A 57,671-nucleotide genomic window follows, 5' to 3' on the forward strand; every position below is an offset into this window, starting at 1 on the left:
TAAAAATCGTAGCCCTGTAACAACTGATAAGAGAATTCGGTAAATGAAATCCCTGTTTCAAGGCGTTTCTTTACTGAATCTTTAGACATCATGTAATTTACTGAAAGGTATTTCCCTGCTTCGCGAAGGAATCCTAAGAAACTAAAATCTTTAAACCAATCATAGTTATTAACAAGTTCTGCCGAATTTTCACCACAATCAAAATCTAAGAATTTAGACAATTGTGCACGGATACCTTCTTGGTTAAATCGTAGGGTTTCTTCAGAAAGGAACGATCTTTCAGATGCTTTAAAAGAAGGGTCACCAATCATACCTGTCGCTCCTCCTACTAAGGCATAAGGTTTATGTCCACACAATTGAAAATGTTTTAACAACATAATCGTTGCTAAATTACCGATATGTAATGATGATGCTGTAGGGTCAAAGCCGATATAAGCGGCTGTCATTTCTTTTTGAAGTTGCTCTTCTGTTCCAGGCATTGCATCCTGAAGCATTCCACGCCAACGAAGTTCCTCTATAAAATTGGTTTTCATTTCTTGATTAATAAGTAGTCTCTCTAAAATTTTACACAAAGTTAGAGATTGTATATTGATATTTCACTTGTCAGGCTGGGATTCCTGCAATGTGGAGAAAGTTATAGTAAGATTCTTATCGATAAAGGAAGTTTAATTGTTTAACGTATTTTCTTAACAAACGCCATTGCGAACTGCCCATGCTACCAATCCTGCCACATTTTTAGTACCCGTTTTTTCCATTATCCTATTTCTATGTCCTTCTACCGTTCTAGCACTCAAACACAGCATATCCGCAATATTCTGGGTGGTCGTACCTTGACAAATGTGTTCTAGCACTTCTAGTTCTCGCTCTGAAATACCTGCTTGTAAACTTAGCGGAGTTGGATTTTTTTTCTCAGGCTTATTGATGAGCCTATTATGCATTACTTTAACCAGAAAAGGTCCATAATAGTAGTCTTCATTAAACACAGTATAAATGGCATTTTCTACTTCGTCGGGATGAGCATCCTTTAGTAAATAACCGTTGGCACCGATAGACATCATGTGTGAAACAAACTTATCTTCGTCGTGCATTGAAATCACGATTATTTTCACTTTAGGAAACTGTGTTTTTATCCTTTCAGTGGCTCTGATGCCATCCAATACAGGCATATTCAAATCCATTAAAACGACATTCGGAAGTGCTTGGGGAATATTATCAATTAATTCTTGTCCGTTTGATGCTTCAAGTACTACTTCAAAATCATCATTGTGGCTTAATAAAGACACTATACCACGACGAAAAAGAGCATGATCGTCGGTGACGGCAATTCTAATTTTAGTTGTATTACTCATTAATGGTTAGATTTACATAGAAAATTAATGCTTAGAAATCGCCATTAAACTTTTATCGCTCGCTATTTAAAGAGGTACATTGATAATAAAAGTAGAGCCTCGGCCAATTTCTACATCAAATTTAATACGTCCTTTGATAAGACTCATACGACTTTCAATATTTTTTATTCCAATGCCCCTGCTAGGCTGATTAATAGCGACTAAATCAAAACCTTTTCCGTCATCACTGACTTGCAAAATCAGGACGTTTTTATCTTCTTTCAAAGAAATTTTGATTTCTTTAGCCTCCGCGTGTTTGATGGCATTGTTCACTAATTCTTGGGTAGAGCGGTATAAGGATAACTCTATTTTAGGGTCATATCTTTTGTTGAGATTATCATGACAGAAGTGAATAGGCAAGTTGGTATGGAGAGTCATTTTTTGTGAGAAGTCTTTCAATGCCTCAATCAACCCGAATTCATCTAGGGTACTTGGCATTAAATCTTTAGAGATTCTTCTTACATTAAAAAGGGCTTCGTTGAGTAGCTCTTCGGTTCTGCCCAAAAGCACTTTTCGTTTAGATTCATTATCGGCAAACTTATTCATCTGCGAAAGGCTCATTCTAGTAGCAGAAAGTATCGCCCCAATTTCATCATGAAGGTCTCCTCCGATTTGACGGCGGACTACTTCCTGTGAAACCACACTGGCTTCAAGCATGGCTTGATGAAGGGCTTCTTCGTGGGCTGCTCGTTGTATACGTTGGCGACGGTAATAGAGTATAACAAAAAATATAATTGCCGAAACGGGCAAAAGCATGGCTATTGTACCAAGTATAACGATTTTAACCTCACTCATTCAATTATGCGTATTTATAAGCTACCGTATTTTTGTTTAATGAGGCGTTCATGTAACACATACACTAAAACAGTAATAGAAGTAGCAAATGTAAGCATAATCGTCGTTCCTATTTCGATAATGGCTTTAATTGTAGAGGGGTCTTGCTGAAACATAAACCTATTCCTAAAAGGATTCTAAAGATGAAAAGTAAAACATAATATATATTCCAGAGGTGGTAGTAAAACTTTGGTTCTTTTTGAAAAATAATCACGTCACTATAAAGAAATACAAAGAGTGTGCCTGAAAAATAGAACAAACAGCTCACGCTTATCCAAAACATCGGTACTATGGTTAATTTCTTTACTTCTAATTGTTGGAGAAGTTGATAAAAATAAATAAACACCCAAATGATAATAAGCAAACAAGCGATGGTGCTGATGGTACTATTAAATGTTTGAAAGCCTTCTGACACCGTAAATGTATAAATACAGACTAGTATATAAATACTTGTTGCAATTAAGACTATTCTTTTTAGATTTTTTCCTATAAAAACTTGATGGAACATCAAGCTAATTAAAACAAATTCAATGATGACAAAAGCATTGATGATAAAGTGATTTGACCTATTTAAAATAAACCAAATATTAGCTAATACTTCTATGATAAATGTTATTACTAGATACCCAAAAAGTATCTTTAATTCTTTGTTAAGATATTTTCTCTGTTTTATAGCTATTATCAAAGGAATAACTATCGCAGTTGAAGCAATATATGATAGTGTACTGATAGCCACTCGCTACTTGATTAAGGCTTTTAGTGCCTATTTTAATTTGAGAATGATTTACTCAACTGAAAAGATGTTTTACTAAACCACAAGCCTACTGCTAAAAGGACTCTAAAAACAAAAAGCAAAACATAATAAATACTCCAGAGTTGTTTATATAGTATTGGCTCCTTTTGAAAAAGTATCTTTTCACTATAAAGAAAAATAAAAAGTGTTCCAGAGAAATACAATAAACAGCCTACACTTATCCAAAACATAGGCAACGCATATAGCTTAATAAGTTGAGGTATTTGAAGTAATTGATAAAAATAAGTAAAAACCCAAATAATAATTAAAAGGCATGATAGGGTATTAACTATGCTATTAAACTTTAAAAACCCATCTGGCATCATAAACAAATAAAGACTTACTAATGTATAAATGCTTATTGAAATGAATATGGCTCTTTTTAATGTTTTATTAATAAAAGCTTTACGAAAAGTAAAACTTAATAAAATCCCTTCTGCCAAAGCAAAGATATTCAGTATAAAATGATTGGGATGGTGTAGTATTTTTGCCCATGTAACACAAAAAACCTCAAAAATAATTGAAGCTATTACGTATAAAAAAAGCATTTGCAATTCTTTAGTAAGATATTTATTTCTGATAATACCAATTATCAAAGGAAGAAATACAACTGAAGAAGATGTATACGTAAAAATTAAATCTATCTCCATTTATTTGATTAAAGGTGTAACTATTTATTTTTGATTTAATGTATTAGGCATTTGTGTAGATGCTTTACTAAACCATAAGCCTATTGCTAAAAGGACTCTAAAAACAAAAAGCAATACATAATAAATAGTCCAAAGTTGTTTATATAGTATTGGCTCTTTTTGAAAAAGAATAGTTTCACCATAAAGAAAAACAAAAAGTGTTCCAGAGAAATACAATAAACATCCTACACTTATCCAAAATAAAGGTAATGTATAGAGTTTAATTACTTGGAGTGTTTGAAGTAATTGATAAAAATATACAAAAACCCAAATAATAATTAAAAGGCATGATATGGTATTAACTATGCTATTAAACTTTAAAAAACCATCTGGCATCATGAACAGATAAATACTCACTAATGTATAAATGCTTATTGTAATAAATGTGATTCTCTTCAAGTTTTTATTTAAAAAAGACTCTTGAAAAATAAGACTGATTAAAATACATTCAAATAAGGCAAAGATATTGAGTATAAAATGATTAGGCATGTGTAAAATCCTAGCCCATATATTAGATAAAATTTCAGCAATAACTGAGAATATTAAATATAGAAAAAGTATTCTTAGTTCTTTAGTATGATATTTTCTTCTTAGAATGATTATTATCAAAGGACAAAACAATGCAAAAGAAGCAATATATGATATTGTTTTTATAGTCACTTTACTTCATTAAAATTCTTAGTATTTATTTTAGTTTAATGGTTTTCTTATTGGTATCGCTTACTTATTAAACCGAAGCCTATTCCTAAAAATATGCGTTGAGCAAATGATAGATATTCTCTGATGTACCAATAATCTGTTATTGCTTCATTTGTATTAAAAGCAATATATTCAGAAAATATATGCATAAAAAACACCCCTGAAAAATACAATAAAATAGAAACACCTATCCAAAAATGGGAATAGGTCAATAAATTTTTTATTTCAAGGTTATTTAGCAATTGATAAAAAAATATCAAAGCCATACAAATCATTGTAATATTTACAACGCTATGAGAAAACGGGTCTATTCTGTTGAACTCTCTTCCAATATGCGACCCCCCAATAAGTATGATAGAAACTACCATCAAGCCTTTAATAAGATTATTTAACCCTTTACTTTTAATAACTAATGTATAATAATATCCAAAAAAACATACATCTATGTAATTAATTGAATTGTTAATGAAATGATTTTGCCAACCATTCAAAACAAATATCCAAGCTAATATTTCAATAAATGTCAAAAGAATACAATAATTAAATATAACTTTCAAAGGAGATTTTCGCACTTCTTTAATATCAATAATACCCATTATAAGTGGATATATTAATATCAAAGAATTAGTTATTGAAATAAGAGGTATTGTAACGAATATCATTTCATTAAGATTTGCTTAGTTACATCTCACCCAATTATATCACGAAAAACAGCCAAAATTATTAGTTTGATAGTTTTCTTACTGGCATAGCTGATTGACTAAACCAGAAACCTACTGCTAACAATATGCGATGGATAAAAGTTAAATATTCTTTAATCTCCCAATATCGAGTTATTGTTTTATCTTTATTAAAAGCAATATATTCAGCAAAAATTTCCAAAGAAAAAATACCTGAAAAATATATCAGTACTGCTACAGCTATCCAAAAATGTGAATAAGTAAATAAATTTTCTATTTCTATGCTATTCAGTAACTGATAGAAAAACATTAATACAATTGAAATCAAAAAAATATTAACAATACTATAAGCAAAAGAATCTATTCTATTAAAATCTCTTCCAGTTCCGATATGAGACCATAGAATTAATATTAAAGTAATACTCCCTAGTGATACACCCAAGTATTTAAATTGCTTATTCTTAATAATTTGGTAATAATAGCATCCCCAGACAATTACATCTGTGTAAGAAATTATATTGCTAACAAAATGATTTTGCCAACCATTTAATGCATAAACCCATCCTACTACTTCATAAACACTAAATACAATACAATAGATAAAAATAATTTTTAATGGAGACCTATTAACGTCTTTTAGGTTAATACATGCAATAATTAGTGGGAGTATTAACATTGACGAAGCAAATAATGAGAGAAAATAAATTGTTGCAAAAATCATTTCAATACTTATTTATCCTCTCTACTATTCTTTAGAATAGTAATCAGGCAAATTTCATAAAATCAGGCATTTACACTTTCTCCTTGATTAATTATTTATTGCCAATTTTAATTTGATGTGTTTTTCAATTGTATGGTTGTTTTAGTAAACCATAAGCCTATTGCTAAAAGAATTCTATGAATAAAAGTTAAATAGTCTTTAATATCCCAGTAAATTGATATACTTCTGTCTTTATTAAAAGTAATGTATTCAGCAAAAATATTAATAAAGAAAATACCAGAAAAATAAATCAAAACTGCCACTGCTATCCAAAACTGAGGATAGCTAAACAAATTCCCTATTTCTAAACTATTCAATAATTGATAGAAAAACATTAATGTAATCGTAATTAAAGTAATATTAGTAATGCTTTGAGCAAAAGAATTTATCTTATTATAATCAGCCCCTATGTGCGACAACGTAACTAAAATTAATGCTATACTTACTAATCCTATTAATGCATATCTTAGTGATTTAATCTCTATGATTTTATAAAAAAAATATCCCCAAAAAATAATATCTGTATAGGAAATTGTATTACTAATAAAATGGTTTCTCCAACCATTTAAAGCATATACCCAAGCTAATATATCATAAATACTATGCAGGATACAGTACGCATAAATAACCTTTAATGGAGACTGATTAACCTCTTTGATATTAATACCTCCAATTATTAAAGGAAGTATTAATATCAATGAAGAAAAATATACTATAAGACTATATCTTAGAAAGATTATTTCAATCATGATAGCTTATTTATCTTTATCATCACTATCATCATCACTACTATCATCATCGTCACCATCCCACTTGCAATTTGGAGGACAATCAGGTCCACTACAAACAAATGTATTTAAAGTTTCTCCTTTTTTGTTTACAGCTTCAAAAACTAATGTTCTTGTACCTTCTTCTTTTCTAGCATGGTGGATTTTGAAAGCATCAAAATCTGGATTATCTATAAATTGCTGTAAAGATGCTTTACTGATAAAATGTGCATCAATCGAATTTTCCTTTTTTGTGTCTTGATAATTTTTAATTAATCCCATTGCTGATTGATATTCATCAGCATTGTCAGCGGTTATTATTTTACTCATGTTAATAATGTTGGTTAGTAACTTACGAAACTATTTATAAGATGTGATACAAGCAAGAAATGCTTATTATTTAAGGTAAATATACGAAAAAAACAGGTATAAATACGCTATTTTTCGTTATATATTTATCATCTTTTTGATGTATTTTCCAACGATGTCAAACTCTAAATTTACCACATTCCCGACCTGTAATGTATGGAAAATAGTATGCTCGTAAGTGTAAGGAATGATGGCTACTCTGAAGGTATTTATGCCTGAATTAAACACCGTTAGGCTAGTACCATTGATACAAATAGAGCCTTTTTCTACGGTTACATTTTGTCCGTCGTTAGCATATTCAAAATCGTATAACCAAGAACCATTTTGTTCGATGATGTTAGTAACTATTCCTGTCTGGTCTACGTGTCCTTGAACAATATGACCATCAAAACGACCGTTCGCTGGCATGCATCTTTCAAGGTTCACTTTAGAGCCTACCTGTAAAGTTCCTAAATTGGTTTTCTTCAAGGTTTCGTCGATAGCAGTAACGGAATATTGTTCTCCTTCAATAGCTATTACTGTTAAGCATACGCCATTGTGTGAAAGACTTTGATCTATTTTTAGTTCGTTTGTAAACGGACAAGTAAGGGTAAAAGTAATGTTTGTTCCTTCGCTACTAAGCTTTTTTACTTCGCCAATGGCTTCGATAATTCCTGTGAACATTTTTGTATTGTATAAATTGTGGAAAAGTTTATTTTGGCTTTCGGATGTCGGATTTCGGATGTCAGATTTTTATCTTCGAATATTCTTCGACTGTACTCGACTATCTGTTGCTAGTTTTTGTTTTCAATATTCAAGCAATGGGTACTATGTAAGTCTGATAGCTGACGACCGAAAGCTGAAAGCTCTTTTAAAAAGAAATACCATTTCGCAAGTTAATTTACTAAATTTGCTTCTCTATCAAGAACAGGTATGTTCCTATTAAAATTCCTCAGAAAATGTTCAAAAATAAATTTTTCCTTGTTTTTACCAGTGTAATTCTAATGGCTATCATTATTTATTCGTTTGTTGATTCACAAGAAAAACCTGCCGAGCTTGTGAAAGGAGACAATAATTATGCGAAAACTATCCAACAGCTAAGACTTGAAAAAGACCAAGCTTTTAGAGAGGAAAAAGATTCGCCTATTGAAAAAAAGGCAGCCTTTAAGGGATTACATTATTTTGAGGTTAATCCCGCTTATAAAGTAGTGGCTACTGTGGATATGCTAACGAGCGGACAAAGTATAAAAATTGCTATGACTGGTGGTGAAACAGAAGAATATGAAGCCTTTGCCAATGTTAAATTTGAGATAGATGGGAAGAAATGTGCCTTGAAGCTATTTAAAACGCCAGAGGGAAATTTGTTTTTACCTTTTCGTGATTTGACTACCAATAAAGAGACTTATGGGGCTGGAAGATACATTGATTTGAAGATGGAAGATATTAAAGACAAAACGATTGAAATTGATTTCAACCTTTGTTATCAGCCTTATTGTGCCTATAATCCTACTTATACTTGCCCTGTGCCACCAGCAGAGAATTTTTTAAATGTGGTATTGAAGGCTGGAGAGAGGATGTAAAAACCTTGTCTTTTCTTTCGAATATATGTTTTAGAAAACTCCCTAAAAAATTCGGTTATATCTACCATATCAAATTCTTGAAGAAGGCTATTGTTATAATTTTCTTTACAATTATACCAATAGCCTTCCTCAATTATAGAATTTTCAGAAATTTGTTAATCAAGCCAGTCGAACAGATATTTTTCGTCAAATTCAACTTCAAATTTCTTCAAAAAATTATAATACTCTTCTCTAAATGTTTGTTTTTTATGGTGTGCTTCTTGATTGAGAATGTAATCATAAACCGCAGAAATATGTGAATGAGAATATGTAAATGCACCAAATCCTTCTTGCCATGAGAATTTTCCCCTGACTAATTTGCGTTCATTAATATAGTTGGAGGAATTGTTTTTTATATCACGAACCAAGTCTGAAATTGCCATTGAAGGTTTTAATCCAATAAAAATATGAATATGATCAGGCATACCATTGATAATGATTGGTTTCTGATTTTTGCCTTTGATGATTCCAGCAATGTATTTATACAAATCATCTTTCCAAGTTTTATCAATCAAATTCTCTCTACCTTTTACAGCAAAAACAATCTGAATATACATTTGTGAGAACGTTCCAGCCATATTTTGATTTAGGTTTGAATCATATTTTATTAAATTGAATTTAATATTTTTTTTGAATAGCAATATGAAATATATTTGAAAAATTTCAGTGCCAGAATCCCGAAGGGATGATAGGATTATAGAAACAATGAAGAAATAGAATATCAAAAATCCCGAAGGGATGAAAGGATTATAGAAAAATTTATAAACAAAAATATTAAACCCCGAAGGGGTGACATAAATATGTCGATGCGAACGCTGTCACCCCTTCGGGGTTGTGTTTCTTTGTTTTATTTTTTTCTATAATCCTTTCATCCCTTCGGGATTAGGACTTCAATTTTTTCAACTATAGCTCAAAACACATCCCACAAAAAAATCCCCACTTAAAAAGCAGGGATGTGAGTTTGTTTTGATGTATGTGTAATTTGATATTATTGAAAAACTTGTTGCTTCTCTGAATCGACAGTCAATAAAGTTGGATCTGTCAATCGAGTAGCTAAAGCCAACGTTTTTATTAGTTCATAATGATAGAAGAATTTCATGGTATGAATTTTAGATTCATAAAATGCCAATTCGCTTCCTTCGTGATTGTGGGTAATTAATGCTTTTTTAGCTACAATACCTTGTTTTAGCCATACCCATGCTACGCTAACGATGCCAAAAAGCTCCATATAAAGGTTCGCATCTGCCAAGAATATTTCGTTATCACCTTTGGCAGCGGTGCTTAATAGATATATCGTTACTTTTTGTAGGCGACCTAATTCTTTCTCTAGCTTTTCAGCGTAAGGTTTTAGGTCATCATAAGTACTTGCTTCTTCAATGGTTTTTGTAATTGCATTAAAGAGCAATTGTGGTGCTTTACCATTGTTTAGTGTGATGCCTCTGCCCAAAAGGTTGAGAGAATGAATCCCTGTCGTTCCTTCATAAATAGACATAATCCTGACATCACGCGCCATTTGTTCTAAAGGGAAATCTTCGGTATAACCGTAGCCTCCAAATACTTGTAAACCTTCATTTACTGCTTTGATGCCCATTTCGGCGGGATAGGTTTTAGCTACCGTCGTCATCAAATCAAGCATTAATTGATAAGGCTTGGCCTCTTCCGAGGCTTTGCCCAAGGCATGAATCATATCTTGCCAATGATAACATTCTAATAAGAGTCCCAAAGAGCCTTCAACAACGGCTTTTTGAAACAATAGCATACGTTTTACGTCTGGATGGTTAATGATGTACGTCTGTTCTTCTTCTAAATTTTTATTATTCAATTTTCGTCCTTGCGGGCGTTCTTTGGCATATTCCAATGAGGCATAATAAGCAGCAGAAGCGATATAAGTTCCGCCCATGCCTACACCCAAACGGGCTTCGTTCATCAACTGAAACATATAGTTCAGCCCTTTGTTAGCATCGCCTACTAAATATCCAATGGTATTGTCTTTATCACCAAAGGTTAAATGCATAGCAGGCGTAGCTTTTTGTCCCATTTTATGATAGATTCCTGTAGAAATCACATCGTTATCTACCGTAAAACTACCGTTTTCCTCTCTAAACTTTGGCACTACAAATAATGAAATCCCTTTTGTACCAAGGGGTGCTCCTTCTATTCGAGCAAGTACAAGGTGAATAATGTTATCGGCAATATCATGGTCGCCAGCTGAGATAAATACTTTTTGCCCTTTGATTTTAAAAGTACCATCGCTTTGTGGTTTGGCAGTTGTAATCACATCTGATAGTGAACTACCAGCCTGAGGTTCTGTCAAGCACATAGAGCCTGTCCATTCCCCTGTAATCATTCTTGATGCAAACTTTTCTTTTAATTCAGCCGACCCAAAAGTAAAAATCAAATTAGCCGAACCCGCTGTCAGCCCCGTAAACATCACGAAGGCGTTGTTGGCGGCGCCCCGAATCATTTCTGTCGCTGCTTCCACCATGGTAGGCAATTGTTGTCCGCCATTTTCATAAGAGAAAGTCGCTCCTATCATGCCAGCATCCCCCATCGCTTTTATATAGTCTTTTACAGCAGGATGTACTTTTACTTGGCCGTTTACTAATTCAGGCTGATTTCTATCGGCAGCACTGAAGGCATTTCGCAGGATTTTCTCAGCAATTTCTTCAGAAGTATCCAAAACCATATCGAACATATCGGGGGTATAGTCTTGAAAGAAAGGATATTTGGTAAGTTCTGCTATTTGCAGTACTTCTTTTAACATAAAATCAAGGTTCCGACGTGAATATTGCTGAGTCATGGCTAAGGGTTTGGCTTGTTATTATGCTTGCATACAATAAAATGTAAAAATAATAACATTGAAATTATTATGCAAGCATACTGTTTTAATTTAAGACATAAAAAAAGTTGCCTGTTTTACGAGGCAACTCTAAAAAGTTAAACGGATTTATCGGTTTTAATGTCTTATAACTGAGTAATTATCAATGATTTTCAGGTTCGTTTGCAGTTAATAATATATCCTAAATATAAAGGTTTTTATTTTGCTAGCCAAAAGAAAATCAATCCTTTAACAATGATAACCCATCTTTAGGAATATTATTCAATTTAAGGCTAATACTCCTCTTCTGTATACTTCTAAACTAGTGATATTAACTTACCCCTTAGTGTATAAATAAGCCCACCAAATCAAAAAGAACTGTAAGGGAAGACGAAGCCAAAGGAGCCATTCAGCGATTTTTGTAAATTTACCAGAGGTAAGCATATACACATTGGCAGGAAAAATAGCGATTAATAACAATATAATGCCCCAAGCCGCCCAAGGACGAGTAACAGGAGAAAGCAAGCCTAACCCCAACACAATTTCGGCAATGCCACTTAGCATCACCATCAATCCATGTGCAGGGATGTATGGTGGCATTATGGCTAAATACATTTTGGGTTTGATAAAATGATTGATGCCTGCAAGAGTATAAAGGAAAGACATCAAGTAAAGGCCTATTTGCTGTATCATCTGGTTTTTGTTTTAGAAGCTGTTTAAACTTTCCGTTTCTGAGGTGAAAGTATTGTATTTTTGAATTGATTTTTTCAAAATTTGCGAAGCATAGCATCGCTACGTTGAGTAAATTTTGGAACAAGCTATTCTAAAAGACTTAGTTTAACCCGAAAGGGAAAGCTTAAACAGTTTCATAGTAATAATACTGATTATTCCGACAACGTTTGTGATATCTTAGAAACAATATTTTCAAACAAGATGTTATTTCGGGATAGTATGGTAATTTTGTAAAATTATTAAGATAGAATCAATCCGACGGACAAGGCTGTCCGCATAGCAACATAATGAGCGTAGTTCCTTACAAAGAGCAAAGTGCAAGCAAAAAAGAGCAGGTAGCTCAGATGTTTGATAATGTTTCACCCAAATATGATTTCTTAAATCATTTGTTGAGCGGTGGTATTGATATTTTATGGCGTAAAAAAGCCGTCAAATTATTAAAAAAATCTGCCCCAAAAACTATTTTGGATATTGCCACAGGTACAGGCGATTTTGCCATTGAGGCTTTGGCATTAAAACCTGAGAAAATTGTGGGTGTAGATATTTCAGAAGGGATGCTCAATGTAGGGCGTGAAAAAATCAAGAAACTTGGCGTCGATAATATCATCGAATTACAAAAAGGCGATTCTGAAAGATTAAACTTTGAGGACAATACTTTTGATGCCGTTATCGTTAGTTTTGGTGTGCGTAATTTCGAGAATCTTGAAAAAGGACTTACAGATATGTGTCGTGTTATGAAAAAAGATGGCACTTGTATCGTTCTTGAATTTTCGAAGCCGTCTGCTTTTCCATTTAAACAGCTATATAATTTTTACTTTAAATATATCTTGCCCGTAGTTGGTAAAATCATTTCAAAAGATACCTCTGCTTATACATATCTGCATGATTCAGTACAAGCATTTCCAGATGGAAACGATTTTATCCAAGTATTCCAACGTGCAGGTTTTAACAGAACCCAATGCTTACCACTCACTTTCGGAATAAGTACTATTTATATCGGCAGAAAGTAATACTTTTTGTAGTAATTGCCTGTGTAGCTATGTTGAGCACTATCAACAAAGCACAGGCGCAACGTTATGACTACAAGCGAGTTTACGATGAATTTTACGATGATAAAGCCGTGCACTTTGGCTTTTTATTTGGTTTTGGTTCATCCCGATTCAATATATCCCATAGTGCAAATTTTAAGGCACCTGGTGATACAGCTGTAACAATTGTTTCTCCTGGTAACTTTTCTTTTCAAGTGGGCGGATTAGTGAATCTTAAATTAAATGACCGATTTGATTTAAAATCGGGGATTAATATTGCCTTGTATGGTCGTCAGTTAAATTATCGTTTTACTAATTCTCCTGATTTTCCACCAGAATTACGCGAATCTACTTGGCTGGAAATACCGATTTTATTGAAATATAAATCGATGCGGAGGGGGAACTCTAGGATGTATGTAGATGCTGGTGTAAAAATTGGTATGGAAACCAACGTCAGGAAAAATGCTAACTCAACGAGAAAATTGGATACTAGAACAGCCGACCTTTCGCTAGAATATGGTATAGGCTTCGAGCAGTTTTTTAAGTACTTTAAATTTACGCCTGAACTCAGGTTCTCGCATGGATTAACCAATCTGTTTATTCCACCAAGTGTGAATAACTATGCAAGAGACATCCAAGGATTGAATGCACATAGTGTTACTTTGTATTTGATGTTTGAGTAATGTTTAGTTGTGAGTTAGTGAATTGTGAATGAGTGATTTTTAAAAAATATCAATCACACATAAATCAAAGAACCCGAAAATTGAACCAACAATTTTCGGGTTCTTTGATTTTATTGCAATTCACTAACTCACAACTCACTCATTCACAATTAAAATCTAATCGCCATCATTCTCTCATTATTCCTTGCCACTAAAAACAGCTTTTCTTTACCTACCTTAATACTTCTGATGCGCTTTACTTGTCCTTTTATTTGGATGCCGTTCAGTTGTTCTGCTTCAAATTTACAATTGCCCTTGTTAATTAAAACCGTTCCATAGTCGGCATCGCATCGACCCATCTGAATATTACAATCATAGAAATTCCCAAGCATCAATACATCTGGCAGTTTATCGCCATTGGCATCAATAATTTGGGCTGCATAAAAAGGGGCATACTGTGCTTTGGCTGGAAGCGACTGTAAACTAAAATTTCCTTTGCCATCATTTACTAAAATGGCATTATCAAAATAATTGGCTTCAAAAACCTTAGCCGAAGCAAGTTCACTTTGTCCTACAATATCTGCAATGCTAGCTTTGGCAAAATCTTTGGCTAAAAGGAATTTCTTTTTGGTAAACGGAAATTGCTTCTGTGTTTCGGCTTTGTTGGCAAACATCACTTCTGTCCCTCCGAGGTAATAACTCAATACTTGGTCAGTCGTACCGTTTTTATCAAAATCACTCACATACATTCTTATAGGCTCATTAACACTTGCCTTTAATCGACTGTTACGTCCGAGATTACCTGCAAGAATATCCAAATCGCCATCATTATCAAAATCATAGGGCATCACAAAATTCCACCAACCTTTTTCGGTAGTTAGCATTTTTTTGACAAATTTTCCTTGTTGGTTTTCCATCTCACAGATTCCATCCCATTCCAAGGCTAATAATAAATCTGGGTCACCATCCTTGTCTAAATCCTGTACTATAGCATTTTTCACCAAACCTATGGTCTTCAATTCATTCGCATATTTATCAGTTACATCTGTAAATTTTCCTGTGCCATCGTTTTGCAAAAGATACGACTCTGGAATTTTTCCATAGGAAAACGGCACCGACCTTGCCCCTATAAACAAATCTATTTTACCATCTTTGTTAAAATCTAACGGAGTAACTACGGAAGCCGATAAGGCAATATCTTTATTAAAAGCATCTTCTTTTACCGATAAATTGCCTTTGCCATCATTCAGATAGATTCTAGGAAACAAGAAATTGGATTTACCATAAAACTCATTTCCCCCTTCGGCCACTACCAAGTCTAGATGCGTATCATTGTTTACGTCTGTCCAAATGGCATCTACTTCTTCATAAACACTATCTTTTTGGAAGGCTAGCTGAATACTTTCTTTGAATTTCCCATTGGCATTTTGTAGGAACAAATGAGGTAATGAATTTCTAGCAGAACCCACAAATATATCCTCTAAACCATCATGGTTAATATCAGCCACTGCCAAAGCGGGACCTTCAGCCGACATTTTATGTGGAATCAGGGCTTCACGCTCAAATTCATTAAATTCATTTTCCTGATGTTTTACATCCAAATTTAGGTCATGTGCTATATCGGCAAACGTGGAGGTTTGAGATGATTTACGCTTAAAATGTTCGTAATCAAATAGTGGCAGATTTTTCCGATAAGTAATCGTTAAAGAATCCTTTTCTGAATTAAGGTTAATTTTTTGATAGGTTCTATCTGGCCAAATCAGATATGTTGAATCTATATCAGCTTTGTTTCCTAACCCAATATTCAACGGAATTTCCATGCTTGCTTGGAAAGCCCTAACAGGAAATTTCTCGTAAGCTATCGTCTCACCTCCTTTTTTGAAAACTAATACTTTTGCTCCGATAGCATTGAGGTTTTTCTCTGACCCTTTTAAGTACACACGTACATGAGCATTATTTGATGCATATTCGTTGGCTTTGTTTTCATAAATAAAAGCCTTCTGATTGATATTATTGGTGACAATATCCAAGTCGCCATCATTATCTAAATCTGCATATAATGCTCCGTTTGAATAGGAGTTTTGATTATTGCCAATCAAGGCTTCTGCATCACGATATTCTAAGGATTTATTATTGATAAAAAACTTGTTCGGAATTTTGATTTCGGGTAGTTTGTCAGTCAACAAAATATCATTTTCATCCAACGTTTTTGATTCCATCTTCCGTTGAATTTCTTCATTCGAAATAAAGTTGATGTAATCAATATCATTCATGCGTTTTGGAATACCATTGGAAACGAATAAATCTTTTTGTCCATCATTATCAAAATCGACAAACAAAGGCGACCATGACCAATCGGTAGCATAGACACCTGAAAATAATCCTATTTCTGAGAATGTGCCATTGCCATTGTTTACCTGCAAATTGTTTTTAGAAAACTGATAGTTATAGCCATAACTCAGTTTGTAACGAAAGGTATTATAAGAATCCTCTCCCTCCGACCGCTTCAAAATCTCTCGGTCGTAAGGAAGCATATCTAAAGAAATAATATCCGAATAATGGTCATTGTTAATATCGGCAAGGTCGACACCCATCGAAAACTGACTGGTATGCATCATTGAGCTTTCGATACTTTCCAGAAAAGTACCATTCTTTTGATTAATATACAGATAATCATTTTCATGAAAATCGTTGCCGACATACATATCAGGATAACCATCAAAATTGACATCTCCTAATCCTATCCCTAACCCATAGCCTAAGGCGTCTCTTTTTACACCAACTTTTTCGGCTACCTCTACAAACTTTCCATCATCATTCCTAAAGAATTTATCGCCTGCCAAAGGATGAAAAGTACCTTGAAAAGCCTTTCTAACACCAAAAGTACCATTTTGATGGACAGAATGATTGAGTTGGAACATATCTAAATCGCCATCCAAATCATAATCAAAGAAGGCGGCTTGTGTGCCAAAACCTACTAAATCTAAGCCATACTCTTTAGCTTTTTCTTCATAGACAGGAATACCTTCTTTGGTAATTTCTTTGCAAACAAAAAGCAAATTGTGTCCTTGCAGACTTTCAAAGCCTCCGACCTGACTCACGTAAATATCCAATTTGCCATCTTGGTTAATGTCTACTATCGATACTCCGTTTGACCACCCTTTATCTCCTTTGAAATTTGCTTTTTCGGTAATGTCTTCAAACTTCATTCCTCCACGATTCAGATAGATTTTATTGTCTTTCAAGTTGGCCGTAAAACATAAATCCACCAATCCGTCATTATTAAAATCCCCTGCCCCAACACCTCCGCCATTATAGAAATACATATAAGTAAAGATGTTGAGGTCTTTAGTAGGCGTAAGATCATTGGAAAAATCTATTCCTGTTTTTTCAGCTTCTAATAACTCGAAAGCATAAGGCTCTTTTTTAGTGCATGAGAGGGTGGTTAGGAGGAGGAAGATTGCGATTAACCTTACCTGTAATGCTGATGCTAAAAATGAAATGATATTTTTATAAAATAGCTCTTTAAATAATATAATTTTCCTAATTGTTATCACTAGCGAGGGACTTAAGTCCCTCGCTAGTGATAAGGGTTTAAACTTAACATCTCCCTTCTTTGAAGAAGAGTGACTGTGGATAATATTATTTATTACTATCGATAGTAATGAACAAAAATATATTTGTTTATTATTACGTTTTATCATCATTTTAGGATTTAGAATAGGGTAGCGAATTACTTAAATTTAAAAATCTTTGGTACATCATTATTCAACAAAGTCAAGAAGTTTACTTTACCATGAATCTTGATGGGACTGATTTGTTTTACTTCTCCATTCATCACAAAACCACTTTGTTGGTTTGTTAATGCCTTGAATTGCCCCTTGCCTTTGTTCAATAATACATTGCCACGACTGGCATCAATCATGCCTAATTGCGGAATAAAACCTGTATAATTACCCCCTAAAATAATATCTTGTAAGCCATCCTGATTGATATCATAATACATTATCGCATTCACACACGACGTTTGAACTACTTCTGGCAATTCAACCAACGTAAACTGTCCCTTCCCATTATTAATGGCCACTGCTGATTTACAATACTTCACTGTTTTAACCAAGGCATTCTCTAAAACCTCACTTGGGAATAAATCTGTAATCGTTTTTTTGGCATATTCAGAGTGTCTGAGAATCTGTTTTTTCAAGGCTGGGAACTGCTCTGCCATTTCTCTTTTTAGAAACACGGGCTTATCTTTTCCTTCAATGGTTTTCGTCATGATTTTATCGATAGTACCATTGTTATCAAAATCTTTTACCCAAATTTTCAGTGGTGCTTCCAGTGAAGCTTTTAGGGTGAAATTCTCGCCCATATTGCCCAGTATCAAATCATTATCACCATCATTATCAATATCTGTCACTTTTAAAGCTCCCCAGAAACCTGTATATTCTTCTAGTCCTGTTACTAACTTTTCCAGTTTTTTACCTTTCAAGGTAAAAATCAGTGGAGACATCCAGTCCCCTACTACGATTAGTTCTTTCTTTTTATCTCCATTGACGTCTTCCCAATAAGCATCTCGAATCATTCCTAATTCCGTCAATTCAGGGCTAACTGCCTGAGCTATGTCTTTGAATCCTCCTTTTCCATCATTTTCATAAAAGAAACTCGGAGGATTTTTACCATATTCCATAGGATAGCTTCTGCTTCCTACAAACAAATCAACATCGCCATCGCCATCAAAATCATAAGGGGCAATCACAGCAGTGTTAGTTGTATTTTGAGGAATCGCTCTGGAATTGAAAGTAAAATTCCCTTTACCGTCGTTTACATAAAGTTTGTCAATCAATTCTCGTTCACCAAAATGTACTTCGTTTCCTCCGCTTCCTACATATAAATCCAAATCGCCGTCTTTATCAGCATCAAAGAACAATACGGCTGTTTCTTCAAAATAGGCAAAATCGTTAAATACTTTTTGAGGAGATTTCTTGAAACCAGCAGATGTTTGAAGATATAACTGACCTGCTTGGTCTTTAGCTCCACAGATATATACATCTTCTAAACCATCGCCATTTACGTCGCCAATGGCTGCTTTTGGACCTTCTTTAGATAATAAGGCAGGTAAGTTTTTTTCTTGGTAAAAATCTACGTATTCATCTTCCTGATGTTTATCAAAGCTTGAATTGACCGCCTCAAAATATCCCGCAGGAGTAACCGCTTTAGCTTTCGTTTTTTCAAGTTTAGCATCTTTGATAGAACAGGTAAGCAGTTGATCAATCTTTGGGTTTTTTACTGTACTTACTCGTAAATCTGGCCAAGTGATTTTGATAGAATCTATCTTAGTAATGTTCCCCAACCCAAAGGTTAAGTTATATTCCGTACTTGATTGAAACCCTCTTGAAGGAATCACTGAGCGAGTTTGCACCATCCCTTTGGTATAAACATCTGCTTTAGTACCTATCGCAAAAGTATTTTTTCCTTCTCCTTTAAAATTAAGTTTTAGGTAATGGCTCTTTTCAACTTTTTTGTCGGCATTATTTCTGTAGACAAAACAAGGCATATTTACATTGTTCACTACTAAATCTAAGTCACCGTCATTATCCAAATCTGCATAGGTAGCACCATTTGAAAACGACGGTTCAGCCAGACCAAACTCTTCTCCTTTTTCTTCAAACTTCAAGGTTTTGGTATTATGGAAGAAATTATTGGGAATAGGAACCGAAGGCATTTTTTCAATAATGGTATTAATATTTTTCTTTACGCCACTGGCTTCCATCCCTTGAATCAATTCGTTGGCAAAGAAATCGATGAAATCTTGGTCTATTACATCATTATAAATTCCATTGCACACATAAATATCGTTGTAACCATCATTGTCAGCATCAAACATCAAAGCACCCCAACTCCAATCGCTCCCTGCGACGCCTGCATAATTAGCAATTTCGCTAAAAGTACCGTCTTGATTATTGAGTTGAAGACTATTCTGCTGAAACTGATTATAGAATCCTCTGTCTTTTTTCAGTTTAAATACATAGTGATTATCAAAAGAAGAAGTCGTTTTCAAACGATATTCCTCTCTTGGAAGCATATCTGTAGTAACAATTTCTGAGTAGCCATCATTGTTTACATCAGCCATATCTGCCCCCATTGATGCCAAGCTAATGTGTTTCATCCGTTGCTCGATTTCTTCTTTAAAAGTACCGTCATGTTGATTGATATAAAGGTAGTCTTTCTCATAAAAATCATTCGACACATAAATATCTGGGTAATTATCATTATTGGCATCACCAATGGTTACCCCTAAGCCAAAGCCTATTAAACTACTATAAATACCTGCATCTTTTGAAACATCATGAAAATGTCCGTCATCATTACGCATTAACTTGTCTCCTCCACCCTTTAAGAAATCTTTTACAGGCCAATCTTCCGCACGCATATCACGGTTGTTGGCATAATTGAGGGTATTTACAGGGATAAAACTGTTGTTAAGAATATAACAGTCAAGGTCGCCATCCATATCATAATCAAAGAAGGCTGCATGGGTAGTATATCCGCCTTCATCTAAGCCATATTTAGCTGCTGATTCTGTAAAGGTTAGGTTACCATTATTAATAAAAAGTGCATTTTTTTGTTGTTTTACAAACTTTTTCACTCCCGCATTACATACATAAATATCTAACAGACCATCATGGTTAATATCCAACATTACTACACCTGTATTCCATTTGTCGGCTTCTTCAATTCCTGCTTTGGCAGAAATATCTTCAAATTTAAACCCTCCCTTATTCAGGTATAATTTATTACTCCCCATGTTCGAAGTAAAAAATACATCTTGCAGTCCATCATTATTGATGTCGCCCACAGCTACACCTCCGCCGTTATAGAAATTTCGGTAATTGAAAATATTGAACTCCTCGGTGTTTTCAATCTTGTTATTAAAGCCAATTCCTGTGTCTTTCTCATCCATCAACTCGAACAAAGTATTTTTGTCTTTGCTCGAACAAGCAAGGCATAGGTATAAAAAAGTTATAAAAAATAGTCTTTGAAAAATGCTCATTGATAATAATGTTTTTGAATATGTTAGATGGTTAAACGTCAAACTTATTTGAATATACTAATTGCACAGCCTCCGCCTTTGGCTAAATTAATATTTAATATGGTATTATTATCTACCATTACTTTTTCGATGATATAAGCCTCTGGATTAGTGTTCCAGTGGGCATTGGGTGCATCACGATAAATAATGGCTTGATACTTCGTTCCTTTGTCCAGGAAGTTAAAGTTAATGATTGCTTTATGGGTATTTTCATCACTCACTGCGCCTACAAACCAGTTATTTTTTCCTTTTTGTTTACGGGCAATCGTGATATAATCTCCTGGCTCTGCTTCCAGCATTTTAGTATCGTCCCAATCCACAGGTACATCTTTAATAAATTGTAGTAAATCTGGATGGGCATTAAGATTCTCAGGTAAATCGCCTACCATTTGCAAAGGACTATACATGGTTACATACAAGGCCAATTGTTTGGCGATAGTCGTTCTTACCCTAGTTTTACGTTCGGGTACAAACTGATTCAAGTGCATTCTAAAAAAACCTGGGGTATAATCCATCGGCCCGCCCATGAGTCTAGTAAACGGTAAGATGGTTTCATGCTCGGGGACTAATCCCAAAGTTGGGGCATTGTTAAATTCATTTCCACGGGCGGCTTCATTGGCTAACCAGTTTGGATATGTTCTATGTAACCCTGTAGGACGAACAGACTCGTGTGCCTCTAACATGATTTTATAATCTATCGCTTTGTCAGCCACTCTGTTATAATGATTCACCATCCACTGACTGTCATGGTGTTCGCCTCTCGGAATAATTTTACCTACATAGCCTGTTTTTACTGTATTGATGCCCTTTTCGTTCATCAACTGAAAAGCCTTATCAATTCTACGTTCATAGTTGGTCGCTGAACCCGAAGTCTCATGATGCATAATCAATTTTACGCCTTTTTGCTTGGCATAGGCTAGCAATTCATCTAGGTTATAATCAGCATAAGGCGTTACAAAATCAAATACTTCTTCTTTCCAATTACCAAACCAGTCTTCCCAACCCTCGTTCCAGCCCTCTACCAAAACACCGTCAAAGCCATTTTCAGAGGCAAAATCAATATATTTCTTTACATTAGCTGTATTAGCACCATGTTTTCCACTGGCTTTTTCCCAAGTAGCTTTACCAACGTGCATTTCCCACCACATTCCAATAAATTTCTGTGGTTTTATCCAAGATGTATTTTCTATTTTAGAAGGCTCGTTTAGATTCAAAATCGTTTTGGATGCCAAAATATCTATCGCTTTATCACTGATAATGATGGTTCGCCAAGGGGTTTTGGCAGGCGTTTGCAAATACGCTTTGTTGCCTACTGCATCAGGAGTAAGGTGTGTAGTAAGTTTGAAATTCTTTCTATCAGCCAATAGGTGCATTACTGGATAATTCACCAAAGCGGCCTCGTGAATGTTTACATAAATCCCTTCTGGCGTTTTCATCATCAAAGGCGTTTGGATAGCATTATCCGCTATTAATGACTGCAGCGCTATGTCTTTTTCTTTATGTGCTGCCGCTAGTGCGTGTATATCACTAAGCTTGGTGGTATTGTATAAATATTCATTGGTATCATAGTCGCCTGGAATCCAGAAGGTTTTATTGTTTCCTGCCAAATTAAACTGTGTTAATTCTTCGTCAACCACGAAGTGTTTAAAGTTAGCTTGCTCAGGAAACTCATAGCGAAATCCTACGCCATCATTAAATAATCTGAACACAATTTGCAAGAGTACATTACCTGCATTGACGGCTTTGAGCTTCAGTTTTACTTCTTTATAATGATTGGTAATGGTTTTGACTTCCCCCCAAACGGGTGTCCATGTATCATAATGGGTGGAGGTATCAACAGAAACTATGTTGAAATGATTAAGTAATAAAGCGGGCTTACTTAGTTTAAATCCTAGCGAGGAGGGCTTTATCACAACAGCATTCTTAAGGCGAATATCATACGTAATTTCTCCTTTTTGTTGAAGAGAAACATGTAGCCTAAGGCGACCATCAGGCGAATTTAATTCAATTACTTTTTGTGCTATGCCTACAAAAGAAATGCAAAGCACCATCAGAAATGTGCCTAAATACTTCATTGATTATAATTTTATTATTGATAAAAATGGTTAATCTTCTTGCTTTAAGCTATGAGCTATGAGCTATGAGCTATGAGCTATGAGCTATGAGCATTTTACTTTTTGTTTTTTTTTTCAGTCTTACTGCTCTCTCATTGCTCACTGCTAACAGCTTAAAGCTTAAAAACTCTCAACTTATCGTTGTTTACGCCAACAAACAGAAATTTATCTACAGCTTTGGTTTCTCTAACATCGCCACGTAAGTACAAGCCTGATTTTGTAACGGGGAGATTTGTAAAGCTAAAATTGCCTTTATTTAACAAAACTACGCCATAATTGGCATCTACCTTACCAATTCTCAATCTAAATTTACTGTTGTTTCCTGCCAATAATAAATCTTTCTTTCCGTCATGGTCAATATCCTCTATCGAAATAGCGTATACAGGGGCATACTGTGCTTGAAGGGGTAATTCATGAGCGACAAATGCACCTTTATTGTTTTCAAGGACGATGGTTTTTAAATTAACAATTTCCTTCTTATTGGCTTTTGCTAATTGATTGGCATCAAAAAAATCCTCCATTTTAGCTTCCGAGAAAACCTGATAATTAGGAAACTTCTTCTTTAATGCAGGAATCTGCTCTGCCATTTCATCTCTTGAACAAGCTGGATATGGTTGCCCTTGAATATAATAATTTAAGAAGAAATCCATCGTTCCATTCTGGTCAAAATCATCATATATTAAAAAGGCTGGTTCCGCTTGTGATGCCCTTATTTGGGTGTTTGTTCCAAGATTTCCCAACACCAAATCTTCATCACCATCATTGTCTAAATCTGCCTTTTCAATCCTGTAATTCCAACCCGATGGTACGCCTAGGGTTGTCTGAGTAAAACGAAAGTTCTTGTTATTCTTTAATAATACTGGCGACATCCACTCTCCTACTACAATTATTTCGTCAAAACCATCTTTGTCAGTATCTATGATAGTAGCATCTGTCACCAATCCTAAAATGCCTAATGATACTTTTGTAAAATGCGCTTTACCATCGTTTTTCAATAAGAAACTTTCTTCCTCCGTTGGAAATCTATTGGGCTTGATATGTCCTCCTACAAATAAATCGATGTCACCATCTTTATCAAAATCAGCAGCTTTTACACATGAAGTATTGGCTTGGTCTTCAAAAGAGATACTCTTCTGAAAATTTCCTTTGCCATCATTTAGCCACAATTCGTCGTTTTGCTCTTCATACTGCGCATTCCCATAATTGCCATTCGTAATGTATAAATCTGGGAATTTATCTCCGTTAAAATCTGCGATTACAGCATCTTGATTAAACTTAGGGGCAAGATTTGGCAATTCTTTTTTAGTAAAACTCCCATTCGCATTTTGTAAGAAAAATGCTCCAGCTTGTAGTTTTGTTCCACAGATAAATACATCCTTCTTGCCATCTGCATTCACATCTCCTACTGCCATTCTTGGTCCAGAATATGAATAATGAGTAGGCAACATTACCTGTCTATCAAAATTATTAATCGGATTTATCGCTGGAAAAAATACTGGTGATTCAGTCGCAGTGAACAAAACATCTTCAGTTTTCGATACTGGATTAGATGCTGTTACAGCATTTTTCTCCTCTACTACCAACATTTGATTTACTACAGGATTTGTAATTTTCTGCAATTTGCCATTACTCCAAACAATGATTACTTCTAAAGGCTTTGTTGTTTCGGCTATACCAAAAAGCAAATCCGTTATCGCACTCGACTGAAAACCATGTGTCGCCGTAACTTCTTGAACCTGTACATTTTCACCTGACCGGATACTTACTTTAGCGCCAATGCCAAAAGGGTTTAACACATTCCCTTTTAGGTGAATTCTCAGAAATTTAGCATTAGTATTATCTTCAATGCTTTTGTTATTGTAGATATGTGCAGTTTCATTCAGGTTATTCGTGATGATTTCTAAATCACCATCGTTATCTAAATCTGCATAAATTGCTCCACTTGCTACTGTGGGCGTATCGAAGCCCCAGTTTTTTTGCTCATTAGAAAAAGTCAGGTCATGGTTATTTCTAAAAATATAGTTCTTCGTTTGGCTCGTGGGCATTTGTTGTAAATGCTCTAGCATAGGCTTTTTAATCCCATTTTCCTCTTGCTCGCTAAAGTATTTAATAAAATCAGCATTGGTATAGTCTTTCCCGAGACCATTGCTCACGAAAATATCTTTGTAGCCATCTAAATCAAAATCTGCTAAAAGCGTTCCCCAACTCCAATCTGTATTCGATATGCCTGATAGTTGTCCAATTTCTGCGAATGCTCCATTTCCCAAATTCATTTGCAACATATTGCGCATATTCTCATGCCAAAAGCCATTTCGCAACTGTGCATCGTAGGTATTCCAACTATCCGACCATAATAATAACTTTTGGCGGGCATTGTCTTCTGGCAACATATCCAGTGTAAAAATATCTGGCAATTCATCATTGTTTACATCGGCAATATCAACCCCCATCGCGGAATAGGCAGTATGCTCAATTCTATCACGCAATTCATCTTTGAAAGTGCCATCTTTTTGATTGATGTATAGATAATCATCTTCTACATAATCGTTGGTAACATAAATATCTGGATAACTATCTTGATTCACATCCGCCACAGAAACGCCTAAGCCAAATCCTAAAGGATTTCCTTTAATGCCTGTTTCAGCAGAAACATCTGTAAAATGTGGTGCTTCGCCTAGTTTAGTATCATTTCTGAATAGTTTATCTCCTGCGTTTTCATCTCGTGCATTACGCATTACAGCGGCCTCCTTGCGTTGATAACCTCCTAAATTATGATTGATGAGAAAGCAATCTAAATCACCATCCAAATCATAATCGAGAAAAGTAGCCTGTGTAGAATAACCTGAATCAGCTAATCCATATTCCTCCGCTTTTTCCGTGAAAGTAAGGTTATGGTTATTAATAAACAGTTGGTTTTTGCGTAAGCTAATCTCTCTAAGTCCAGAGTAACACACGTAAATATCTAGCCAACCATCGGCATTAATATCAACAATACTTACTCCTGTTTTCCATCCTCCCTTTCTTCCCGTTACGCCCGCTTTGGTCGTAATGTCTTCAAAATTTAGTTTATTCTCTTTAGTAGTGTTTAGGTATAATTTGTTCTCAACCTGATTACCCGTAAAATACAAATCCGCTAATCCATCATTATTAAAATCTCCGGCAGCTACACCGCCACCATTATAAAAATATTCGTAATTCAAGATATTTTCCTTCTCAGATTCTTGAACATTGTTAGCGAATTGTATTCCAATTTCTTCAGCATTTACTTGTTCAAAAAGTGTCTTATCTTGTTTACAGGCATCCAAAAACAATAGGAATAGACCTCCTATGATTATATATATAATGTCTTTTTTGCTCATCCAAAGGGTAAAATTTTATATATCAATACTGTTTTTTTTACAAATCTAATGGCTAATGACTCAAAGCTTATAGCTATTGAATGTTATTCTTTAAAAGCCTCTGGCTCAGTCTTGGTTCTGTATTTTCCTTCTACACAATAAGCCTTGGGGCCACTGATAGCACCTGGTGGAGGAGGCAATACTCTTCCTTGATAAACAACCAATACAGGTGAGTAATTTAAAGTACCTATTTGTCTATCCACATAAATAATCTTTTCTTGTGAACCAAACACCTGAAAAGCACCAAGGATTTTCTCGTTAGGATCACTCAAAGAAACCATATTCGGACTAAATTGTGTTTCGGCGGGTACGTCAAAAAGCGTTCCCGAACCTTGGGTAACATCTTTGATGCTCCTAAAATATCGAAACATCTTTTCAGAAATGGCTCGTTGTTCTACTTTTAAATAATAGATACTTTTATTGTTATATGGCACACGCGCAATCGGATAATTGGTCACCTGTTGTCCATTCATCAATTTATCCGACAATATATTGTACGTTTCATTGAACGAAATATCAAAACAGGTTTCATTACAACCATAATTTATCAATTCTGGAAAAGTTTGCCCTTGTGGAAAATTCTGTTCTATACTACATTTCTTTAGAGAATAATCATAACCACGTTCGCAACTGGCACAAAAGACAGTACGTTCGTAATGCGTCCATTTCCATTGATAATAATTATCAGCTTCGGGCGAATCCTTGAAATCAAGCGTTACATCAAACCCTACGCTTCTGGCATCCGTTAAGGGATAATTATCTTTTACGCTAAATTGATACTTAACAGTATCAATAGCTGGAGCAGCTTTTAATATTTCAGGACTAGATTCATACTTTTTTCCATTAGATAAATTAATGTGTAAGGTATAAGCATTGCCCACAATACCATGATAAGTAGCGGACGTGATATAAATACCATTATCCGTTTCTGTGAGATTTTCTCGTCCTCCTTTATCGTCAGTGATAAATACTTGTGCATTTTTTACGGGCACATTATCCACATTAATCGTAATACTGGGCGACGAAAAAGAAAGCACTACTTTATGTGGTCCTTTTTGATTTGACAGCGTAGCCTCTACCGTCAGAAAAGCGGCACTATCTATCTGTTCAAAGTCTCGTATTTCAGTAATACAAGACCAAAAACCCACTGAAAATAGTAAAAAATATATGATAAAACGCTTCATAACCACCATTTAAATTTGAAATTATAAGCTATAAGAACCAAATGACTTGTAAAAACACGAACAATTGGCTCCCTATTCCAAAGAGACATATTGTCTTTTTTTCAACCTAATACTGACTCAAAACCCATTGCTTAAAGCTAATAGCTTAGAATATCTTTAATTGCTATTCGCTCAAAGCTGATAACTCAAAGCTCATAGCTATTCTTTAAAACCTTCAGGTTCTGTCTTGGTTCTGTATTTACTTTCTGTACAATAGGCTTTCGGGCTACTGCCCCCTGTTGGTATTGGTAACTCTCGTCCGCGATAAACGACACGTACAGGTGAATAATCCGTTCTTTGTCTGTTAACATAGATAATCTTTTCTTGTGAACCAAACACCTGAAAAGCACCAATAATTTTCTCGTTAGGGTCGCTTAAGGAAACCATATTCGGACTAAATTGCGTTTCGGCTGGCACGTCAAAAAGTGTTCCAGAACCTTGGGTAACATCTTTAATACTTCTAAAATACCGAAACATCTTTTCAGAAATAGCTCGTTGTTCTATTTTCAAATAATAGATACTCATGCTACTATATGGCACACGCATAATAGGGTAATTCACCACTTGCTGACCATTCATTAGTTTATCCGATAATATATTATATGTTTCGTTGAACGAAATATCAAAACAAGGTTCTAAACAGCCATAATTTACCAATTCTGGAGAAGTCTGTCCGTATGGATAATTCGGTTCTATGCTACATTTCTTTAGTGAATAGTCGTAACCACGTTCACAACTAGCACAAAAGACGGTACGTTCATAATGTGTCCATTTCCATTGATAATAATCAGCTGTTTCGGGTGAATCTTTGAAATCGAGCGTTACATCAAACCCTACACTTCTGGCATCCGTTAATGGGTAATTATTATTTATGCTAAATTGAGTTTTAATGGTATCAATAGCTGGAGCAGCTTTTAATATTTCAGGGCTTGATTCATACTTTTTCCCATTAGGTAAATCAATATGCAAAGTATAAATATTGCCCACAATTCCATGATAAGTAGCAGAGGTCACATAAATGCCTTTATCCATTTCCGTGAGGTTTTCTCTTCCTCCTTTATTGTCTGTAATAAATACTTGTGCATTTTTTACGGGTACATTTTCTACATTAATCGTAATACTGGGCGACGAAAAAGAAAGTATTACTTTATGTGGTCCTTTTTGGTTAGACATCGTAGCTTCTACTGACAAAAAAGCGGCACTATCTATTTGTTCAAAGTCTCGAACTTCGGTAATACAAGACCATAAGCCCACTGAGAACAGCAAAAAATATAGTATAAGACGCTTTACAACTTTCATTTAAATTTGAAATTATAAGCTAATGAAACCAAAGGACTCGCAAAAACACTTAGCTGATATACCTTTGTTCCATCTTTACCGTTGGTAAAAAATACGGAATAAGGGTTCGAACGTCCATAAATATTATATACTGTAAAAATCCAACTTCCCTCCCACCTTTTCTCTTTCATACTTGGGTTGGTAATCGTCCAAGAAAAATCTAAGCGATGATAATCAGGAATTCTATCATTATTTCTACTCAAATACAAAGGCAATTGTTGACCGTCGAGCGTATAAGTACCCGCTGGCGACGAAAACGGGCGACCAGTGTTATAGGCAAAAATAAACGAGAAACTATTGTGTTTATCAGGCGTAGCATTGAACACTATATTAACAGTATGAGGTTTATCATAATTGGCAGGATACCAATTTCCTCCATTAATTCGCTGTTCTGGATATTGCCCCGTAGTTTGTATAAACGACCTTGCATAAGTATAACTAAACCAACCTGTTACCTCTCCCTTCTTTTTAGTAATCATCAATTCCGCACCATACGAACGTCCTTTCCCTTTCAGTAGCTGTGTTTCCAAGGTTTGATTCAACTGCAAATTCGCACCCGACACATAGTCTACTACATTGTTAATGTTACGGAAATAAGTCTCCAAAGATGCTTCCCAAACATTATCATTCCATGTTTTGAAGTAGCCTATAGAAGCAAAATCGCTTGTTTGTGGTAATACGTTTTCGTCAGAAATTTTCCACCGAGAAGTGGGTAAAGGAGTGGTATTGTTAGAAATTAAATGTAAAAACTGTTGCATTCTGTTATATCCAAGCTTAAGGCTAGTCGTAGGGTTAAACACATACAGCATCGTTAATCTTGGTTCAAAACCTCCGTAGCTTTTGGCAACACCATTTTTTAGTTCTGTCGAAATCAGCGAGACGGTAGATTTTGGTTCACCTTCCAGATACTTCCTTACTTCAATAGGTCCTAGATTCAAAAATTGGGTATAACGCAAGCCATACTGAATGGTTAGGTTATCATTCAATTTGTATTCATCATCAGCATAAACGGCCAATTCTAATGCTTGTTCTTTTTCTAATTCAACTTTTGAGATTTTCGATACAATGTCTCTATTCAAACTCCCCGGACTCAAATCATATCTAACAGCACTAAAACCAAAATTAGCTTTGTGTTTTTCAGTAAAGGCATAATCGAGGTTGGCTTTGAAGTTTTGGTACTGGATACTATTCTTTAAATCTATTCGGTTAACTGAATCGGGTGACTCTGTAGTTGTTTTATATTTACTAAAAGCCGCTATCAGTTCAAAACTCGCTTTCGCACTAATGTAGTGGTTCCACTTCAAAGATGCATTTTGATGCCCATATCTGAATTCAGATTCTTTGGCGATTACGTTTTCTAAGCTAAACAATGAATCTACCCGATAATAATCATGACTTAGGTAAGTCATCAACGAGATGGTATTGTTTTTATTAGGTTTATAAAATACCTTGGTAGCTATGTCATAAAAATTGGCTCTGGTATTTTTGATGTTATCAGGGGCAAAGGCTTTGAACCAAAAATCATTGTAAGATACCCGACCTACTGCTAAAACAGATAGTTTGTTTTTTACGATGGGAATATCCAACAATAATCTATTCGATATTGGTCCTATTCCGCCTTCAATTTTAAATTTATCCAGACTTGGGTCAATCATTTTAATATCCAAAACCGATGCTGTTCTGCCCCCAAAACGGGCAGGCACTCCGCCTTTGTATAGTTCTAATTCACGGATACCATCTGAAGCAAAAATAGAAAACAATCCAAAAAGATGCGTTGGGTTGAAAATGGGTGTATCATCAATGAAAATCAAGTTTTGGTCAACAGCTCCACCACGCACGTTCAATCCATTGGCACCTTCCCCTACCGACGACACCCCTGGCAAGGTTTGAAGGCTACGCAGAATATCTACTTCGCCCATCATAGCAGGAATTTTCTTGATACCTTTCATGCTGAGTAAAGAAACCCCCAACGAAGGCGTAAGAATGTTCTTTCGGGTAGCAATACTAGATACGATAACTTCTTCTAATTGCTTAGTAACATCCTGAAGCTGTATATCAACTACTGTATTTTTAGTGAGCTTAATATATAACCTAAAAGGTTTATAGCCCAGATATGATACTTTCAATACATATTCGTCTTCAGGAATACGAAGAAAATAATTACCAAGAGAATCGGTTAAAATGCCTGATTTCTTAAAATCTATCGAAATGATAGCACCTACTAAAGGCTTACCTGTTAGTGCATCTGTTACATTTCCTTTTAATGAATATGCTTTTCTTTGTTGTGCTAGGAGCGTACTTGAGAAAAGTATAAAAATCAACAAAACAATAAACTTATTAGGCTTTGTTAAAATCATGTCTAAAACAATATTTAATATGCTTGACGATGAAAAATTATAATCATTTTAGTATTTACTGTAGAATGCTTTTTTCTCATCAATCTCTAAGAAATCGATTTTAGGTTTTTTACAAACTACCAACCCTTGCACATCATAAGTTGGGTTATCAGCATCAATTTTAGGATACTTCTTTGCTTTACCCTCAATTTTTATCACTATTCTTTCTTTTGTCAGTGCTTTGAAAGTAATGGTTCCTTCTGACATCAAATAGCCCTCCCCAAGTTTATTTGCTTTATCCTTTATTCTACCAAACATTACGTTGGAGTAGCTACTGGCTAATTTTATAGGTATTTTAATGGGTCTACCTTTATACCAGTCTATCCCACTAAAATGTATCATCGTATTTCCTTCAAATTGATCAAAGAAATTGATTGTAAAAGAACGTTCAACAATTTCTAAATGCCCTGTAAAAACACTTTCCGCATGATAGAAATCTGCACCATTTAATTTAAAGATGAACTTAGATTGATTATTCTTTAATGATTGATAAATCTCTTCTTCTCTTTTATCAGAAGAACAAGCCGTTAAAAAAAAGCAAGTAACGAATACTATAAATACTTTAGATAATAAATAAACACGTTTAATCATTCTATTTTTTAAAATTTATTGACAGATGAGATTAATAAAAAAATGCTCGTATGTACGAGCATTTTTTTATTGCATTAATATTCAAATCTTCTAGTAACCAAAGTTTTGGGTTAAATTCGGATTAACTTCCAATTCTCTTTGAGGAATAGGGAATACCACACGATAGTCAGGTGAAGTAGCGGCACGGTTATCAACTGGTGCTAAGAACTTACCAAAACGAATTTGGTCATTTCTTCTCCAACCTTCCCAGTACATTTCACGTCCACGTTCTGCTAATAAAGATGCTTCTGTTAAAGTAGCTAATGGATCAACGCCACGAGTAGTTCTCAAGCTATTAACAATTGTTAAAGCTCCCGAAGTATTTCCACCTCTAAACAAAGCTTCTGCTTTCATCAATAAAACATCTGCATAACGGAAGAATACATAATCATTGGCTGGTGAATCTATATCAGTGATATCTGGTGTATATTTAATTACACGAATACCTGCTCTTTCATTGGCATTTTTAATATCAACATCAGCAGTAAATACTAATGGTTTACCTTCTCTATCCAATAACGCTACACCATTCAATCCATATTGTTGACCAATCAAGAACCCAGCACGAACACCACCTTTATCAGTTAAACCAGGGATAGCAGCACCTATACGACTATCTTTTTGCTCAAAACTGTTATAGAAATCAGCTAACGTAGTGAATCCATTCCATCCACTAGGAATAGTACTATAGTGAGACGTCATATAATAACGGTTTCTTACTGAAGAGTTATTTAAAAGACTAGCTCCTTTTTCATTTGGAATCACAAAAATTAATTCTTTTGATTTAGTACTATTGTCTGGGTGGAAGTTGTCAAAATAGTTTGCGGTCAAACTGTATTTCCCTGAATTGATGATAGCATCAGCATACGTAACCACAGCATCCATATCAGCTTTAGCAAAGGTAAACGGACCAGCTGGTTTGGTTGGATCTTGGGAATAAACTGCTTTGTTCAAATATATTTTAGCCAAAAGGAATGAAACTGCCTCTTTAGTTGCCAAACCTGTATTTGTAGCAGAAGCATTATCCAAATCACCAATTACGGCTTTTAAATCAGCAATAATTTGGTCAGTCGCCTGACTACGTGTTAACCCTAATGGTAAATCATTTGGCTTAGCTAAATCTTTAAATGCTACTTTACCAAAGATATCTACTGTATAAAACATGTAGAAAGCACGTAAGTATTTAGCTTCAGCAACTTGTTTTTTAGTTGATCTCGTATCAGCAATAACTTCATTTGCTAAGGCATGGCCTCTGTTCAAGTTGTTCCAAGCGTTCAATACGTCATCACTTTGGTTAGTCCAAGTATGCGTATGAAGGTTTCTCCATCTACCATTATCATCCCAGTCAGCACCTCTAGTTGGACCTTGCATCTCATCAGAAGGATGTTCTGTCAAAGCATAGATTGCAGCTTGGTCAGTGAAAGTTCCTAGACTTTGATAGGTTGCTTTGAGTAGTAAGTCAACAGCAGTATTCGATTTACTAGTACGATCAAGCACAGCATCATCTAATGAACTACACCCAATCGTTCCAGTCATTAATACAGTGATTAATGAAGGAATTAATATTTTTCTTATATTTTTCATTTTATATTTCAGATTTTTTCAACTAAGTACTATTCAAACAATTTAACTAAACTATTTTGTTATGAATTGGCACTAAAATATTCCTAAAAATTAGCACTAAGACCAATAGTAAATGTTCTTGCTTTTGGATATGAAATATAATCAATACCTAAAGATGGAACTGCGTTAGTACCTGAACCTCTTGAAGCTGCTGGGTTAGTAATTTCAGGATCTAAACCAGTATAGCTAGAGATTAACAATAAGTTCTGTCCTGTTAATGAAATATTAAGCGATTTAGCAAAGCTATTAGCTGGCAATTTAACATTATAACCTAATGACAAGTTAGATACACGAATAAAGTCAGATTTTTCTAGATAGAACGTAGAAGGCACTGGTGCATCCCCATAAGCTTGACCTGTAGTACTTGAAAGGGTTTGGTAAGTAACGTTATTACCTTGTTTCAACGAAGCTCTGTTCAATACAGCGTTAGCAGTGTTGTTGTAAATGTAACCACCTGACTGACCGTTGATGAATAAACTTGCATTCCAAGCTCCAAAAGTAAAGTTGTTAGTTAAACCCCAAGTCATTGAAGGGAATGGACTTCCTTTGTATGTTTTCTCAGCACCTAAGATGGTATTACCATTAGCATCATATCCTTTAAAATCCTGTAAGAAGAAACCATATAATGGATATCCTTGAGTAATTGGTTGAATATAAGCACCTGATAAACCTTGACCGTACAAGTTACCTGTTTGGATCGTAGCAACATCTAATCTAGCAACGTTGTTTTTCAAGAAAGTACTGTTAACCATCACTTCCCAATCTAATTTCTTACCTGATAAGATTTGGTAATTTAAACTAAATTCAACCCCTGTGTTTCTAATATCAGCAGGAATATTGCTCCATCTCGTTGTTGCAGTTTCAGGGTTAGCTGCGGCAAAAGGGAACAATAGGTTATCAGTACTTTTGTTGAAATAATCAACCGTACCCGATAACTTACCCTTCAATAAAGCAAAGTCAAGACCTACCCCATAAGCAGTAGTTGTTTCCCATTTAATATCTGGGTTAGGAACATTTTCTTTAGATACGTTCCCTCCTCCAGAATTAGGAGCATAAGTAGCCAAAGAAGTATTTGTTGGAAACTCTTGGTTACCAGTGATACCATAACCAGTTCTTAATTTCAAGTCAGAGAAAATCTCTTTTGGAATGAATGATTCGTTAGATAGACGCCAAGCAGCACCAAAAGATGGAAAATAACCATATTTGTTATTGATACCAAATTTAGATGAACCATCCACACGAAGGGTAGCTGTTAACAAATATTTTTCATTGTATGTGTAATTTACACGTCCAAAATAAGACTGTAACTCACTTTGTCCTTTTCCTGAACCACCTGTATATGCCTTATTTGTTCCGCTATTATCTACAAAGCCTATATTATTTGTTAAATCACTACCAGGAACAGCAATAAAGTAATTTGCTTGTACATAATTGCTTTGGTTTTCGAATTTCTGATATGAGAAACCAGCAAGAGCATCCAATTTAGATTTTCCTATTACATTTTTATAATTTAAAGTATGCTCGATTGTAGTAGTAGTAATATAACGGTTAGCAATTCTAGCATAACCTTGGTTACCAGCAATACTGTTTGCAAAACCTATAGCACCTGGTAGAACAGCTGTTCTACTTACTGCATCTGAATTATCTAAACCAAAGTTAGCTTTGTAAAATAAATCTTTAGTAATGTTCCATATTCCACTAAAGTTCATCAAAGTTCTTCCTGTATTAGCACCAATGCTGATTTGTTCTAATAAAGCAACTGGGTTACGGAAAGCAGGCGTACCATTAGTAAAGAATGTACCATCAGTAGCATAAATAGGGTATGTAGGGTTTGTTTGAATTGATCTACTGATTACGTTTCCTTCAAAACCGATGTCCCCACCAATCGCAGCACTTTTGTCTTTAATTCTTGAAGTAGTCATTGCTACTGCTAAAACTACTTTGTTATCAAACAATTTGTGCGTAGCATTGATACGAGCCGTAAGCTTGTTCATTGCTGTTCCTTTCACTGTACCTTGTTGGTCGTTATAACCTAAAGAGAAGAAATAGTTAGTATTATCATTTCCACCACCGTAACTCAAGTTATAGTTTTGAGTGATTGCTGTGCGATATACTTCTTTCTGCCAGTCTGTAGTAGCACCACCATTAATCAATTTACTAGAAACATCTAAGCCAGCAGCTGTAGCATTTTTCAAGAAATCAGTTGGTGACATTACGTCATAGTTCTTGTAATTATTTGAAATCGAAGTATTTGCCGAGAAGTTCAAATTACTTTGTCCTGATTTTCCTTTTTTAGTTGTAATCAATACAACACCGTTTGCACCTCTAGAACCATAAATAGCTGCCGCAGAAGCATCTTTCAATACTGAGATATTTTCAATATCGTTAGGGTTGATAAAGTTCAATGGGTTTTTAGCGGCTGCATTACCGAAACCAGCACTACCGTCAGCACCATCTGTTGTACTTGAGCCATCCAAAGGAATACCATCAACAACATATAATGGACCATTACCAGAACGAATTGAAGTGGTACCACGAATACGGATATTAATACCAGTACCTGGCTCGCCACTGTTTGGTGTCATTTGAACACCCGCTGCACGACCTTGCAATAATTGTTCTGGAGAAGCGATAACACCTTTGTTAAAATCTTTAGAAGTTAAAGCTACAACACCACCTGTTGCATCCTTTTTAGTAGTTGTACCATAACCTACTACCACTACTTCGTCTAAAGCTTTAGTTTCGGAAATTAATTGCACGTTCACTTCTGTTTGGCTTCCTACTGCAACTTCTTGCTTTGCGAAACCTACAAAAGTAAATACCAATGTAGCATTACTAGGCACAGAAATCTTATAAGCTCCGTTAACATCTGTTTGAGTACCTCTATTTGTACCTTTTACTGCAACTGATACACCTGGCAATCCTGAACCGTCTCCTGATTCTGTTACTTTACCAGTTATAGTTCTATCTTGAGCATTTACGCCCATAGATACAAACATAGCAACAGCCATCATAACTACTTTAACTAGCGAGTTTGATGCTGCACCTTGTCGCACAGAGCGACAGAACCATCTGTAAAAATGATTATTCATAAGGTTTTGTTAAGATTTGAAAATGGTTAATGAAATCAAGAGTAATTTCACAAGATTTTTAATGAGAAAGAAAGGAAAACTACCGCTTATTAAGTTTCAAAGAGAATGGATGCGAAGCATGAAACTTTGGTATTTTCACAATAAAAAATGTAAAATTGCTCTAATAAATCACTGCAAAGTAGAGGAAAAAGTTTCTATAATTCAATTTTTTTAGGAAAAAATTTAATTCTTTGTTTTTTAATTTTTACAATAAAATTGTACTTATACTTATTTTAAAAACTTAAGCAATAGCATCGTCCCTAGCAAAACTGTTCAAATAAAGTGCTTAAAGGCTCTTTTGTTAAAAAATGTTAAATTTTCAATTGACATTCTATTAATGTATTTTTGTACTTTTTCAATACAAATATCTTAATAAAATATTTTTCTAAGTTTCAAATTGATTTTATTGGTAAATTTGAAGTCTGAAAAGAGAACTTAGAAAAACTATATTATTCTTTGTAAAATCCAAAAATGACCAATCCAAACATTCTTACTCAACTTGCCAGTCAATTAGAAGGTGAACTCTATTTCGATACTGTCATGCGTACCCTCTACGCAACTGATGCTTCGGCCTATAGAGAAATGCCTCAAGCTGTGGCACTTCCGAAAACGATTGAAGATATTAGAAAATTAATAAATTTCGCTCGTGACAATAAGACTTCCATTATTCCACGAACAGCTGGTACTTCGTTGGCGGGCCAAGTAGTTGGAAACGGCATCGTTGTGGACGTCTCTAAGAATTTCACTAAGATACTGGAAGTCAACAAGGATGAACATTGGGTAAGAGTACAACCAGGGGTAGTACGCGACGTACTGAATATAGAACTTAAAAAACATGGTCTGTTTTTTGGACCAGAAACATCTACAGCCAACCGTGCCATGATTGGCGGGATGGTGGGTAATAACTCTTGTGGTTCAAACTCGGTAGTGTATGGTTCTACCCGCGAGCATTTGATGGAAGTAAAAGCTATTTTAGCGGATGGAACTGATGTGGTTTTCAAAAGTGATAGCTTAAACGAGTTTAACGCACTTGTTGAGTCGGCACGAAGTAAAAATGGGTCGGCTACTTTGTTGGACAAAATTTATTTGAAAACCAATCAGGTGCTTTCAGATGAAAAAAATCAGGCGGAAATCAAGAATGAATTTCCTAAACCAACCATTGAAAGAAGAAATACGGGCTATGCCTTAGATATGTTATTGAATTGCGAGCCTTATACTGAAGGAGGCAAGCCTTTCAATTTCTGTGAATTGATTGCTGGGTCAGAGGGTACACTTTGCTTTTTGACAGAAATCAAATTGCATGTAAACGATTTACCTCCTAAAGAAATAGGCTTGGTTTGCGTGCATTTTAATAATGTAGAGGAGTCATTAAGGGCTAATTTGATTGCCTTAAAATACAAGCCTTCGGCTTCGGAATTGATTGACCACTATATTTTGGAATGTACCAAAGCAAGTGTAGAACACAGTCAAAACCGTTTCTTTGTATTAGGCGACCCAGGAGCTTTATTGGTAGTAGAATTGCGTTCTGATAATAAAGAAGATATTGAGATACAAGCTAAAGCCATGGAAGCAGAAATGCGTGCGGCTGGTTTGGGTTATCATTTCCCTGTGATATATGGTGAAGACACCAAAAAGGTTTGGAATCTTAGAAAAGCAGGATTAGGCTTATTGTCTAACCTTCCAGGTGATGAAAAAGCCGTGGCTGTTATTGAAGATACTGCCGTGGATGTAAACGATTTACCAGATTTTATCCGTGAATTCAATGAGATTCTGACTGCTAATGATATGTATTCTGTACATTATGCCCATGCAGGTTCTGGCGAAATTCACTTACGTCCGATTATCAATTTAAAGACAATTGAAGGAAATAAGCAATTTCGTTTGATTGCCGAGCAGATTGCGACGTTGGTAAAAAAATACAAAGGTTCGCTTTCGGGTGAACATGGCGACGGGCGTTTGCGTGGAGAGTTCATCAAACAAATGGTGGGTGACCATAACTACGAATTGATGAAGGAAGTAAAGCGTACTTGGGATCCATACAATGTGTTTAATCCTAACAAGATTGTGGATACGCCTCCAATGGATACGTTTTTACGCTATACTCCCGGACAAGAAACCCCAGCATTTAAAACGACTTTCCGTTTCCAAGACCAAAATATTTTACAGCATGCCGAGCAGTGTAATGGTTCAGGGGATTGTAGGAAAACGCCTGCTTCGGGTGGAACGATGTGTCCATCGTACATGGCAACTCGTAACGAAAAAGAAACTACCCGTGCTAGAGCCAACATTCTTCGTGAATTTTTAACGCATTCGGATAAAGCCAATCGCTTCAATCACGAAGAAATCAAGGAAGTATTTGATTTATGTTTGGCTTGCAAAGGTTGTAAAGGCGAATGTCCATCAAATGTGGATGTAGCGAAATTGAAAATGGAATTTTTGCACCAATATTATAAAGAAAATGGTGTACCGATTCGTAGTCGCTTGGTAGCAAATTTTTCTTCCCTTTCAAAGGTGGCGTCTTATGTGCCGTGGGCTTATAACTTTATTTTTGATACGCCTGCTCTTCGTAAAATTGCCAATACTGTAGTAGGTTTTCACCCTGACAGAACGATGCCTTTGTTGGCGGACACTACTTTGAAGAAGTGGGCTGGTAAAAATCTCAATCCTACAATGTCTCAAACAATCACTCCCCTTGCTGAAGGAGTGAAGTCAAAGCAAGTATTCTTATTTATTGATGAGTTTACTAACTATAACGATGTTGAAATTGGTATTACTGCCGTTAAGTTGTTGAATCGCTTGGGTTATGAGGTAATCATTCCTAATCATGCAGAATCTGGACGTCCGCAGTTATCAAAAGGCTTGTTAGATGATGCTAAGAAATTGGCTAATAAAAACGTTAGCCTTTTAAAAGATGTAATTACAGCAGAAATACCTTTGATAGGTATTGAACCTTCGGCAATTCTTACTTTCCGTGATGAATATCCTGATTTGGTAAATGATGATTTAGTGGATGCGGCTAAAGCTTTAGCTAAAAATGTCTTTATGATTGAAGAATTTTTAGCCAAAGAAATTGATGCTAAACGTATTTCTAAAAAGGTATTTACTACGGAGAAACGTTTGATTAAACTGCATGGACATTGTCAGCAAAAGGCATTATCTAGTTTGGTACCTGCGAAGAAAACCCTTTCGTTACCTGAAAACTATGAAGTACAGATTATTCCTTCAGGATGTTGTGGTATGGCGGGTTCTTTTGGTTATGAAAAAGAACACTTTGAACTATCGAACCAAGTAGGCGAATTGGTACTTTTTCCAACGATTCGTCAGCAAGGTGAAGATGTAATTATAGCCGCTTCTGGTACAAGTTGTCGTCACCAAATTCATGATGGTACAGGCAGAACGGCCAAACACGCTGTTGAGATTTTGTTTGAGGCTTTGGTGTAGATATTATTCTTTTATCAACTAAAATCAATTATTTATAATATGTAGCGGTAGCCCTTGTGGTTACCGTTTGCATTTTAAAAGGTTTTCTATTTCCTTAACAAAGCAATAATATATCAGTACAGTTTAATCCTTTTCCCTCCTCTATCTTTGTGGTAAAATCAACCTACTTTTGAAGAAAACGGTTATAAGTAATCTAAGTTATTTTCAGATTGCCAACATCCGAATTCTGATAGCCAATAACAAAATCAACACATGGAATCAAGAAGAGAGTTTATCAAAAAAGCGTCAGTATTAGCTAGTGGGGCAAGTTTTCTAGGAATGTTGCCCGCTTCTATTCAAAAAGCAATGGCCATTAACCCTGCCGAAGGAAGTACTTTCTGGGATGCTGAACATGTCGTGATTTTGATGCAAGAAAACCGTTCGTTTGACCATTGTTTTGGTACTTTACAAGGAGTGCGTGGTTTTAACGACCCGCGTGCTATTACCCTGCCTAGTAAAAATAAAGTGTGGTTACAACAAAACGAAAAAGGTGAAACCTTTGCTCCTTTCCGTTTAAACCTGAGAGATTCTAATGCCACTTGGATGAGTTCATTGCCACACTCTTGGGAGAATCAAGTGGATGCCCTGAACGGTGGTAAAAATGACAAATGGCTTCATGTAAAACAGTCTGGGCATAAAGAATATAAAGATTTACCCCTGACATTGGGTTATTATAATCGTGAGGATATTCCTTTTTATTATGCTTTGGCAGATGCTTTTACGGTATGTGATCAAAATTTTTGTTCTTCATTAACAGGCACTACGCCCAATCGTTTATATTTATGGACGGGCACGATTCGTGAGCAACAAGATTTTTCTTCAAAAGCCAATGTTAAAAATGAAGACCTTGATTATGGTAAATGGGCAAAATGGAAAACGTTTCCTGAACGCTTGGAAGAAAACGGGATTTCTTGGAAAATTTATCAAAATGAAATTAGTTTGCCTACGGGCTTAGAGGGGGAAGGCGATGCTTGGTTAGCTAATTTTACAGATAACCCTATTGAATGGTTTGAGCAATATCAAGTAAAATTTTCACCTGAATATTATCGCTATATTCAGGAAGTAGTGAAGTTTTTACCAAAAGAAATCGAAAAACTGACTAGCGAAATTCCTAAACTTGCTGCGGGTAGCGATGCTTTGAAAAAAGCTGAAAGGGCTTTGGCACAGAAGAAAATGTACTTAAAAATTGCTCAGGAAGATATTGTTAATTATACACCAGAGAATTTTGCAAAGCTTTCTACTTTCCAGAAAAACATCCACCAGAAAGCATTTACCAACAACCGAAACGACCCACATTTTCACGAGCTTACGTCATTAGAATATACTGACAATGGCACAGCCAGAAAACTAGAAGTTCCTAAAGGTGATGTCTTACATCAGTTCAGACAAGATGTAACCAAGAACCAATTACCTGCTGTTACTTGGCTAGTTGCTCCTGAAAACTTCTCTGACCACCCTGGTGCTCCGTGGTATGGAGCTTGGTATTTATCAGAAGTGATGGATATTCTTACGCAAAATCCTGAGGTTTGGAAGAAAACTATTTTCATTTTAGCGTACGATGAAAACGATGGTTATTTCGACCATATTCCTCCTTTCCTTCCTCCGCACCATAAAATAGCTAATACTGGTAAAGTATCTTCGGGCATTGATGTGTCGGTAGAACAAGTGAATATTAATGATGAGAAAAAGCGAGGTTATAAAAACCCAGAAACCGAAACCCGTGATGGTGCTATCGGTTTAGGTTTTAGAGTCCCTTTAGTAATTGCTTCGCCTTGGAGCAGAGGAGGCAATGTATGTTCTGAGATATTCGACCATACTTCTATCCTACAGTTTTTAGAGAAATTTCTGAGTAAAAAAACGAAGAAAAATATCAAAGAAGAAAACATTTCGGAATGGAGAAGGACCATCTGTGGAGATTTAACCTCGGTGTTTAAACCTTACAATGGAGAGAAAATAGCGCTCCCTACTTTTGTTGAAAAAGAGCCATTTATTCAAAGCGTACATAAAGCTAAATTTAAAAATGTACCGTCTAATTTCAAGGCTTTATCGGCTACAGAAATCAGCGAAGCTAATACAAAAGGCACTGCATCTGACCTGATGCCTAAACAAGAAAAAGGTATTCGTAAAGCTTGTGCTTTGCCTTATGAATTATATGTAGAAGGTAGTTTGAGTGCTGATAAAAAATCTTTTGATATTACTTTTTCGGCTGATAATAAAGTATTTGGCACAAAATCAGCGGGTGCTGCCTTTATAGTTTATGCTCGTCAATCGTTAGCCCAAAAAGATGAATTACATACACGCAACTACGCTGTAAAGGCTGGAGATATATTAAAGGATAGTTGGCAATTAAGTGATTTTGGTGATAATCAATATCATATAGAGGTGTATGGCCCAAATGGTTTCTTTAGATGTTTTAAAGGAAATGCGACAAGTTCTAAGGGTGAAACGACACTAACGTATCAAGGCACTAAACCAAGTTTAACAGGAAATGCTGTCTTGATGCTAAAAAATAATGACTCACAAACGCTTCGTTTTGTCATTGAGGATATGAGCTATAAGACAGGCAAAAAAGTAGTAGAAGTAGCCAAAGGCAAAACGGTGTCTGTTACTTTAGATTTAGCAAAAAGTCATGCGTGGTATGACGTTTCAGTAAAAATTGAAGGGAACTTAACCTTTGAACAACGCTATGCAGGACACATTGAAACTGGGAAAGAAAGCTATACTGACCCAGCTATGGGGCAAGTAGTATAGGCTTTATTGGCTATTCCCTGATGGCATGACTTGAAGTCATGCCATCAGTATTTGTAATACAAAACCATTTTTATAATTATATTATCCTATCCAAAGATTAGACAAGTTTCAAAAGTTGTCTAATCTAAAATCCTTACAGCCAATCCTTAGCTAACATCTTCACAAGCCACACCCTAATTAATATTAGATTAGAAAAAGTTAAGCTTAATGTTACAAAAACTATTCTACACCTTAATTTTAGAGAAAATTTGCTCAACCTACTCAGCATGAAAATCATAAAACTCTTAAAAATTAGCTCGCTGGTTTATTTATTGATTCCTACTTACCTTTTTTTACTGACATGGGTAAAGCTTGAAATTGGTATCTCTGCTTGCTTGATAATTAGTATTTTTGCTTTTCAGTATCTTAAAAATCTTCAATCTAATGATTTTCGTACGCTGAAAAATCCACTCTCTTGGCTTACGGTTTTTGTAGCTTTTATCCTTGCTTTAGTTATTAATTTATTAGTGGGTATCGGTGAATTCAGAGAGCAATCGATTGATTTCATGGCAAATAACCTAAAATACCGTGACCTTGTCCAAAATCAATGGCCTTTGTATTATCCAACATTTAAGGTTTATATGTGCTATTATCTGGGCTATTATTTACCTACAGCAGGCTTGGGAAAACTCGTTGGGTTAGAATATTGTCGGTATATTTCTTTGATTTGGAGTACCACTGGCACTTTCTTGGTATTTGTGTGGGCAAGTACTTTTTTAGATAAATACAGGATTATGGCTATTGCTGTAATCATATTGTTTTCAAATGCTTGGCTATGTTATAAAGTCATTTATTGGCTAGATTTTCAGACTTATATCTATCCTCCCTATCATGTAAAACTCAATGCTTTCTGGCTAATGCGTCCATCTTTTTGGGATGGATTTTCTTTAGCCCCACAACATATTTTACCTGCTTGCTTGGGTGCGTGTTTTATGTTAGAAGCCAACCTTGTAAAGAAAGTAAATTTAGATGAAATCTTATTGATGTTATTAGCCACCATGTATTGGAGTCCGCTAGCAAGCATTGGTATTTTCCCTTTTGTATTGTATTATTATTTAAGTAATTGGTCGATATTCTTTCAATGGAAAAGTATATTACTAAAGATAATGATAGTAATAGCTTTTAGCCCACTAATGATCTACTTTCTAAGTACACAAGGTGTAAATCATGGCAATACCTTATTTATGTGGCAAGCGGGGATTAATCAATGGTATTGGTGTTATCTCTTTTACATCGTTTTTAATTTCTTGACGTGGTATTTTTTCCTAAGACAATTCGAGCATCCTTTCAAAAAGATGGTAGGGGTTTCATTGTTGTTTCTCATCATTATACCCTTGTATCAAATTGGCATTGCTAACGATTTAAACATTAGGGCTTCTATTCCTGCTATGCTCATTCTTACGGTAGCTATTGCTTATGTCTTTGTGCATCACCGTAGTCGCAAAACATTTTATTGGTTGGGCATTGCATTCTTTTTGATTAATACATTGCCTACTTTACATCAAGTTTACAAAAGTATGTTGCCTTCAAAACCACAGACTACCATCGTAGAAGCGGACTATCGACAATTGCATAATATGTTATCTTTCCAACAAGTAATGTATGGCGATAGCACGGCTGTGTTGGAATACTCTTTGAAGAATGGTTCTTTTTTTGAGAAGTGTTTGTTGAGGAAGTAGGGGTATTTTAAATATATTTCCCTTAAAATTTTCGATTCTTCATTTTCTATTAGCTGGTGACTTAAGTCACCAGCTAATAGAAAATGAATTTTGAGGATATAATATAGAAGCTTCTTCCTCAGAAATATCATTGTTAGTTTAATTTCAAGCAACCATAATATTTCCTAAAAAACAAAAAACTCCCGCTCAAGTGAACGAGAGTTTTAGAAACCTAACCACTAAATATTTAAAATTTTACTGAGCATTTAAAATACTGTAATCATCTTTTAAGCGATTTCTTTTTGCACAAGATGACAGTTTATGCTACTTTTCTGTTGTCTTTATTAACGTTACTAGTCCTATTTCTCTTTGACTTTCCTTGTCGGTATCATACATTAGAAAAACTGTCTGATAGTTTTTTGTTTGTACCGAAACCTGAAAGCGTTTATTCATATCATCACTTATTCATTAGTACGATAAAAAATATCTTTAGGTGACAAGGTTAGTCCATTATTTTTCATCTACTTTATTGAATTTATCAAAAACGTGCGGACTACTAATTGAATTATCTAAAACAGTGGGCGGATTTGTGTAAAGAAACGATATTTAGGAATTTAAAGAAGTGGCATATTTTACTAGCATCTGTGGCAAAGGTAGAAACAGGGTATAAAAACAAAAAAATAAAGGAGTCCAAACTTATAAATCTGCACTTATTTATTGAGTGATTGAGTGAATTGTGAATGAGTGATTTATTATAATTGTGAGTTAGTGGGTTGTGAATTAAGAGTTAGTGAACTGATAATTAGCTAGTTGTAAATTCGTTAAAATGAGTTAAATAAAACTAGTGGATAATTTCAAAAAAAATACCTACTAAAAATCACTCATTCACAATTCACTAACTCACAACTCACTCAATCACTCAATTACACCAGTTTTTCTTTGCGGTATTCTGCTGGGGTTTGGCTTGCGTATTTTTTAAAGACTGCATAAAAAGATGATTTTGAATTGAAACCACATTCATACCCTATGCCTTCCAAAGTAAGGTGCATATATTCGGGTGCTATCAATTTCTTTTTGGCTTCTTCTACCCGATAAGTATTCACAAAATCAAAGAAGTTTTTTTGGAAATGCTGATTCAAGATTTTGGATAATTGATAGCTAGGAATCTCTAAATCGTCTGAGAGTATCTTAATAGTAAGTTCAGCATTCAAATAAGGTTTGTTAACCTCCATAAACTGGAGTAAAGTATTGATAAAACTATCATCAAGCATTGGCATGGCTACAACGACTTTTGTTTCATCCAATTTTTGGATTTCCTTTTGATGTATTTCTTCTGAAAAAGTTTCAATGGTTGTAAATAACTCTGGATGAGCATAAGCTTTCCAAGCAACGAAGCTTAAAATTGGCAATTGCATCAGTGGCACATAAGGGAAAAACTTGATACTTATCAGTCCATATCCTAAGGGCAATACGAAGTGGAAAATCATCAAAAAAAGTAAAATATTAAATAGCCAAACCAGTCTTAGTTTTTCGATATTCGAGAAATAAGTTGTTAATGCTAAGCGATATTTTAACAATGCAACCAAAGAAGCTACCAAATAGGAAACATTTGAAAGATATAGTAGTAAATGATAAGGTCTGTTGACGGGGTGTTTATCAAGCTTGATGAGTGTTACATACTGATGAATTTCGTTAGTAGGAATAAAGAATAGTTTACCATAAAAGAAAACGGTAGCGACAATGGCAGGCACAAAATGTAGATAAGTAATGCCCTGATATTTTATCGTTTTGCCTGTATAAGTCTTTACAAAAAAGTATAATAATACCCCCCAAAGAAACCGAAACCCTGCGCTAAAATGAATAAAGTAAGGAATATGATTAATAATATCAGATAGTCGGAAAGCAAAAAAATGCAGATTGCTTATGGCTTGAAGTAGAAAAAGTAAGCCCAAATAAAGATTACTTTCCGCATTATTATGTCGGTTTTTCAGAAAGAAAATAGCCAAGCCCAGTAAAAATAAAACACTCCCAAAGCCAATCCAATTAAAAAGCATTTTGTTCAATCGATTTTAAAACTCAGTATTTCAATAAAGTCCAAAATCAAATTTACACAAATTTTGTGTTTTATGATGTATTGATACGGAAAGCTCAATAAGCTCCACGCAATCTGTCTGCCAGTTCGTTAGGTAAAGGGCTTTGTATAAGTGCCACCGCTGCTTTTTCTACGTCATATTTTACACGCTTAAAAACAACTTCAATCTCTGATGAATCGGGATGGACTGTTAGTAGTACATAACACCCCCTAATATCTCCGTCTTTGGGTTTGCCTAAGGAACCTATATTAATGATATGTTTTTTCTTACCATCTCGCTCTATTACCCGATGATATGGTTTATGCGAATGTCCAAAACATAAAATATCGGCCTTGGCCTCCACCATGATGGCATCTACATCATCTTCATTCATATCTGGCAAGATATACTCGGTAATACTTCTCGGACTAGCATGTACCATCAGCATTTGCTTTTCTTTGCCTTGAATAAAGAACGATAGTCGGATATGATATGGTAACGACAACAGGTATTCACGATGTTGTTTTTGTATGATATCATAGGCATAAGTACTCGCCGTTATTTCATTTGCTGATTCAAAAGGTAGCGTAACTTTTATGTCATGATTGCCCGCTAGCGTAGCAATTCTTCTTGATTTAATGGCTTCAATTACTTCATTTGGCCAAATATGGTATCCTATCAAATCGCCCAAGCAATAAATGGCATCAGGTTTTTGCTCTTCTAGGTCTACAAAGAAAGCATCTAAAGCAAGCACATTGGCATGTATATCACTGAATAAGGCAATTTTCATACGTTTATGATTGTAGTTGAGCTTCTGTTGAATAATATTTTTTCCTAAACCAAAAGGCTAAATTTACCAATGCAATCAAAGCAGGAACTTCTACCAAAGGACCTATTCCACTTGTAAAAGCCTCTCTACTATTGTTAATTAGTACAAATATGATGAAAAAGTAAATTAATAAAGGAATAACTATTTATTGAATATTTGAAAAGACAAAAAGGGTTTCTTGGGCAATCTGACGCGACCGTTCTTCATATTTAACATCTTGAAGTGGTGTATTATCAAAAGCCTTGGGGTCGTCGTAAGTAGTCCCTATTCGCAGTTCTACGCCAGGGATAAAAGGACAGTTTTCTTCTGCATCCGAGCAAGTCATGATGGCAGCAAAATGTTCTTGTGGATTTACGGCATCATTATAAACCTTTGAAAAACAAGTAGTGCTTTCATTTTCACTAAACCGCACGGTATAAACAGGATTGTTAGTATTGTCACTACTTTCAATTAAAAAGGCTGTTCTTTTCAGTGCATTAATAGCATTGATATTAAAAGCTGTGGCTTCTGTGCCGCCAGAATAGGTTTTTACATTTTGCACACCATAATAGGATGCCGAAACGGCTGCCCAAATTTGCCCGAAATGACTTCTTCTCGAGTTGTGCGTACATACATAAACCAATTGGATAGGCTGGTTAGCATCTTTCTTAGCTTGAATGTATTTACTAATTTTTAGCAACAAAGTTTGTCTTTGGTCAGGAATAGCATCGAATGAATTAACTAATTCATTGCATAGATTTTTGATTGGAGGATACATTATTTCAATAATTTTAAGCTTTTAACAAAGCACTAAGCTATTAACAGCAAGATTGGGTTTTGGGAGTATAACCATCGAAAAGGGCATTCAAAATATCTTGGAATTTCTTCCATGTGTTCTCGTCGATACAATAACAAATGGCATTCCCTTCAATATCACCTTTAATTAATCCAGCATTCTTTAGCTCCTTTAGATGTTGTGATATAGTTGCTTGTGCCAAGGGCAATTCGTTTACGATGTCTCCGCAAATACATGAATCTACCTTTATTAGATAGTCCAGAATGGCAATACTTGCAGGATGTGCGATGGCTTTAGCCAGCATTGCTAATTGATTTTGACGTTCGGTGAAGTGGTCTGATTTAGTCGCTCTCATATTTCCCAATTCATATATCGTAATATTACGATATATATTTTAGAACGACAAATTCTCAGTTAGAGAAAAGAGGAAAATAACCATTTGATCATTGATTAATCACTAGCATACGTGAATATTTAACTTATCAAAAGCACCCATGATTATTTATAACCTATTAATGACAAACCCTTGTAGTTTTCTATTTTTAATGAATATCTTGCACAGCATATAACATAGTTTTTATATTGAGCGTTGAATATTATATAGATTACCATAAAATTCCTTTACAAATGAAAAAACTACTTTTAGCAGCTTGCTTACTCTTTGGGTCAGAAAGTTTGTTTTCACAACAAAAATCAAACTATAGTCAGTACGATTTGTTCAACCCTTTGTTCAATTATACACTCTCTACTCCTACTAGAAGTGGAACAGGTGCGCCTGGTACTACTTACTGGCAAAACTCAGCTGATTATAAAATCAATATAGCATTAGACGACGAAAAAAATATAGTTGAAGGCGATGTAGAGATTACCTACAAAAATGCTTCGCCTGATAAATTGAATTTCTTGTGGTTACAATTAGACCAAAACCAATTCAACACCAAATCACGCGGAGGACTTACTACGCCTATCAACGGTGGTCGTTTTGGTAACACAAGCTTTGAAGGAGGTTATCAAATAAAGTCGGTAACTATTGATGGCAAACCTGCTGACTTTTTAGTAAATGATACCCGTATGCAAATCAAATTGGCATCGCCACTGGTTGAACGCAATGGGATTACTAAAATTAAAATCTCCTACTCTTTCCCTATCCCCAAATATGGCTCAGACCGTATGGGAACGCAAGAGGTAAAAAATGGGACTATTTTTGAAATGGCTCAGTGGTATCCTAGGATGTCTGTTTACGATGATATTGAGGGTTGGAACGTATTGCCATACTTAGGGGCTGGTGAGTTCTACTTAGAATATGGAAATTTTGAATACGCTGTAACGGTGCCTGCTTCGCATATCGTAGTAGGTTCGGGAGAATTGATTAATCCAAATGATTGTTGGACGGCTGAGCAAATCAAACGTTTTTCAGAAGCGTCTAATAGTGATAAAACAGTCATGATTTTGGGTAAAGATGAAGTAGGAACAAGTGGTTCTCGTCCTAAAAAAGAAGGAAAAATCACATGGAAATTCCGTTGTACGAATGCCCGTGACGTAGCTTTTGCTAGTTCAAAATCATTTATTATTGATGCTGCCAAAATCAATTTACCAAGTGGTAAAAAATCATTAGCGATGTCAGCTTATCCAGTTGAATCAGCAGGCGATAAAGCATGGGCACGCTCTACCGAATATGTAAAAGGTTGTATTGAATATTATTCAAAATGGCTTTATGAATATTCTTATCCAGTCGCAACCAATGTAGCAGGTTCTATTAGCGGTATGGAATATCCGGGTATTGTATTCTGCGGAATGCGTGACCAAACCGAAAGTCTTTGGGGTGTAACAGACCACGAATTTGGACATAACTGGTTCCCAATGATTGTAGGCACGAACGAACGTAAGTTTGCTTGGATGGACGAAGGTTTCAATACTTTTATCAATTTTTATTCGACTGATAATTTTAATAACGGAGAATACAAAGGCAATAAAATAGATATGCACCAAATGTCGAAACAGCTTTTCAGAGAAACTGCCGAGCCTATCATGAATATCCCTGATGTTATCCAACCAAATAGCTTAGGCTATGAAGCTTATTACAAACCTGCTATTGGGCTGAAACTATTGCGTGAGCAAATACTTGGACAAGAACGTTTTGATTATGCTTTCCGTGAGTACATTAAACGTTGGGCATTTAAGCATCCAACTCCTTATGATTTCTTTAAGACGATTGAAGATGCCGCTGGCGAAGATTTATCTTGGTTCTGGAAAGGTTGGTTCTATGAAACTTGGAAACTAGACCAGTCTGTAAAAGATGTACAGTATATAGAACAAGACCCCAAAAATGGTGCAATTATCGTGATTGAAAACCTAGAAAAATTAGCCATGCCTGCCGTTGTAGAAATGGAAATGGTAGGCGGAACCAAGGAAAGAGTTACATTACCTGTAGAAATTTGGCAAAGAGGCGGTACTTGGACTTTTAAAACAACGACCAACTTACCCCTAAAATCTGTAACGATAGACCCAGACCACGCTTTCCCAGATTTCAATTCAAAAAATAATACTTGGAAGCCTTTAAATTATAAGGCTCCTAAACCGAATTAAGGATTTATGAAAAAGGGTTAGCCAATGGTTGACCCTTTTTGATACATTTTAGTGAATTTATATTGACGAAAAAGCAATGTGCAATTTTTGCACATTGCTTTTTCTGATATTAATTTAATAGCCTAAAATAAACCCTTACTTTATTATGCAAAACACAGATTGGCTAGCAATGGCTAAAAGAATTCAAGCAATTGCTCAGGCTGGATTATTTTATACAGAAAGTCTTTACGATAAAGACCGTTACCAAGAATTATCTGACCTTAGTGTACAAATTTTAGAAAAATTAACTGACGAACCTATCGAAAAATTTGGGGCTTTGTTTACTGAAGAACGAGATGGATACCAAACGCCTAAAGTAGATGTAAGAGCAGTAGTCTTTAATGAAAAGGGCGAAATTCTAATGGTAAAAGAAAGAGTGGACGACCGTTGGGCATTGCCAGGGGGCTGGGCGGATGTTGGTTATACTCCTTCGGAAGTGGCAGTAAAAGAAGTACAAGAGGAAACAGGATTGGATGTAAAAGCTGTTCGTTTATTAGCCGTAATGGATAAGAAAAATCACCCACATCCACAGGAAGCTTGGTATGTTTATAAACTATTTATTCTTTGCAAAAAAATAGGTGGTGAGATTTTAGTAAATACTGTGGAGACGTCAGATATTCAATATTTCGGAATTGGAAACCTCCCTCTCCTTTCAGAGCCTAGAAATGTTCTTTCCCAAATTGAAATGATGTTTGAATACAAAGATAATCCTGAAAAAGAGGTGTATCTTGATTAGGTTTAAGCCGTGAGCTTTGAGCTATCAGCTTTGAGTTTTTATATTATTATTAATGATATATTAATTAAAAAGCTCAAAGCTGATAGCTCACGGCTCATAGCTAAAGAAAGCCTTTTCAATACTTCAATACAATCGTCGTATCGTTCTTAAAATATCTTTTTACAGTTACATCAAAACTTCCTGCTTTTTTAATTAACGTATTTTTCGGCATCATCAAATCCCCTAATCCAGCCTTCTCGTCTCCCAAATCTACTGTTTGAACTTCTCCTTTGGCATCAATTATTTGAAACATATAGTGAATGTCATTATCTGGAGGAATAATATTGACCCATTTTTTGGCAACTTTTCCATCCCAAGCCATTTCTTTTATATCAGAAACACCTTGATATACTCTGTGTGTATCGTTTTTCCCTCTGAAGTATTCTATCGCATAAATAACGATTACCACACCCACAATCAAAGGGGTTAATTTACTCGACAAAAAACTCGGGTCTTTGGCAGAAGAATTATTTGCTCCGCCAAGCATATTGCCAATTAAAGGCATTTTTAGTTTGGGGCGAGGTGGACGACGACGTGGCGATGCTTGTTCCATTATTTGCTGTTGTTTAATATCAAAGGTTAAATATAGATAATATATTTTTAAAACTATATTTTTAGTTCACTATTTTAAATGATTAAAAATATTAAATAAATAAAGTTCCTTTTAGCATATTGAATTACCGCTAAACATAGTTTCTGTAAAACGCTGATTATAAAGGCATTATTTTTGAGGGATATATTTTTAAGACTTTATAAAGTACCAATCTGCAATATTATTATACAGAAATTGTTTTTAAAAGCGTTGAATGAACTAAATTTGTAAGTATTCTATTTTTAGTTTGTAATACAAATGATTGAGAAAATTAATTCAATCATTACTTCTAAATGATTAAAACCCAATACAATGATAAATTCAATCACAAAAGCAGTAACAAAACTGTTTGGTACAAAATCAGAAAGAGACATCAAGGAATTGATGCCTTACGTGATTAAAACCAATGCAGAATTTGCTACTCTTCGCAATCTTTCAGACGAACAGCTCCGTCAACAAACCGCTGACCTAAAGGCTATTATACAGAAAAACCTTGCAAAAATTGATGCCGAAATTTCTGATTTAAAATTAGAAGTAGAAGCTAACCAAGAGATGTCTGTTGATGCTAAAGAAACAATTTTCAATCAAATTGATAAATTACAGCTTGATCGTGATAAACAACTAGAAGTAGTATTACTCGAAATTCTTCCGAAGGCTTTTGCCGTAGTGAAGGAAACCGCCCGAAGGTTTACCGAGAACAAGAAACTGGAAGTAACCGCTACGGTTCACGATAAATTTATTGCTGCTAAAAAGAAAAACGTTGAGATTGTTGGTGAAACAGCCATCTGGCATAACAAATGGCTTGCGGCTGGAAATGAAATCGAGTGGAATATGATTCACTACGATGTTCAACTAATTGGTGGTGTGGTACTTCACCAAGGTAAAATTGCCGAAATGGCAACGGGTGAAGGTAAAACATTAGTTTCTACTTTACCTTGTTACTTAAATGCTTTGGCTGGGCAGGGTGTACACTTAGTAACTGTAAACGATTACTTAGCCAAGCGTGACTCTGAGTGGAATGCTCCTTTATTTGAATTCCACGGTTTAAAAGTTGATTGTATTGACAAACACGACCCTAACACGGAAGAACGTCGTCAGGCCTATTTGGCAGATATTACTTACGGAACTAACAACGAATTTGGTTTTGATTATTTACGTGACAATATGTCACGTACTCCAGAAGAGCAAGTACAACGCAAGCACCATTTTGCCATGGTCGATGAGGTCGATTCAGTTTTAATTGATGATGCCCGTACTCCTTTGATTATCAGTGGACCGATGGCCCGTGGTGACGAGCAAGAATTTGATGCTTTCAATCCTTTGGTGGCTCGTATGGTAGAGCAACAAAAGAAATTGGTACAAGATTTCTTGGTAGAAGCGAAAAAATTGATTGCTGCTGGTAATAAAAAAGAAGGTGGCTTGGCTTTATTCCGTGCTTTCAGAGGTTTACCAAAATCTCGTCCAGTGATTAAGTACTTGTCTGAAACAGGTATTAAGCAGATTTTACAAGAAACAGAGAACATTTATTTGGCTGAAAATCAGAAATTGATGCCAGAAGCAGATGCTCCGTTGATGTTTACGATTGAGGAAAAAAACAACCAAGTAGAGATGACCGAAAAAGGTCTGAACTTTATGACTCGCATGGTTGAAAATCCTGATTTCTTCGTTATTCCTGACTTATCAGTTGATTTGAATCAAATTGAGCAAGCGTTAGGCATTACAGAACAAGAACGTTTGATTAAGAAAGAAGCTTTAATCCGTGATTATTCTGCTAAAACTCAACGTATTCATACAGTTAGCCAATTGCTAAAAGCCTTTACATTATTTGAAAAAGACGTAGAATATGTATTGGACGAAGGTAAAGTGAAGATTGTAGATGAGTCTACAGGTCGTATTATGGAAGGTCGTCGTTATTCAGACGGTTTGCACCAAGCCATTGAAGCCAAAGAAGGTGTAAACATCGAAGATGCTACACAAACTTATGCTACGATTACTTTACAGAACTTCTTTAGAATGTACCACAAACTTTGTGGTATGACAGGTACTGCCGAAACTGAAGCAGGTGAATTCTGGACGATTTATAAATTAGACGTTGTAACGATTCCGACAAACCGCAAGATTTCTCGTTTCGATCACGAAGATAAAGTTTACAAAACTGTTCGTGAAAAATACAATGCCGTTGCCGACGAAATTCAAGAATTAGTAAATGCCGGTCGTCCAGTATTGGTGGGTACAACATCTGTTGATAACTCTGAATTATTAAGCCGTATGCTTACGATTCGTAAAATTCAACACAATGTATTGAATGCCAAACAGCACGCTCGCGAAGCAGACATCGTTGCAGAAGCTGGTCAGGCAAGCAAAGTAACGATTGCTACCAACATGGCGGGCCGTGGTACAGATATTAAACTATCACCAGAAGCGCGTAATGCAGGAGGTTTGGCAATTGTAGGTACTGAAAGACATGAGTCACGAAGAGTTGACAGACAGTTGAGAGGTCGTGCTGGTCGTCAAGGTGACGTAGGTTCTTCTCAGTTCTTCCTTTCATTAGAAGATGACTTGATGCGTAAGTTCGGTTCAGACCGTATCGCAAAAGTGATGGACAGAATGGGTATGGAAGAAGGCGAGGTAATTCAGCACTCGATGATTACTTCTTCGGTAGAAAGAGCTCAGAAAAAAGTAGAAGAAAACAACTTTGGTATTCGTAAGCGTCTATTAGAATATGATGACGTAATGAACTACCAACGTAATGCGATTTATAAGCGTCGTCAAAATGCCCTTTTCGGTGAGCGTTTGGCGTTGGATATTGCCAATAATACGTATGATGTATGTTCTGAAATCATTCAAAACAACATTAGTTATGATGAATTAGAATTACGTTGTATTGAAATTTTAGGTATTGAACCTCCGTTTACACGTGAAGAAATCGGTAGATTGAATACACAACAACGTACTACCCGTTTGTACGATGCGGCTGAGAAGCAATATCATATCAAAAACAAAGGACTTGCTGAAAAAGTAGTTGCTTTTGCTAACGAAGCAATCACGCATGGTTATGCTGGGATGCAAGTCCCTTTGATGAGTGGCACGATGATGTCGCAATTATTTGCTGATGCCCAAGAAACGCTTGACACTAATGGTCGTAAATTGATTCAAGAAATGGAAAAATCAATCGCATTGAGTTTGATTGACCAAGAATGGAAAGAACATTTACGTGATATGGACGATTTGAAACAATCGGTTCAAAACGCAAGCTACGAGCAGAAAGACCCATTGTTAGTCTATAAATTTGAAGCGGTTAAGTTGTTTGAACGTTTCTTAAGCAGAATCAACTTAGATACAGTAAGTTTCTTGATGAAAGCAGATATGCCAGAAGTTCAAGAAGCTGAACCAGCGGCACAACAACGTCGTCAGGCTCCACAGCCAAAGCTACAAGTACAAAAAGACGAAGCGATTTCTTCTTTATTGGGAGGTTTAGCAGGTGGTAGAGGCGACGAAAACGATTATCATGACCCAAGTGCTCAGGTAGTTGAAAAAGTTGCTCCACGCCAAGCAGTAAAAATTGCTGACCGTAACCAAAGAGTAACGGTTCAGTATCGTGATGGTTCTATCAAAGAAAACATCAAATACAAAACAGTAGAACAAGATGTAGAAAAAGGCATTGCAGTAGTAATTGCGTAATGTTATTTTGATAAAATTTATTGCAAATGCCTCAGTCGAAAGATTGGGGCATTTTTTGTAACGCAGTCGCTCGGTTTCACCGAGTGACACCTATTCGCATAAGCCCTCTGGGCGAACTGTGAGTTCGGTATTATTTTTTGAGAACATAATAGAATTCAACACAAGGGATTTAAAATACATATCGTAGCTAAAATTTTAATCCAATTATCAAAAGTACTTTTGGCATTGTTCAGGAATTTGGGTAGTTTGCTTATGATTGATAACATAAAACCAGCCTTATCACCCCAACAATGTTACTCACAGATATCGCTCAATATCGCCTATTGAAACACCAACTTGTTGGGACAGATTTTACATCGCCCAAAGATATATTGGCTTATTTTGGCGCAATGCAAGCACAAGATTATGCAATGGCAAAATGGGCTATTGGGTTAAGACTAGGAATTAATGAAGAAGCCATCGAACAGGCTATCAATAATGCCGAAATCATCCGTACGCATATTTTACGCCCTACTTGGCACTTTGTCTCTGCCGAAGATATTCGCTGGATGTTGATGCTTACAGCTCCGCAGATAAAGCAGAAAAATGCAGTGATGTCTAAAAAATTTGAGTTAGACAGCAATATCCTAAATCATTGCAAGGCGATTATCGAGAAGATTTTAAGAGATAATCAGCACCTGACTCGTGATCAAATAATGCTCGAACTCAATAGTCATGGTATTCAAACGGATGATATTCGTTCGGCATTAATCATGATAGATGCTGAACAAGACGGTATCGTTTGCAATGGAATTATACAGGGCAAACAGTTTACTTATGCTTTGCTTGATGAAAGAGTTCCTCCTACAAAAATGCTTAGTAAAGAAGAAGCTCTGGCAACATTAGCAAAAAAGTATTTCCAAAGTCATGGGCCAGCTACCTTACAAGATTTCATTTGGTGGTCGGGATTAACTGCTGGTAATGCTAAAATGGCTTTAGAACTCATTAAACCAACACTTCATTACTTCACGATTGAACATCAAACTTATTGGTTTACTGAACTAGTTAATTATAAAAGTTTGTCAACTACAATTATTCATTTTTTACCTGCTTTTGATGAGTTTTTGATTAGTTATAAAGATAGATCGGCGTCGCTTATTCCTTCATTGAACAAAGATATTATTACAGCTAATGGCATTTTCAATCCTTCCATATTGGTCAATGGGAATGTAATAGGCTCATGGAAACGTAGTTTTAAAAAAGATACAGTTCATATAGCTCTGAACTTCCCTAATTCAACGATAGAGGCACAAGAAATATTGAAAGCAATAGAAAAATACGGAAATTTTGTAGGTAGGAAAGTAAATCTTAAAGCATAAGACATGACTCCAAGAATAGAGACCTTATTAGAAAAGAAATTAGTTGGAAAAGGCATCCAAATGTCTTTTGCTGATAATAAAACAAGGATATTATGGCAAAGTTTTATGCCAAGAAGAAAGGAAATACCCAATACTTTAAGTAATGATTTATATTGTTTGCAAGTCTATACGTCATCTCATGATTTTATCAATTTCAATCCAACGGCAGTTTTCGAAAAATGGGCCGCAATGGAAGTAAGTGATTTTGATAACATCCCAGAAGGTATGGAAGCCTTT

Annotated in this window: 40 protein-coding genes (2 of these 40 cut by a window edge); 11 read left to right on the top strand and 29 right to left on the bottom strand. The window is 35.4% G+C overall.

Annotated features, from left to right (window positions below):
- From tyrS to AC1RNE_RS06350, 10 genes are all read right to left on the bottom strand, one after another.
- Window positions 1–533 carry the start of a tyrosine--tRNA ligase gene (gene tyrS, locus AC1RNE_RS06305; protein ID WP_492800173.1) on the bottom strand. It extends 769 nt beyond the left edge of the window, so only the first 533 of its 1,302 coding nucleotides appear in the window; the start codon lies at window positions 531–533; the stop codon falls past the left edge of the window.
- 153 nt (window positions 534–686) lie between these two features.
- Window positions 687–1,349, bottom strand: a complete 663-nt coding sequence (locus AC1RNE_RS06310) for a response regulator (RefSeq protein ID WP_492800174.1) — start codon at window positions 1,347–1,349, stop codon at window positions 687–689.
- Window positions 1,350–1,415: 66 nt separating this feature from the next.
- On the bottom strand, window positions 1,416–2,183 hold the full coding sequence (locus AC1RNE_RS06315) for a sensor histidine kinase (protein ID WP_492800175.1): 768 nt from the start codon (window positions 2,181–2,183) through the stop codon (window positions 1,416–1,418).
- A 14-nt stretch (window positions 2,184–2,197) separates the two neighbouring features.
- A complete protein-coding gene (locus tag AC1RNE_RS06320) occupies window positions 2,198–2,338 on the bottom strand; it encodes a hypothetical protein (RefSeq protein ID WP_492800176.1) in 141 nt (46 codons plus the stop codon).
- A gap of 652 nt (window positions 2,339–2,990) precedes the next feature.
- Window positions 2,991–3,665, bottom strand: coding sequence for a hypothetical protein (locus AC1RNE_RS06325; RefSeq protein ID WP_492800177.1), 675 nt, complete (start codon window positions 3,663–3,665; stop codon window positions 2,991–2,993).
- A gap of 746 nt (window positions 3,666–4,411) precedes the next feature.
- Window positions 4,412–4,999, bottom strand: coding sequence for a hypothetical protein (locus AC1RNE_RS06330; RefSeq protein ID WP_492800178.1), 588 nt, complete (start codon window positions 4,997–4,999; stop codon window positions 4,412–4,414).
- Window positions 5,000–5,126: 127 nt separating this feature from the next.
- A complete protein-coding gene (locus AC1RNE_RS06335; RefSeq protein ID WP_492800179.1) occupies window positions 5,127–5,804 on the bottom strand; it encodes a hypothetical protein in 678 nt (225 codons plus the stop codon).
- A gap of 107 nt (window positions 5,805–5,911) precedes the next feature.
- On the bottom strand, window positions 5,912–6,592 hold the full coding sequence (locus AC1RNE_RS06340) for a hypothetical protein (RefSeq protein ID WP_492800180.1): 681 nt from the start codon (window positions 6,590–6,592) through the stop codon (window positions 5,912–5,914).
- A 6-nt stretch (window positions 6,593–6,598) separates the two neighbouring features.
- On the bottom strand, window positions 6,599–6,940 hold the full coding sequence (locus AC1RNE_RS06345; protein ID WP_492800181.1) for a hypothetical protein: 342 nt from the start codon (window positions 6,938–6,940) through the stop codon (window positions 6,599–6,601).
- Window positions 6,941–7,057: 117 nt separating this feature from the next.
- Complete coding sequence (locus tag AC1RNE_RS06350; RefSeq protein ID WP_492800182.1) at window positions 7,058–7,642, bottom strand: riboflavin synthase; 585 nt, start codon at window positions 7,640–7,642, stop codon at window positions 7,058–7,060.
- A 275-nt stretch (window positions 7,643–7,917) separates the two neighbouring features.
- On the opposite strand from AC1RNE_RS06350, the gene AC1RNE_RS06355 reads away from it, so the two are divergent.
- Window positions 7,918–8,538 (top strand): DUF1684 domain-containing protein, encoded by a 621-nt coding sequence (locus AC1RNE_RS06355; protein WP_492800183.1) that lies wholly within the window; start codon window positions 7,918–7,920, stop codon window positions 8,536–8,538.
- A 155-nt stretch (window positions 8,539–8,693) separates the two neighbouring features.
- Here the strand turns inward: AC1RNE_RS06355 and tnpA are convergent, their stop codons facing one another.
- The 3 genes from tnpA to AC1RNE_RS06370 form a co-directional block, all read right to left on the bottom strand.
- Window positions 8,694–9,155 carry an IS200/IS605 family transposase gene (gene tnpA / locus AC1RNE_RS06360; RefSeq protein WP_492800184.1) on the bottom strand — a complete coding sequence of 154 codons (462 nt, stop codon included), beginning with the start codon at window positions 9,153–9,155 and terminating at the stop codon, window positions 8,694–8,696.
- A 410-nt stretch (window positions 9,156–9,565) separates the two neighbouring features.
- The gene (locus AC1RNE_RS06365; RefSeq protein WP_492800185.1) at window positions 9,566–11,377 is read right to left on the bottom strand and encodes an acyl-CoA dehydrogenase; all 1,812 of its coding nucleotides are present in this window, start codon (window positions 11,375–11,377) and stop codon (window positions 9,566–9,568) included.
- A 354-nt stretch (window positions 11,378–11,731) separates the two neighbouring features.
- Complete coding sequence (locus AC1RNE_RS06370; RefSeq protein WP_492800186.1) at window positions 11,732–12,088, bottom strand: DoxX family protein; 357 nt, start codon at window positions 12,086–12,088, stop codon at window positions 11,732–11,734.
- A gap of 326 nt (window positions 12,089–12,414) precedes the next feature.
- On the opposite strand from AC1RNE_RS06370, the gene ubiE reads away from it, so the two are divergent.
- Window positions 12,415–13,137, top strand: a complete 723-nt coding sequence (gene ubiE, locus AC1RNE_RS06375) for a bifunctional demethylmenaquinone methyltransferase/2-methoxy-6-polyprenyl-1,4-benzoquinol methylase UbiE (RefSeq protein WP_492800187.1) — start codon at window positions 12,415–12,417, stop codon at window positions 13,135–13,137.
- Window positions 13,086–13,838 (top strand): type IX secretion/gliding motility protein PorT/SprT, encoded by a 753-nt coding sequence (gene porT / locus AC1RNE_RS06380; protein ID WP_492800188.1) that lies wholly within the window; start codon window positions 13,086–13,088, stop codon window positions 13,836–13,838. The genes ubiE and porT overlap by 52 nt, the downstream gene beginning before the upstream one ends.
- A gap of 149 nt (window positions 13,839–13,987) precedes the next feature.
- Here the strand turns inward: porT and AC1RNE_RS06385 are convergent, their stop codons facing one another.
- The 10 genes from AC1RNE_RS06385 to AC1RNE_RS06430 all read right to left on the bottom strand — a co-directional run bounded on the left by AC1RNE_RS06385 (window position 13,988) and on the right by AC1RNE_RS06430 (window position 36,721).
- Complete coding sequence (locus AC1RNE_RS06385; protein ID WP_492800189.1) at window positions 13,988–17,374, bottom strand: VCBS repeat-containing protein; 3,387 nt, start codon at window positions 17,372–17,374, stop codon at window positions 13,988–13,990.
- Between the two features lie 176 nt (window positions 17,375–17,550).
- Window positions 17,551–20,868, bottom strand: a complete 3,318-nt coding sequence (locus AC1RNE_RS06390) for an FG-GAP-like repeat-containing protein (protein ID WP_492800190.1) — start codon at window positions 20,866–20,868, stop codon at window positions 17,551–17,553.
- Between the two features lie 44 nt (window positions 20,869–20,912).
- The gene (locus AC1RNE_RS06395) at window positions 20,913–22,982 is read right to left on the bottom strand and encodes a glycoside hydrolase family 97 protein (protein WP_492800191.1); all 2,070 of its coding nucleotides are present in this window, start codon (window positions 22,980–22,982) and stop codon (window positions 20,913–20,915) included.
- A 152-nt stretch (window positions 22,983–23,134) separates the two neighbouring features.
- Window positions 23,135–26,380, bottom strand: coding sequence for a VCBS repeat-containing protein (locus AC1RNE_RS06400; RefSeq protein ID WP_492800192.1), 3,246 nt, complete (start codon window positions 26,378–26,380; stop codon window positions 23,135–23,137).
- 83 nt (window positions 26,381–26,463) lie between these two features.
- On the bottom strand, window positions 26,464–27,603 hold the full coding sequence (locus tag AC1RNE_RS06405) for a DUF4249 domain-containing protein (protein WP_492800193.1): 1,140 nt from the start codon (window positions 27,601–27,603) through the stop codon (window positions 26,464–26,466).
- 198 nt (window positions 27,604–27,801) lie between these two features.
- Window positions 27,802–28,941, bottom strand: a complete 1,140-nt coding sequence (locus tag AC1RNE_RS06410) for a DUF4249 domain-containing protein (protein WP_492800194.1) — start codon at window positions 28,939–28,941, stop codon at window positions 27,802–27,804.
- Window positions 28,938–31,337 carry a TonB-dependent receptor gene (locus AC1RNE_RS06415; protein WP_492800195.1) on the bottom strand — a complete coding sequence of 800 codons (2,400 nt, stop codon included), beginning with the start codon at window positions 31,335–31,337 and terminating at the stop codon, window positions 28,938–28,940. The genes AC1RNE_RS06410 and AC1RNE_RS06415 overlap by 4 nt, the downstream gene beginning before the upstream one ends.
- Before the next feature lie 48 nt (window positions 31,338–31,385).
- Entirely contained in the window at window positions 31,386–31,967 is a 582-nt protein-coding gene (locus tag AC1RNE_RS06420; protein WP_492800196.1) for a hypothetical protein, read from the bottom strand.
- Between the two features lie 90 nt (window positions 31,968–32,057).
- The gene (locus AC1RNE_RS06425) at window positions 32,058–33,590 is read right to left on the bottom strand and encodes a RagB/SusD family nutrient uptake outer membrane protein (protein ID WP_492800197.1); all 1,533 of its coding nucleotides are present in this window, start codon (window positions 33,588–33,590) and stop codon (window positions 32,058–32,060) included.
- An 83-nt stretch (window positions 33,591–33,673) separates the two neighbouring features.
- Window positions 33,674–36,721 carry a SusC/RagA family TonB-linked outer membrane protein gene (locus AC1RNE_RS06430; protein ID WP_492800198.1) on the bottom strand — a complete coding sequence of 1,016 codons (3,048 nt, stop codon included), beginning with the start codon at window positions 36,719–36,721 and terminating at the stop codon, window positions 33,674–33,676.
- Window positions 36,722–37,231: 510 nt separating this feature from the next.
- On the opposite strand from AC1RNE_RS06430, the gene AC1RNE_RS06435 reads away from it, so the two are divergent.
- The 3 genes from AC1RNE_RS06435 (at window position 37,232) to AC1RNE_RS06445 (ending at window position 44,709) form a co-directional block, all read left to right on the top strand.
- On the top strand, window positions 37,232–40,201 hold the full coding sequence (locus AC1RNE_RS06435; protein WP_492800199.1) for an FAD-binding and (Fe-S)-binding domain-containing protein: 2,970 nt from the start codon (window positions 37,232–37,234) through the stop codon (window positions 40,199–40,201).
- A gap of 252 nt (window positions 40,202–40,453) precedes the next feature.
- On the top strand, window positions 40,454–42,991 hold the full coding sequence (locus AC1RNE_RS06440) for a phosphocholine-specific phospholipase C (RefSeq protein ID WP_492800200.1): 2,538 nt from the start codon (window positions 40,454–40,456) through the stop codon (window positions 42,989–42,991).
- 266 nt (window positions 42,992–43,257) lie between these two features.
- Window positions 43,258–44,709: a hypothetical protein gene (locus AC1RNE_RS06445; RefSeq protein WP_492800201.1), complete on the top strand. Its 1,452-nt coding sequence runs from the start codon at window positions 43,258–43,260 to the stop codon at window positions 44,707–44,709.
- A gap of 303 nt (window positions 44,710–45,012) precedes the next feature.
- On the opposite strand, the gene AC1RNE_RS06450 is transcribed toward AC1RNE_RS06445, so the two are convergent.
- The 5 genes from AC1RNE_RS06450 to AC1RNE_RS06470 form a co-directional block, all read right to left on the bottom strand.
- Window positions 45,013–45,141 carry a hypothetical protein gene (locus AC1RNE_RS06450; RefSeq protein WP_492800202.1) on the bottom strand — a complete coding sequence of 43 codons (129 nt, stop codon included), beginning with the start codon at window positions 45,139–45,141 and terminating at the stop codon, window positions 45,013–45,015.
- Window positions 45,142–45,611: 470 nt separating this feature from the next.
- The gene (locus AC1RNE_RS06455) at window positions 45,612–46,742 is read right to left on the bottom strand and encodes a helix-turn-helix domain-containing protein (protein WP_492800203.1); all 1,131 of its coding nucleotides are present in this window, start codon (window positions 46,740–46,742) and stop codon (window positions 45,612–45,614) included.
- A gap of 94 nt (window positions 46,743–46,836) precedes the next feature.
- Entirely contained in the window at window positions 46,837–47,550 is a 714-nt protein-coding gene (locus AC1RNE_RS06460) for a metallophosphoesterase family protein (protein WP_492800204.1), read from the bottom strand.
- A 184-nt stretch (window positions 47,551–47,734) separates the two neighbouring features.
- Entirely contained in the window at window positions 47,735–48,346 is a 612-nt protein-coding gene (locus tag AC1RNE_RS06465) for a low molecular weight phosphatase family protein (protein ID WP_492800205.1), read from the bottom strand.
- A 40-nt stretch (window positions 48,347–48,386) separates the two neighbouring features.
- Entirely contained in the window at window positions 48,387–48,719 is a 333-nt protein-coding gene (locus tag AC1RNE_RS06470) for an ArsR/SmtB family transcription factor (RefSeq protein WP_492800206.1), read from the bottom strand.
- Window positions 48,720–48,991: 272 nt separating this feature from the next.
- On the opposite strand from AC1RNE_RS06470, the gene AC1RNE_RS06475 reads away from it, so the two are divergent.
- Together AC1RNE_RS06475 and AC1RNE_RS06480 are read left to right on the top strand one after the other, a co-directional pair.
- Window positions 48,992–50,950 carry a M1 family metallopeptidase gene (locus AC1RNE_RS06475; protein WP_492800207.1) on the top strand — a complete coding sequence of 653 codons (1,959 nt, stop codon included), beginning with the start codon at window positions 48,992–48,994 and terminating at the stop codon, window positions 50,948–50,950.
- A 145-nt stretch (window positions 50,951–51,095) separates the two neighbouring features.
- Entirely contained in the window at window positions 51,096–51,725 is a 630-nt protein-coding gene (locus AC1RNE_RS06480) for an NUDIX hydrolase (RefSeq protein ID WP_492800208.1), read from the top strand.
- A 115-nt stretch (window positions 51,726–51,840) separates the two neighbouring features.
- Here AC1RNE_RS06480 and AC1RNE_RS06485 read toward each other — a convergent pair whose 3' ends face one another.
- Complete coding sequence (locus AC1RNE_RS06485; RefSeq protein ID WP_492800209.1) at window positions 51,841–52,317, bottom strand: hypothetical protein; 477 nt, start codon at window positions 52,315–52,317, stop codon at window positions 51,841–51,843.
- Between the two features lie 351 nt (window positions 52,318–52,668).
- Between AC1RNE_RS06485 and secA the strand changes: the two genes are divergently transcribed.
- The 3 genes from secA to AC1RNE_RS06500 form a co-directional block, all read left to right on the top strand.
- Entirely contained in the window at window positions 52,669–56,037 is a 3,369-nt protein-coding gene (gene secA / locus AC1RNE_RS06490) for a preprotein translocase subunit SecA (RefSeq protein ID WP_492800210.1), read from the top strand.
- Window positions 56,038–56,327: 290 nt separating this feature from the next.
- Window positions 56,328–57,395 (top strand): winged helix DNA-binding domain-containing protein, encoded by a 1,068-nt coding sequence (locus AC1RNE_RS06495; RefSeq protein ID WP_492800211.1) that lies wholly within the window; start codon window positions 56,328–56,330, stop codon window positions 57,393–57,395.
- Between the two features lie 3 nt (window positions 57,396–57,398).
- Window positions 57,399–57,671, top strand: the 5' portion of a protein-coding gene (locus AC1RNE_RS06500) for a GyrI-like domain-containing protein (protein WP_492800212.1). Its footprint extends 216 nt past the window's final position; only the first 273 of its 489 coding nucleotides appear in the window; it begins with the start codon at window positions 57,399–57,401; its stop codon lies off the right edge, out of view.

This window comes from Arcicella sp. GW822-FHT02H01 (assembly GCF_058802005.1).

Coding starts and splice junctions, on each gene's coding strand:
- AC1RNE_RS06430 (WP_492800198.1), bottom strand. CDS start 36,721: ATGAATAATCATTTTTACAGATGGTTCTGTCGCTCTGTGCGACAAGGT.
- AC1RNE_RS06335 (WP_492800179.1), bottom strand. CDS start 5,804: ATGATTTTTGCAACAATTTATTTTCTCTCATTATTTGCTTCGTCAATG.
- AC1RNE_RS06345 (WP_492800181.1), bottom strand. CDS start 6,940: ATGAGTAAAATAATAACCGCTGACAATGCTGATGAATATCAATCAGCA.
- AC1RNE_RS06395 (WP_492800191.1), bottom strand. CDS start 22,982: ATGAAGTATTTAGGCACATTTCTGATGGTGCTTTGCATTTCTTTTGTA.
- AC1RNE_RS06415 (WP_492800195.1), bottom strand. CDS start 31,337: ATGATTTTAACAAAGCCTAATAAGTTTATTGTTTTGTTGATTTTTATA.
- AC1RNE_RS06465 (WP_492800205.1), bottom strand. CDS start 48,346: ATGTATCCTCCAATCAAAAATCTATGCAATGAATTAGTTAATTCATTC.
- AC1RNE_RS06325 (WP_492800177.1), bottom strand. CDS start 3,665: ATGGAGATAGATTTAATTTTTACGTATACATCTTCTTCAGTTGTATTT.
- AC1RNE_RS06425 (WP_492800197.1), bottom strand. CDS start 33,590: ATGAAAAATATAAGAAAAATATTAATTCCTTCATTAATCACTGTATTA.
- AC1RNE_RS06455 (WP_492800203.1), bottom strand. CDS start 46,742: ATGCTTTTTAATTGGATTGGCTTTGGGAGTGTTTTATTTTTACTGGGC.
- AC1RNE_RS06485 (WP_492800209.1), bottom strand. CDS start 52,317: ATGGAACAAGCATCGCCACGTCGTCGTCCACCTCGCCCCAAACTAAAA.
- AC1RNE_RS06350 (WP_492800182.1), bottom strand. CDS start 7,642: ATGTTCACAGGAATTATCGAAGCCATTGGCGAAGTAAAAAAGCTTAGT.
- AC1RNE_RS06410 (WP_492800194.1), bottom strand. CDS start 28,941: ATGAAAGTTGTAAAGCGTCTTATACTATATTTTTTGCTGTTCTCAGTG.
- AC1RNE_RS06315 (WP_492800175.1), bottom strand. CDS start 2,183: ATGAGTGAGGTTAAAATCGTTATACTTGGTACAATAGCCATGCTTTTG.
- AC1RNE_RS06370 (WP_492800186.1), bottom strand. CDS start 12,088: ATGATACAGCAAATAGGCCTTTACTTGATGTCTTTCCTTTATACTCTT.
- AC1RNE_RS06310 (WP_492800174.1), bottom strand. CDS start 1,349: ATGAGTAATACAACTAAAATTAGAATTGCCGTCACCGACGATCATGCT.
- AC1RNE_RS06365 (WP_492800185.1), bottom strand. CDS start 11,377: ATGACTCAGCAATATTCACGTCGGAACCTTGATTTTATGTTAAAAGAA.
- porT (WP_492800188.1), top strand. CDS start 13,086: ATGCTTACCACTCACTTTCGGAATAAGTACTATTTATATCGGCAGAAA.
- AC1RNE_RS06355 (WP_492800183.1), top strand. CDS start 7,918: ATGTTCAAAAATAAATTTTTCCTTGTTTTTACCAGTGTAATTCTAATG.
- tnpA (WP_492800184.1), bottom strand. CDS start 9,155: ATGGCTGGAACGTTCTCACAAATGTATATTCAGATTGTTTTTGCTGTA.
- AC1RNE_RS06460 (WP_492800204.1), bottom strand. CDS start 47,550: ATGAAAATTGCCTTATTCAGTGATATACATGCCAATGTGCTTGCTTTA.
- AC1RNE_RS06445 (WP_492800201.1), top strand. CDS start 43,258: ATGAAAATCATAAAACTCTTAAAAATTAGCTCGCTGGTTTATTTATTG.
- AC1RNE_RS06450 (WP_492800202.1), bottom strand. CDS start 45,141: ATGAATAAACGCTTTCAGGTTTCGGTACAAACAAAAAACTATCAGACA.
- AC1RNE_RS06475 (WP_492800207.1), top strand. CDS start 48,992: ATGAAAAAACTACTTTTAGCAGCTTGCTTACTCTTTGGGTCAGAAAGT.
- ubiE (WP_492800187.1), top strand. CDS start 12,415: ATGAGCGTAGTTCCTTACAAAGAGCAAAGTGCAAGCAAAAAAGAGCAG.
- secA (WP_492800210.1), top strand. CDS start 52,669: ATGATAAATTCAATCACAAAAGCAGTAACAAAACTGTTTGGTACAAAA.
- AC1RNE_RS06470 (WP_492800206.1), bottom strand. CDS start 48,719: ATGAGAGCGACTAAATCAGACCACTTCACCGAACGTCAAAATCAATTA.
- AC1RNE_RS06400 (WP_492800192.1), bottom strand. CDS start 26,380: ATGAGCAAAAAAGACATTATATATATAATCATAGGAGGTCTATTCCTA.
- AC1RNE_RS06480 (WP_492800208.1), top strand. CDS start 51,096: ATGCAAAACACAGATTGGCTAGCAATGGCTAAAAGAATTCAAGCAATT.
- AC1RNE_RS06495 (WP_492800211.1), top strand. CDS start 56,328: ATGTTACTCACAGATATCGCTCAATATCGCCTATTGAAACACCAACTT.
- AC1RNE_RS06405 (WP_492800193.1), bottom strand. CDS start 27,603: ATGAAGCGTTTTATCATATATTTTTTACTATTTTCAGTGGGTTTTTGG.
- AC1RNE_RS06320 (WP_492800176.1), bottom strand. CDS start 2,338: ATGTTTCAGCAAGACCCCTCTACAATTAAAGCCATTATCGAAATAGGA.
- AC1RNE_RS06420 (WP_492800196.1), bottom strand. CDS start 31,967: ATGATTAAACGTGTTTATTTATTATCTAAAGTATTTATAGTATTCGTT.
- AC1RNE_RS06340 (WP_492800180.1), bottom strand. CDS start 6,592: ATGATTGAAATAATCTTTCTAAGATATAGTCTTATAGTATATTTTTCT.
- AC1RNE_RS06440 (WP_492800200.1), top strand. CDS start 40,454: ATGGAATCAAGAAGAGAGTTTATCAAAAAAGCGTCAGTATTAGCTAGT.
- AC1RNE_RS06435 (WP_492800199.1), top strand. CDS start 37,232: ATGACCAATCCAAACATTCTTACTCAACTTGCCAGTCAATTAGAAGGT.
- AC1RNE_RS06390 (WP_492800190.1), bottom strand. CDS start 20,868: ATGAGCATTTTTCAAAGACTATTTTTTATAACTTTTTTATACCTATGC.
- AC1RNE_RS06330 (WP_492800178.1), bottom strand. CDS start 4,999: ATGGGTATTATTGATATTAAAGAAGTGCGAAAATCTCCTTTGAAAGTT.